This window comes from Shimwellia pseudoproteus, assembly GCF_016415625.1.
GTDB classification, from domain to species: domain Bacteria; phylum Pseudomonadota; class Gammaproteobacteria; order Enterobacterales; family Enterobacteriaceae; genus Shimwellia; species Shimwellia pseudoproteus.
In genome coordinates, this window is the sequence record NZ_WBXP01000009.1 from 57,672 (window position 1) to 109,545 (window position 51,874).

Sequence of the window (51,874 nt, forward strand, 5' to 3'; positions counted from 1 at the left end):
TGGGACGGCGTAATGACAATGCCGTCCGCCTGCGGGCCAGCTTTCTGGTTATGAACCAGAATCGCATTGGACACCGCCGGGGTCGGCGTAAAGCCGTTATCCTGCTGAACAATCACATCCACACCGTTAGCGGCCAGCACTTCCAGTACCGAAATAAACGCCGGTTCAGACAGTGCATGCGTATCCTTACCGACATAGCACGGCCCGGTAATCCCGTTGTTAGCGCGGTTTTCTGCAATCGCCTGGGCAATTGCCAGAATATGCGGCTCGTTAAAGCTGCGGCGCGCTGCGCTGCCGCGGTGCCCTGAGGTACCGAATTTAACGGCATGTTCTGGATTAGCGGTATCAGGTGCCAGTACATAATACTGGGAGGTCAGTTGAGCAACGTTAATCAAGTCGCTCTGCTGCGCCGGAAGACCGGCACGAGGATGGTTAGCCATTGTCTGTTCCTTTCCATAATTGACGCGAAAATCAGATAGTGCCGCACACTTTCTCGATCAGTTCCGCCGGGAACTGCATGGACTGCATGATGTGTTCAACCATCGCGCATTTGCGGCCAGTATTGGTGTTAGTAATCACCCAGTACGGGGTAGCCGGAACCTGTTTCGGTTTGGTCTGGTTACCACTTTTCAATAATGTTTGCGCGTCAGAAGCGAAATATACGCGGGTCCGACCGTGCAAGGATTCCGTTGCGGCGCCAAAGGCGCTTCCGTCCAGGGAATAAAGGGTCGTTAAAATTAATAAGAAACGATTAACAGCTTTCTTCTGTTCGGCATACTCATCGGAGAGCATCAGTTCACGCATGGCGCGGACGCGATCCCGGGATTTATTCACCGGTTTTTCTGCCGGTGCCGCCGCAGGGGCCGCTACCGTGGCTTTAACAGGCACCACGCTGCCAGAGGCAGACTGAGCAGCAGTGATTTTCAGCATACGCCGTAAAATGTCGGACGCGCTCTCACCAATATGCAGAGTGTGGCTGGCAATATAGCGATACAGCTCGTCATCAACTTCAATCGTTTTCATCTTTATCCGGTGCAATAATCTTTCTGAATACAAGTTGTCAGGCGCTTACTTGCCCTTTCAGGCGCGGCGTCCTGGCGTGTCACCTCACCCCAGTCACTGTTTTTTCAGAGTCTGGAATTTACGGCATTCGCCCAGTCCCGCAAGCCGAAAAATCTGAGAGTAAGCTTAACCCAACCTCCCGTAGCGCGAAACCCGGCCAGTAATAATGTTAATTAATCGTTACTTTGCCGCCGGGCAGTAGGTAGAATGCGGAACATGATACCCTAACCTGACCTCAGCCAAAAAAGAACTTTGCCATGAAATTACATGCCCGGGTGCAAACTGCACAACAGATCAACAATAACCTGCCCCTCGTTCTGATCCACGGCCTGTTCGGCAGCCTGGATAATTTAGGGGTGTTGGCCCGGGATCTCGTGCGCGATCACCCGGTGATGCAAGTTGATCTGCGCAATCACGGGTTATCCCCGCGCAGTAGCGATATGCAGTGGGCAGCGCTGGCGGCGGATATTCTCGACACCATGGATAGCGCCGGATTTGATAAGGCGACGCTGATCGGCCACTCCATGGGCGGTAAGACCGCGATGGCGGTTACTGCCCTGGCGCCGGATCGGATTGATAAACTGGTGGCCATTGATATCGCCCCGGTGAATTACCGGGTGCGCCGCCATGACGATATTTTTGCCGGGATTCAGGCTGTCACCGCCGCCGGGGTCACCAGCCGTCATGACGCCACGGCAATTATGCGTGACAGTATAAAGGAAGATGGGGTTATCCAGTTTCTGCTGAAGTCATTTGTCCAGGGCGAGTGGCGCTTTAATGTGCCGGTGCTGTGGGAGAATTATGCCGGTATTGTCGGCTGGGATGAAGTTCCCCCCTGGTCACACCCGGCGATGTTTATCTGCGGCGGCGACTCTCCTTATGTGAAGCCGGAATACCGGGAGGCGATTTTACGCCAGTTCCCCCAGGCCCAGGCCCGCGTGATAGCCGGGACCGGCCACTGGGTGCATGCTGAAAAACCCGACACCGTACTGCGGGTTATTCGCCAGTTCCTCTCTTCCGGGGAGGCTTCCGGCCGGGAATCTGCTTAAAAACCCATCGACTGATTTTCAGATTAGCCTTACGCGTTGGCGCGCCCTGTTCCCTGTTGTATTATGGCGCGCTAATTAATACGCCCGGACTTACTGTTCCGTCGCCTGTTTCCTCTGGCAATACTCTTTATCATGGCAAAAGAACAAACGGACCGTACGACACTCGATCTGTTCGCAGATGAACGTCGCCCGGGTCGACCGAAAACGAATCCGTTGTCACGTGACGAACAGTTACGCATCAATAAACGGAATCAGCTCAAACGCGATAAAGTCCGCAGGCTTAAGCGTGTGGAACTTAAACTGAATAGTGACGCCGTGGATGCGCTGAATCAACTGGCGGAAGCGCGTAATATCAGCCGCAGTGAACTTATCGAAATCATGTTGATGGACTTACTCAGCGACACCCTGGCAGGAAAGTCCCCCCGCTAACCGAGAATCTGCCGTTCCCCGTGGTGTATCAACACCAAAGGGGAGCCGCCACTTCCATGTCGCAGACTGTGCACTCGGTACTGATAGCAGTTTCCGCAGCGGGAGCTGTTCTGCTATCATTGTCCGAATCCATGGCATCAAGCAGCCACCCTATTTTAAGATTCAAGAGGTTATCTTACTCATGGCGATCGTAGGCATTTTTTTCGGCAGCGACACCGGCAATACCGAAAACATCGCAAAAATGATTCAAAAACAGCTCGGTAAAGATGTTGCTGAGGTGCACGACATTGCTAAAAGCAGCAAAGAAGATCTGGCCGCTTTTGATATTCTGCTGCTCGGTATTCCGACCTGGTACTACGGTGAAGCTCAGTGTGACTGGGATGACTTTTTCCCGACCCTGGAAGAAGTAGATTTCACCGGCAAGCTGGTGGCCCTGTTTGGCTGCGGCGATCAGGAAGATTACGCAGAGTATTTCTGTGATGCGCTGGGCACGATTCGCGACATCATCGAACCGCGCGGCGCTACCATTGTTGGCCACTGGTCTACCGAGGGTTACCACTTTGAAGCCTCTAAAGGCCTGGTGGATGACAACCACTTCGTGGGTCTGGCTATTGATGAAGACCGCCAGCCGGAGCTGACCCAGCAGCGTGTTGACGCCTGGGTTAAACAAATCTCCGCAGAAATGCAGCTCAGTGATATCATCAACGCCTGATGATAGCCCGGTGCAGGCTCAGGGCTGCGCCGGGTCATCGGTTTCACCTATAAAAAATATCGATAACAAGAATTGCTACAAGTTTTTAACTTTATATCAGAACGCGGTACACTAAAGGCCGCTTTAATGAATGTTTTTTCTTGTGATGCAGTGCTGACATTCGTTCACTAAAGGCTCTATTTGTGTGATGTTTCGTAGTTTTCATTTAGAATCAGCGGTTCTATAATGAGACGCATTCATCTTTTGTTGTACCCGTTTTTAACTCCCTCAGGGGGCTAAATCGCTAAGCAACAGGATAACTCCCGCATGACTGACAATAACAACGCGTTAAAGAAGGCTGGCCTTAAAGTCACACTTCCCCGGCTGAAAATCCTTGAAGTGTTACAGGTGCCGGCTAACCATCACGTCAGTGCGGAAGAGCTGTACAAACGACTGATCGATATGGGTGAAGAGATTGGGCTGGCCACCGTGTACCGTGTGCTGAACCAGTTTGATGATGCTGGTATCGTCACCCGGCATAATTTCGAAGGTGGCAAGTCGGTATTTGAACTGACCCAGCAACATCACCACGATCACCTGATTTGCCTGGACTGTGGCAAAGTGATCGAATTCAGTGATGACTCCATTGAAGTTCGCCAGCGTGAAATCGCGACCCGTCATGGTATTCGCCTGACCAACCACAGTCTGTATCTGTATGGCCACTGCGCTGAAGGGGATTGCCGTGAGAATGAACATGCTCACGACGACACTAAGTAACATCAGTCCCCACTGAAAATTAACCGGGTTATGCCCGGTTTTTTTATCGCTGTTCATCCGGAGGAAATGCAGCGCCGGAAATACGCTAACCATGTCGCCGCATAAAAAACGGTGGCCCCCGCCACCGTTTTTAAGCATCCCCTGCCGCGGCAGGTTATTTCGCCGTTGTCACCCGGCTGGTGCGCTGGCCATCAGGGCTCCGGGTGCGAACCTGTACATCCCCGCTCACCTGTGGGCGCGCGCTGTCCTGATAGCGCTGCCACTGTTTACCGTTATCCAGTGAGTATTCAATGGCGATACCCGGCAGGCTGACATTGGCTTCCAGTACACCATTGGCCACCCGGGCACCGGGCACCGGCAGGCGATAAGCGATGGCGGTTTTATCCACTTTCGCCAGTTCACGCTGACCCAGCAGGTTGGCAAACCGCTCCCAGTCTTTATGCAGCGCTTGCGCATCCACATGATGGGTAACCCCGCCCTGATACTCACGTCCGGCCTGGAACGGTTGCTCCCAGCCCGCTTTATGCCAGGCGCGTTCTGCCATCACGATAATCCGCGGGAACAACCGGTATTCCAGCTCATCGTCGGTGCGTACCACCTCACTCCACACCTGGGCAGACATCCCGTACGCCCCCGGCCAGGGTTTATCAGACTTGGCGGTAAAGGCCATCCCGTCACGATCCACGGAGGTTTCCGCATTCTGCGGCAGGTTGTTCGGGGCAAAACTGAACAGTTTACGTTCGTCGGTAAAACGGGTGCCCCAGTAGTACCCCGGCTCCATCGGATCGACTTCATAAGGGAAGTCGAGATAGACATAATCCGGGTTGGAGATGGTGACCTCATAGCCTTTATTGGCCCAGTCATTGGCGGAGTCCGCCCCACCCCAGTACAGGGTATCCCAGAAGTTGACCCCCACCCGTTTAGTGGCAAATGCCTGCGCGTCTTTGGCATCTTTCAGGCCATCCTGCCAGGCCTGCATTTTCTCAATACCGTGCTTGTCGACAATTTTACTCACTTCCACCGCGAACCAGCTCGGCAGATGATCCATATCCTCGACTTTGCCCGCTTTCAGCATTGCCTGGCAAACCTGAGACTTCGCCCAGGGTTTATCCTGCTTGCTAAGATCCAGCTGGCCTTTGCCCGCTTCCGGTTTGTTTTTATCGGTATAGCCAGGGCCGAGGTAGATATTCTTCGCTTCATCCCCCCCAAAGTGCCAGGTGCTCAACGGCAGCCCGGCCTCTTTGTGCATCTGCTGGATCTCACCGATCACTTTATCAATAAAGTTACGGGACGACTCCAGACACGGGTTGAGGTAGCCTGTGCGATCGTAGAACTGCACCCCGCGGGTATTGGAGGTATCTGTCGGATCCAGCAGGCGATACGCGCTGGCCTCCTGGGTTTTACCGGCTTTCATCAGCCGATCATAACGCGCTTCCATGGCGATCACCGCCGCCCGGGCGTGGGCCGGTACGTCTATCTCCGGGATAACCTCGATATGGCGGGCTTTGGCATATTTCAGGATCTCAATATAGTCTGCTTTGGTGAAGAACCCACTGCCGTTGGTGGAGGTATCCGGGCCGGACCCCAGCTGCGGCAGCAGACAGGTTTTTTCGCTCAGATCGTGGCAACGCTTACTGCCTATCTCGGTCAGCTCCGGCAGGCCGGGGATTTCGATACGCCAGCCTTCGTCGTCCGTTAAGTGGAAGTGGAATTTATTCAGCTTGTAGGCGGCCATTTGATCCAGCGCACGCAGGATCACCGCTTTACTGTGGAAGTTGCGCCCGACATCAATAAACATCCCGCGATACGGGAAGCGCGGGGCATCCTGAGCGTCCAGGGTGGCGATTTTCATCGCGCCCTGGGTGGGGATCAGCGACAAAATAGACTGCATCCCATAGAACACCCCGGCCTGATCATAGCCGGTCACCACGGCCTCTTTGGCACCGATATGCAGGCGATATGCCCCCGGAACCGCATCGTCACCGTTAAATTCACCGCTGGCAATCTGGGCGTTAACCGGGTAACTGCCGTCGGTTTTAACCCCCAGCAGCGCAAAGCGATCGGTTATCGCCTGGGCAGAAGGCGCCGACAGCGCTGACAGATCCAGTTTTACCCCTTTACTGAGATCAACATCCTGGCCGTGAACCGTAACCCGGGACGGACTGGGCAGGATCTGCCCGCGCAGCTGCTGGGCGTTAATCAGCTTCACATCGCTGTTCTTCTCAAAACGCGCTTCGGCCGTCATCAGGATATTTTTATCGTCCGGGGTCCGCTTCCACTGATCGCCGGTAATGGGTGATACAAACTGGGTGACATCTTCGGTATTGGTGCTGGCAATCACTTTCGGGGTCGCATCGCCGGAGGTCACATACCAGCGCGGGATGACATCCGTCATAAACAGCTGCCAGTATTCATTCACAATCGGGATGGTTACCGACTGCCCGGCGGGGAAGCCGGTAAATTTTTTGGTCGGCGACAATTTGTGAAGATCACCGACAATATGGGTGACCGTAAACTGATCGTTATCGATTTTCAGGATCTGGCGAATACTTGGGAAATAAATCGCCCAGTCGCTGTCGGTAATCGCCTCACCGTGATTGGTCAGGGTAATGGTCGCCTTATTACAGGAGGCCCAGTCAGCCCCCAGAGCGGCGCAGTCCACGCCATTCTGGGCCGCATGGTTGTCATTAATGGTGTAGTTAACCGCCAATTGGCTGATGCGATCCACGGTTTGCTGGCCGGCAAATGCCGCGCCGCTGGCGATCAATCCGGCAATGACCGTTGCCGGTATGCTTGCTTTAAACATGCTGATTCCCTCGTCCCTTATTGTGGTTGATTGCTGGCGTGGAGCTCCTGCCAAATGCGGGTACAGATAACGTTAGCCTCTTCATCATTCCCGGATTTACGGGCGTTAATGCAGTGCTGATAATCCAGCACTTTGACCTGCTGCTGTTCGGCAAAGGCCTGATGTTGCGTCTCGGTACGTAATACCTTCAGCACCTCCTGGCAGGCGGCAACCTTGTCAGGGTTGCCGTCGGCGCTGCGAATGCAGGCGCTGTAGGCCTCTTTCAACCGGCTATCCTGCTGTGGGGCGGGTGTGGTGGTACACCCGGCAATCGCCAGCCCAGCCAGCAATAAACAGATCTGCTTTTTCATTGATTCACTCCATTAATGGCGGGCAGCCCGGCTGCCCGGCTGGCTTCAGAACACGGTAAACGGGGCAATGACGATAAACTTCACGTCACGTTCATCCTGGAAAATATTGCCGTATCCGCCGCCATAGCTGGGGATATCCGAGTGGTTGTCATACTGGGTGAAGTGCAGTTTAAACAGCGTGCCTTTGGCCCGCCCTTCCTGCACGGTGTACATGGCATCGAGGCTGTAGGCGGACTCTTTCAGATGGCGATTGGCGTTGTAGAAGCCGTCGTCCGTTGGCCGGGAACTGGGCTTGGCGCCCCAGCCGTAGACATACGAGGCCCCTACCGCCCAGCCTGGAAGGTTCCAGTTGCTGAGGTCATACATGCTGCCGAAGAACACCGCTTTTTCGCCGTTGGCGTTAAAGTCGGAGCGGTTATCCCACCAGATATCCAGCCGCCCGTTAGACGACGCATAGGTGGGGGTCATACGCTGTAAGAAGTAGCCCTGGGGGCCATCGGATTTGACCCAGGTCCCTTCCAGGCGCAATTCAACCTGGCCAATGGTGTAACCGAAGGTCAGCGCCTGTAACCAGGCCGTGCCGTCGTAGGCATCGGTCGGACCGCTGCTGATTTTATCCCGGGCGCCGTAGAACTGATAGCTGGTGCTCAGGGGGCCGCCGGGGATATCAAATTTATAGCTCGCTTTGGCAAAATACTGATCGATATAGCCTTTCGACTGGCCAAATGCCGCTTCCAGTACTAAATCATTTTTAAAGTCGTACCGGGCGCCCAGCGAGTGCAGATAATCGACTTTGGTGTGGCCATCAATCTGATAAAAGCGATCCATTTCAATATGCCACGGCGCTTTATATTGGTTGGTCCACATATAGGAGAAACTCAGCAGGCCATTTTGCTCGAAGTCAAATTTCGCCCCGGCTTCCGCCCCCTGATAAGTCCCCGGCATAAAACTCCAGTGCGGCGCTAATAATGTCTGGCCGGTAGGCTGAATATAACCGGCCCGGGCCCAGACGGGGCCGTACTGGAATTTAGCCGCGGCTTTATACAGACTCACGCCGCTTTTATCGCCGCTCCAGTCCTCTTTATAGGCTTTATTACTGGAGGAGAACGCGATTTCATTAGGGTGGCCGCTGGCTGAGTTTTCGGCCATTTCCACCGCGGTAAACACCGCCACATCGAGGCCAAACATATCCGCCGCATAGCCAGACTGGAAATCAAGATTGGCGTTCCAGGTTGAGTGCGACAGGTTAGTTTTATATTTCCCGTTATCGGTGACATCTTTACGGTCACGTTCACGTTGCCAGTAATAAATGCCGCCCGTCATGGTTGAATCATCAATAAACCCGGCGGCCTGAGCCACGGGGGCGGCCCCCCAGCCGGATAGCGCCGTTACGCTGGCGATAGCTAAAGCTAACGCACTACGTTTACCCCTCAAGGTACGCATATGGAAATTCCTCTTTGACGAATAAAAGTGCCCGTGCAATACACAAGGCAAAAAAATAAATAATAAAAAATATCTGCAGTTCGGGACGCAAACCGCCTGACACCACAGGTGCTAGATTATTTTTCGCGACGCGAATTATCAATCAAGAATTGCCGGGGATTATCAGAATTATGACGAGGGACACACAATTGGTGATATTTTGTTACATGAAATTATTTTCGCGACAGGCGCTTGATTTACGCGCTATAAACGGTCGTCACAGCGGCACAATGCATACTAGTCCACCGTTTTCCGATGACATTATCACCAGAACACATAATAGAACCTTATTAGCGTCATTCACTTCATCAGGGTATTATTTCGCGACGCGAATGATTACATTCACTACTGGATAAGCACAGCGGGTTTCCGCCGCACCGGGCGGATAACTCAGTAAAAAATGCCAAAAAAACGCCGCATATATGCGGCGTTTTCTCAGCAAGCGCGGCGGCGATTACCCGGCCACTTTTGCCCAAGTGTCACGCAGGCCAACAGTACGGTTAAATACCGGTTTTTCCGCAGTGGAATGCACGCTGTCGAGGCAGAAATACCCTTCACGCTCAAACTGGAAGGCATTACCCTGCTCTGCATTGCTCAGGCCAGGCTCCGCATATCCCTGACGGATAACCAGGGATTCCGGGTTAATGGTGGCCAGGAAGTCGTCTGCGGCGCCCGGGTTCGGCACGCTAAACAGACGGTCATACAGGCGGATCTCTACCGGCAGCGCGTGTGCGGCGCTAACCCAGTGGATAACCCCTTTCACCTTGCGCCCGTCAGCCGGATCCTTGCTCAGGGTGTCCGCATCGTAGGAGCAGTAAATCGTGGTGATGTTACCGGCATCGTCCTTCTCAACGCGTTCTGCCTTGATGACATAAGCGTTACGCAGGCGCACTTCTTTGCCCAGCACCAGACGTTTGTACTGTTTGTTGGCTTCTTCGCGGAAGTCGGCGCGATCGATCCAGATTTCCCCGCTGAACGGCACATCGCGGCTGCCCATTTCCGGTTTATTCGGATGGTTCGGCATGGCGATAATTTCACTGCTGCCCTGCGGGTAGTTTTCAAGGACCACTTTAACCGGGTCGATAACTGCCATTGCGCGCGGGGCGTTTTCATTCAGGTCTTCGCGGATGCAGGCTTCCAGCGCGGCCATTTCCACGTTGTTGTCCTGTTTGGTAACCCCAATGCGTTTGCAGAACTCACGGACCGCAGCTGCGGTATAACCGCGACGGCGCAGGCCAGAAATGGTCGGCATACGCGGATCGTTCCAGCCTTCGACGATATGGTCGGTCACCAGCAGGTTCAGTTTACGCTTGGACATCACAGTGTATTCGAGATTCAGGCGGGAGAACTCATACTGGTGCGGGTGCGCATCAATGGTGATGTGCTCCAGAACCCAGTCATACAGACGACGGTTATCCTGAAACTCCAGCGTACATAGTGAGTGGGTTATCCCTTCCAGGGCATCGGAGATGCAGTGGGTGAAATCATACATCGGGTAGATGCACCACTTATTACCGGTCTGGTGGTGTTCGGCGAACTTGATTCGGTACAGCACCGGGTCACGCATCACGATAAACGGTGACGCCATATCAATTTTGGCACGCAGGCAGGCCGCCCCTTCCGCAAAGCCACCGGCGCGCATTTTTTCGAACAGCGCGAGGTTTTCTTCAATGGTGCGATCGCGGAACGGGCTATTTTTACCCGGCTGGGTCAGGGTGCCGCGGTATTCACGGATCTGCTCAGCAGAAAGCTCATCAACATAGGCCAGGCCTTTATTGATTAACTCAATGGCATAGTGATACAGCTGGTCGAAGTAGTTTGATGAGTAACGAATATCGCCACTCCAGTGGAAACCCAGCCACTGCACGTCATTTTTGATCGACTCAACGAATTCGATATCTTCTTTCGTCGGGTTGGTATCATCAAAACGCAGGTTGCACAGCCCCTGATAATCCCGGGCAATACCAAAGTTCAGGCAAATTGATTTGGCGTGGCCAATATGCAGGTAACCGTTGGGTTCCGGCGGGAAACGGGTGCAGATTGTTGTGTGCTTACCACTGGCCAGATCTTCATCAATGATCTGACGAATAAAATTAGTTGGGCGGGCTTCAGCCTCACTCATCGCAAAGTCCTCAAAGCGGAAACATCGGTTAACGGTACATGATCTTATAAGCTGCGGCGTGACACAACCTTTTCATTGCACAAAATCATATACCGCCAGTGTTATTGAGGGAATAGCGAAGAGCAGCCAGTGCGATCGGTTATGCCGGGGAACCATCATCCCCGGCAGGCCAGCGATTACGGCTGACGCTGGGCGAACTCCTGTTTCGCCTTTTGCAGCTGTTGCTGGAAGTTGGGGTTGTTATGCAAGGTGGCCACAATCGCGGAGCCCACAACCCGGGCAGCATCAACATCGCTCTGCCAGTGATAACCGCAAATGACCCGGCTCTGGCCCAGTTCATAGCCCCGTTTCAGAATAGCATTCTGGCGCTGGGGGTTAACTTCAGCCAGCACCAGTGCCGTGGCCCAGCCAATGGAGGTATGGCCAGAAGGATAGGAGCCATTTTTCGACAGTTTATCCTGTTCGGTGGTATTACAGGTCGGCACCCCGTAGAACGCAAATGGCCGGATGCGCATGTAATGATCTTTGGCGCTGCGGGTGGCCAGGTCCCCGGCATCTTCAATCATATTGGTCAGCAGCTTGTGGAGCGCCGGGGCGTCTTTGGCGGTAATCGGGCTGCCAAATGCCCCGGAGAACGCGTTTGCCACCCCGCCACTGCTCAGGTTAGCGTCTTCTGCCGCCAGTTTGCCCCGCGGCGTGTTGCGTAGCAGCCTTCCCTGCTCATACATCGCCTGATCGTTCAGGAACGCAATGCTGCCCACTTCTGGCGGCGGCGGTAACAGCGCCAGGCTGTCGATGGATTCGCTGTTTTTCAGGTAGTAGAGATCGGGTTTGGTGGTGGTGTCATTTCCGGGGGCCGCCAGGGCAAATGCCTGAGCAGAGAACAACGCGGTAAAACAAAGCGCGAGAACACGTTTTTTCATCTGTATACCTTTACTGTGCGTGTTGATCCTGTGAGCGATAAGTGTTGTCTGTTATCAACAGTTTGCCAGTATGTATGCCAGAGCCAGGTGAATAACCGGGGCTGTATCACAAATCTGCACGGTACACGATAAACCATAAAAAAAGCGGCCAGGGGAAACCCCGGCCGCTCAGGCATAACGACTACTCAGGAATTATCGTAAATTACTTGCCTTTAATCTCATACAGCGGCGTCTGGCCCGCAACCACGGTGCCTTTCGCCTGGAATACCAGACCGCTAAAGTCATCGATGTTGCTGCACACTACCGGGCTTATCATCGAACGGGCATTGGCATTCAGATAATCCAGATCCATCTCCAGAACCGGCTGACCTGCGGTTACCTCGGCACCTTCTTCCACCAGCCGGGTAAAGCCCTTGCCATCCAGTGCCACGGTATCGAGCCCCATGTGCACCACAATCTCTGCGCCTTTCTCAGTTTCCAGGCAGAACGCATGATTGGTATTGAAGATTTTCACAATGGTCCCGGCAGCCGGGGACACCACGGTTTTGTCAGTCGGCTTAATCGCTACACCATCGCCCACGGCTTTGCTGGCAAAGGCTTCGTCCGGTACGGTTTCCAGATCCACCACTTCACCACTTACCGGCGCCACCAGTGCGGCAATCACCGGTTTACCGCTGACAGGCACCGCCTGTGGTTTTGCCGCTGCCGCCGGGGCTGCCGGAGCCGCTGCCGCAGGCGCCGCATCCACATGACCGGTGGTTTTCATGGCGTTGGCAATTTTCTCGGCCACGAAGCCAACAATAATCTGCACACTGGTTTTGTTGAGGCGAATCACCCCGGACGCACCCAGACGTTTCGCCAGCGCGTCGTTAACCATCGCGCTGTCTTTTACGGTCAAGCGCAGACGGGTAATACAGGCGTCGATACCGGTCAGGTTATCGGAGCCACCAATCGCGGCAATATACTGTTTTGCCAGCGCAGCAGAGTCCTGCTCACCACCGGCAGCACCGCCGCCGACATTCTGATCCTGGCCATCGCTTTCGCTGCCGCTTACCGCCAGCTCACGACCCGGGGTCATCATGTTGAATTTGGTGATAGCAAAGCGGAACACCACGTAGTAGATAACAAAGAACACCAGACCCTGCGGGATCAGCATCCACCAGTGGGTGGCCAGCGGGTTGCGGGACTGCAGCGCCATATCCACCAGACCAGCACTGAAGCCGAAGCCGGAAATCCACTGCATGGCCGCAGCGATATAGACGGAGATACCGGTCAGCACCGCGTGAATGAAGTACAGTACTGGCGCCACGAACATAAAGGAGAATTCCAGCGGCTCAGTGATACCGGTGAAGAAGGCAGCAAAAGCACCCGCCATCATAATACCGGCCACTTTGGCTTTATTCTCCGGGCGGGCACACTGGTAAATCGCCAGCGCTGCACCCGGCAGGCCGAACATCATGATCGGGAAGAAGCCCGCCTGATAACGCCCGGTGATCCCCACGACCGCTTTGCCGGCTTCAATAGACTGCGCACCGCCGAGGAAGTTAGGAATATCGTTAATACCGGCAACGTCAAACCAGAACACCGAGTTCAGCGCATGGTGCAGACCAACCGGGATCAACAGACGGTTAAAGAAGGCATACAGACCGGCACCGGCAGAACCCAGTTTCTGGATATGTTCACCGAAGGTTACCAGGCCCGCAAACACAACCGGCCACAGGTACATCAGGATGAACGCCACCAGGATCATCACGAAAGAGGTGATAATCGGCACCAGACGGCGGCCGCTGAAGAAAGAGAGTGCTTTAGGCAGCTCTACCGCGCTGAACCGGTTATACAGTTCGGCGGAGATAATACCCACCATGATGCCCACGAACTGGTTCTGAATCTTCGCGAACGCCGCGGGAACCTGATCCAGTGGGATCTTTTGAATCATTGCCACTGATGCTGGCGCACAGAGTGTGGTCAGTACCAGGAAGCCGACGAAACCCGCCAGGGCGGCGGCACCGTCTTTATCTTTAGACATACCGTATGCGATACCCACCGCAAACAGCACACCCATATTATCAATGATGGCGGAACCAGATTTAATGAAGAAGGCCGCAAGGGCGTTATCTCCCCCCCAGCCAATCGGGTCAATCCAGTAACCAACCCCCATCAGTATTGCTGCTGCTGGCAGTGTGGCAACTGGCACCATAAGGGCCCGTCCCACGCGTTGTAAATAACCAAGAATACTCACTTTATTCCCCCTATGAGACCCTATTAGCGGCCTGCAGGCCATATTTTTTATAGTGTCACGCTATCGAATGTCAGTTAGCAAATCTACTCACAACCGAAGTGTGTGAAAAATTAATTCGTATCGCAAATTAAAAGCGCCCCTTTTGTGATTACAATCACCAAATATCCTCTCGCAACCCTCCAGTCACTGGCCAATACAGAAAACTTATTTTATCATTCAAAAAATCAAAACAGAGGAAGCTTTACCACTCTGTCCTGGAATCCATTTACACTTAGCCAGGCACTCCTCTGACACATATTTCAAACTTAACTATAGAGGTGAATGATGAGACTGATTCCCCTGGCGACGGCTGAGCAGGTAGGCACATGGTCCGCCCGGCATATCGTTAATCGCATTAATGCTTTCAAACCCACCGCGGATCGCCCATTCGTGCTGGGCCTGCCTACTGGCGGTACGCCGCTGGCCACCTATAAAGCACTGATCGAGATGTACAACGCCGGGGAGGTTAGCTTTAAAAACGTCGTCACCTTTAATATGGATGAGTACGTTGGGCTGCCGGAAGATCACCCGGAGAGCTACCATACGTTTATGCATCGAAATTTCTTTGATCATATTGATATTCCCGCTGAAAATATCAATCTGCTCGATGGAAATGTGGCCGATGTCGATGCAGAGTGTCGCCGCTATGAAGAGAAAATCCGCGCCTACGGTAAAATCCATCTGTTTATGGGCGGCGTCGGCAACGACGGTCATATCGCCTTTAACGAACCGGCGTCCTCCCTCTCCTCCCGCACCCGCATTAAAACCCTGACCCATGACACCCGGGTAGCAAACTCACGTTTCTTCGGTGGGGATGTCAATAAAGTGCCAAAATACGCGCTGACGGTGGGTGTGGGTACGCTGCTGGATGCCGAAGAAGTCATGATCCTGGTGCTGGGCCACGTCAAAGCCCAGGCGCTGCAAGCGGCTGTCGAAGGCAGCGTTAACCATATGTGGACCATCAGTTGCCTGCAGCTGCATCCTAAGACACTGATTGTGTGCGATGAGCCGTCCACCATGGAGTTGAAAGTGAAAACGCTGAAGTACTTCACTGAGCTGGAAGCGGAAAATATTAAAGGTTTTTAAGTCTGTTTGATACCGGGGGTATTTATGTATGCATTAACTCACGGCCGTATCTATAGCGGCCATGAAGTCCTGGACGACCATGCAGTTGTAATTGCGAATGGCCTGATTGAGCGCGTTTGTCCTGTTGCGGAACTACCGGCTGGCATTGAACAACGTGACATGGGGGGCGCCATCATTGCCCCCGGATTTATTGATGTACAACTGAACGGATGCGGTGGCGTACAGTTCAACGATACGGCGGAAGCCATCTCGGTTGAAACGCTGGAAATTATGCAAAAAGCCAATGAGAAATCGGGCTGCACCAGCTACCTGCCGACCCTGATCACCACCAGCGACGCCCTGATGCAACAAGGCGTGCGGGTAATGCGCGAATATAAAGCCAAACACCCGAACCAGGCCCTGGGCCTGCATCTGGAAGGGCCGTGGCTGAACATCATCAAAAAAGGCACCCACAACCCGGACTTCGTGCGCAAACCGGAACCCCAACTGGTGGATTTCCTGTGCCAGAATGCTGATGTGATAACCAAAATCACCCTGGCGCCAGAAATGGTGGAACCGGAAGTGATCGAAAAACTGACCGCCGCCGGGATAGTGATCTCCGCCGGGCACTCGAACGCCACCTGGAAAGAAGCAAAACGCGGCTTCCGTGCCGGTATCCGTTTCGCCACTCACCTGTTCAATGCCATGCCGTATATTACGGGCCGCGAGCCAGGCCTGGCGGGGGCGGTATTTGATGAGCCGGATCTGTACTGCGGGATTATCTGTGACGGTCTGCACGTGGATTATTCCAATATCCGCATGGCCAAACGCATTAAAGGCGACAAGCTGTGCCTGGTGACCGACGCCACTGCACCGGCCGGGGCGAACATTGACCAGTTCATTTTCGCCGGGAAAACAATATACTACCGTAATGGACTTTGCGTGGATGAAAACGGCACCCTGAGTGGCTCGTCGCTCACCATGATAGAAGGGGTTCGCAACCTGGTAGAACATGTCAACCTGGCGCTGGATGAAGTGCTGCGGATGGCAACCCTCTACCCGGCACGCGCCATGGGTGTGGATAATACCCTCGGCAGCATTGCTGCGGGTAAAGTTGCGAATATCACGGTATTCAACCGCGATTATCATATTATCAGGACCATCGTTAATGGTGACGAGGTCGTAACCGGATAAGTAATGCATGACCACTGGCGGACAAGCTCAAATAGGCAATGTTGATCTGGTAAAGCAATTAAACAGCGCGGCCGTTTACCGCCTGATTGATCTGCATGGGCCGATCTCGAGAATTCAAATCGCGGAACAAAGTCAGCTTGCCCCCGCCAGTGTGACCAAAATAACCCGCCAACTCATTGAGCGCGGGTTAATTAAAGAAGTGGATCAGCAGGCCTCTACCGGGGGCCGCCGCGCTATTTCGATTGTCACGGAAACCCGTGGCTTTCAGGCTATCGGCGTGCGCCTTGGGCGCTACGATGCCACCATCACCCTGTTTGACCTGAGCGCAAAACATCTCGCCGAGGAGCACTACCCGCTGCCACAGCGTACTCAGGAAACCCTCGAAACCGCGCTGATCAACGCCATCAGCCATTTTATTGAAAACTGCCAGCGCAAAATTCGCGAGCTGATTGCCATCTCGGTTATCCTCCCGGGCCTGGTTGACCCGGACAGCGGTATCGTGCGCTATATGCCCCATATCCAGGTCCATAACTGGGGGCTGGTCGGGTTACTGGAGCAGCGTTTTAATATCACCTGTTTTGTCGGCCACGATATTCGCAGCCTGGCCCTGGCCGAGCACTATTTCGGCGCCACCCAGGATTGTGAAGATTCGATTTTGGTGCGTGTCCACCGGGGGACCGGGGCGGGGATTTTATCCAACGGCCAGATATTTATTGGCCGTAATGGCAATGTCGGTGAAATTGGCCACATTCAGATTGACCCACTGGGGGAGCGCTGCCACTGTGGCAACTTCGGCTGTCTGGAAACCGTCGCCGCCAATGCGGCCATTGAACACCGGGTGCGCCAGTTAATGGAACAGGGCTATCCGACCCGGCTGACCCCGGACGAATGCAAGATAGAGCACATCTGCAAAGCCGCCAATAAAGGCGACGCGCTGGCCTGTGAAGTGCTGGAGTACGTTGGCCGCCAGTTGGGTAAGGCCATTGCCATTGCGATTAATTTATTTAACCCGCAAAAAGTGGTGATTGCCGGTGAGATAACCGAGTCTGCCAAAGTGATCCTGCCCGCCATTGAACGTTGCATTGCGGCACAGGCGCTGAAGGCGTTTCGCCACGATTTACCGGTGGTTTGCTCCCAACTGGATGACCGTTCCGCGGTGGGGGCATTTGCCCTGGTGAAGCGTTCGATGCTTAACGGCGCCCTGCTACAGCGTCTGCTGGAAAGTTAGCAAGCAATCCATTAATCCAGGCTATAGTAACCGCCTGCTTATATTTATGTCACCGAGTTGTCCATGACCCTTAAGAATGTAATTTGTGATATCGACGGCGTACTGATGCACGATAACGTGGCAATACCCGGTGCCGCCGCCTTCCTTAATGGCATCCTTGAAAAAGGACTGTCTTTGGTTCTGCTGACAAACTACCCGTCCCAAACCGGCCAGGATCTGGCGAACCGTTTTGCCTCCGCCGGTCTTGATCTGCCGGACAGCGTTTTTTACACCTCGGCGATGGCAACCGCCGACTTCTTACGCCGCCAGGAAGGTAAAAAAGCCTATGTGGTGGGTGAAGGGGCCTTGATCCACGAGCTGTATAAAGCCGGTTTTACCATCACGGATATTAACCCGGACTTTGTTATCGTCGGGGAGACCCGCTCCTATAACTGGGAAATGATGCACAAAGCCGCGTTCTTTGTCGCCAACGGCGCCCGGTTTATTGCCACCAACCCGGACACCCACGGCCACGGTTTTTCTCCTGCCTGCGGCGCGCTGTGTGCCGGTATTGAAAAAATCGCCGGGCGTAAACCGTTCTACGTGGGGAAACCGAGCCCGTGGATTATCCGCGCAGCGCTGAATAAAATGCAGGCGCACTCCGAAGAGACCGTGATCGTCGGGGACAATCTGCGTACCGATATTCTGGCGGGCTTTCAGGCCGGCCTGGAAACGATACTGGTGCTTTCCGGTGTCTCGACACTTGAAGACATTGACGATATGCCGTTCCGCCCTAGCTGGATCTACCCGTCAGTGGCCGAAATCGACGTTATTTAATCCCTCCTCGTACCGGTTAGCGGTACGAGAGATTCTCCCGCCTGCGGTTATCCCTCTCATCAAACAATCCCTGATAAAATTGCCGATCCGCTAATTTCTCCGCTTGTTAATTGGTCTTTTTTCAACAATCTGTAATCGGTGTTGTTTTTTTTGCGGTAACCGGGCAAAAGGCTTGCACAACCGGCAACAAATGGGGCATTTTCTTATCCATGACGTGCAGACAGAGGCAAAAAAACAGCAAAGCGCCCCTGCACAACAAACAACATCACGCTCAGTCTCATGGAGAAGTTTATGTGCTCAATTTTTGGTGTTCTGGATATTAAAACTGACGCAGGTGAGTTGCGTAAAAAAGCGCTGGAGCTTTCCCGCCTGATGCGCCACCGTGGCCCGGACTGGTCCGGTATTTACGCCAGCGATAACGCCATTCTGGCGCATGAGCGCCTGTCAATTGTTGACGTCAACGCCGGTGCCCAGCCGCTGTACAACGTCGCCAAAACCCATGTGCTGGCGGTCAACGGTGAAATCTACAACCACCAGGCGCTGCGCGCCGAATACGGTGACCGTTATCAGTTTCAGACCGGGTCCGACTGCGAAGTTATCCTCGCGCTGTACCAGGAAAAAGGCCCGAACTTCCTCGACGATTTACAGGGCATGTTTGCGTTTATTCTTTATGATGCCCAGCAAGACGCCTACCTGATTGGCCGCGACCATGTCGGTATTATCCCGCTGTATATGGGCTACGACGAGTTCGGCAACTTCTATGTGGCATCAGAAATGAAAGCCCTGACCCCGGTATGCCGCACCATCAAAGAGTTCCCCGCCGGCAGCTACCTGTGGAGTAAGGACGGTGAAATCCGCGAATACTACCAGCGTGACTGGTTCAGCTATGACGCGGTAAAAGATAACGTGACCGATCGCAACGTGCTGCGCCAGGCGCTGGAAGAGTCCGTCAAAAGTCACCTGATGTCCGACGTCCCCTACGGCGTGCTGCTGTCCGGTGGCCTGGATTCATCCATTATCTCTGCGGTAACCAAGAAATTTGCCGCCCGTCGGGTAGAAGATCAAGAGCGCAGTGAAGCCTGGTGGCCACAACTGCACTCCTTTGCGGTGGGCCTTGAGGGTTCCCCGGATCTGAAAGCCGCCCAGGAAGTGGCGAACCACCTCGGTACGGTACACCATGAAATTCACTTCACGGTCCAGGAAGGGCTGGACGCCATCCGTGACGTGATTTATCACATCGAAACCTACGATGTGACCACGATCCGCGCCTCAACCCCGATGTACCTGATGTCCCGCAAAATTAAAGCGATGGGGATCAAAATGGTGCTCTCCGGGGAAGGCTCCGACGAAGTATTTGGCGGCTATCTCTATTTTCATAAAGCCCCCAATGCCAAAGAGCTGCATGAAGAGACAGTGCGTAAATTACAGGCGCTGCATATGTATGACTGCGCCCGGGCCAACAAAGCCATGTCGGCCTGGGGTGTCGAAGCCCGGGTACCGTTCCTGGATAAAAAGTTCCTTGATGTGGCGATGCGCATCAACCCGGAAGACAAAATGTGCGGCAGCAACGGCAAGATGGAAAAACATATCCTGCGCGAATGTTTTGAATCTTACCTGCCGGCCAGCGTCGCCTGGCGCCAGAAAGAGCAGTTCTCTGACGGGGTGGGCTACAGCTGGATTGACTCGCTAAAAGAGGTCGCTAACCAGCAGATAACCGATCAGCAGCTGGAAACGGCGCACTTCCGCTTCCCGTATAACACCCCGGCATCGAAGGAAGCCTACCTGTATCGTGAGATCTTTGAAGCGCTGTTCCCGGTGCCGAGTGCAGCGGAATGTGTCCCTGGTGGCCCTTCAGTGGCCTGCTCGTCGGCGAAAGCCATCGAATGGGACGAAACCTTCAAAAAGATGGACGATCCCTCCGGCCGCGCAGTAGGCGTACATCAGTCCGCCTACCAGAAGTAAACTGCCGCTGAAAATAGCTTAACAAACGGGCCTGCGGGCCCGTTTTTTGATAGACTCTGTCGCCGTTGAGCCACCATATTCCGGTTAATTAACCAGAAGTTGTCGATAAAATCAGCAAGCTGTTCGTAAGTCAGACAAACACGCCATTCACACCGACTTTTGGCAAAAAACTTGTTGACGCTGCAAGGCCCAATACGCATAATGCGCCCCGCACCGCCGATAAGGTAACGCGAAAAAAAGATGGCTACATAGCTCAGCTGGTTAGAGCACATCACTCATAATGATGGGGTCACAGGTTCGAATCCCGTTGTAGCCACCATCTTTTTTGCGGGAGTGGCGAAATTGGTAGACGCACCAGATTTAGGTTCTGGCGCCGCAAGGTGTACGAGTTCAAGTCTCGTCTCCCGCACCATTTCACTTTAGCGCGTGCACGGATGGGGTATCGCCAAGCGGTAAGGCACCGGTTTTTGATACCGGCATTCCCTGGTTCGAATCCAGGTACCCCAGCCACTTATTTTGCGACATGAGTCGTCGTTTTGACTCAGGTCTTGGGGTATCGCCAAGCGGTAAGGCACCGGTTTTTGATACCGGCATTCCCTGGTTCGAATCCAGGTACCCCAGCCAGTCGTCGCGGGCTGGTGAAAATAAAATTTGGCTACATAGCTCAGCTGGTTAGAGCACATCACTCATAATGATGGGGTCACAGGTTCGAATCCCGTTGTAGCCACCATATTTCGGTTAATTGCCAACGCGCAATTCACCACACAAGTTGATTGGGGTATCGCCAAGCGGTAAGGCACTGGATTCTGATTCCAGCATTCCGAGGTTCGAATCCTCGTACCCCAGCCACTTAAAATTAAAGCATGTTACTCACGCCGGTGATGTTGGTTAGTTTCCTGTCTTAGCCACGCAATAACGACCTGAGAAGTAAAAAACCTGCTTTGATAAACAGGAACGGCTTATAGCCTGTTGGGGTATCGCCAAGCGGTAAGGCACTGGATTCTGATTCCAGCATTCCGAGGTTCGAATCCTCGTACCCCAGCCAACTTACTACATTGACGATCGCGGTCGGCAATGACAATTGGGGTATCGCCAAGCGGTAAGGCACTGGATTCTGATTCCAGCATTCCGAGGTTCGAATCCTCGTACCCCAGCCAATAAGAAAGGCTCGCTTCGGCGAGCCTTTTGCTTTTCTGTAATTATCCATCGTAACGATAACAGGCCAGATACCGGGTTGCCCCGGCATCCGTCATCCTGTTTTCCGTGGCGCTATAATCCCAGAGCGTAGCGTAACGCCTGGCGTTTCAGCACCCCGGCGCGCTGGGCCGCCATTAATCCCAGGTTCCGCAGCACCTTAACCGGTGTCAGGCTATTACTGAACCCGGCATAAAATAGGTCCATCCCGCTTTGCATCAGGAAATTATCCGGCTGGCGCCGGTGCTGATAGCGCTTCAGTACCGGCGCGCTGTACCAGCGCTCCCCATACCCCCGGGCAGTGGCCAGCACATCGATCAGCGCTTCCGCATCCCGGTAACCGAGGTTAACCCCCTGCCCCGCCAGGGGATGAATGGTATGGGCCGCATCCCCCACCAGGGCAATTCCGTCCTGCACGTAGCGCAACGCATGGCGCCGCACCAGCGGAAACCCGCCGCAAGCAACCGGTGTCACCTTACCGAGCCGGGCCGGAAAGGTCTGGGCAATCTCACGCTGCAACTGCGCCATCGGCATACTCTGCAACTGGCGGATCCGCGCCGGCGCATCATACCAGGCCAGGGAAGCCCAGTTATCAAATAACGGTAAGAACGCCCGGGGCCCACGGGGGCTAAATTCTTGCCAGGTGGCCTCCCCGGGAGAGCTGTCACACTGCACGCTGATCAGCATACAAGACTGGTTATAGTCCCAGGCGTGGATACCGATCCCCGCCCACTGGCGGATCCGGGAATGGGCGCCGTCTGCACCAATAACCAGCTGAGCGTCAAGGGTCTGGCCATCGGCAAACTGTAGCTGATGGCGGTGATCCGGCCCGCGGGTCATCGCGCGCAGGGTCGCCGGGCACAGGCAACGCACCCGGGGGTGTGCCTCCAGGGCCTGCCACAGCGCCAGCTGCAGGACGTTGTTTTCCACCATATAGCCCAGCTCCGGGAGCTGTAATTCACTGGCATCAAACACAACGTGCGCCTGTTGCCACTCCCAGGTTTCCAGCCGGGTATAGGGGTGGCTACGCATCGCCTGTACCCGGCGCCAGATATCAAGAGAACGTAAAAACCCCACCGAGGCGCTACTGATGGCCGAAATCCGCACATCCGGGGGCTGGCTGGCGTCAAAGGCGCCGGGGGGCTGCTGCTCAACCAGTGTCACCTGAAAGCCTTCCCGGGCCAGTCCTAACGCCACGGCGGCGCCCACCATTCCGCCGCCGACAACGGCCACATCCGTCTGATGATTATCCATGGTTATTCCCCGTTTGTTTTCATCGGGTAAGTTTACCGGATTTTTGATTTAATTGATGGTATGCGCTGTCTACTGGTCACGAACCCGGCAAAGCATTACAATACGCGCCCTGCATTCCTGGCGTTAACTGAGAAATGGCAAGTCAATGACAAAAAAACTCCATATCAAAACCTGGGGCTGTCAGATGAACGAGTACGATTCATCAAAGATGGCCGATCTGCTGGAAACCACGCATGGTTTTACCCTGACTGACGTGGCTGAAGAGGCGGATGTTCTGCTGCTGAATACCTGTTCTATTCGCGAAAAAGCGCAGGAGAAGGTTTTCCATCAGTTAGGCCGCTGGAAAACACTGAAGGATAAGAACCCTGAGCTGATTATTGGGGTCGGCGGTTGTGTCGCCTCTCAGGAAGGGGACCATATTCGCCAGCGCGCCCACTACGTGGACATTATTTTTGGGCCACAAACCCTGCACCGCCTGCCGGAGATGATTAACCACGTGAGCGGCAATCGCAGCCCGGTGGTGGATATCAGCTTCCCGGAAATCGAAAAATTCGACCGTCTGCCGGAGCCCCGCGCCGAAGGCCCTACCGCCTTTGTGTCTATCATGGAAGGCTGTAATAAATACTGCACTTACTGCGTGGTGCCTTATACCCGCGGTGAAGAAGTCAGCCGCCCGAGCGATGATATCATTCTGGAAGTGGCGCAACTGGCCGCCCAGGGCGTACGTGAAGTTAACCTGCTGGGCCAGAACGTTAACGCCTGGCGTGGCGAAAACTACGACGGTACCCAGGGCTCCTTTGCTGACTTGCTGCGCCTGGTGGCCGCCATTGACGGTATTGACCGCATTCGTTTTACCACCAGCCACCCCATTGAGTTCACCGATGATATCGTGGACGTCTATCGGGATACCCCGGAGCTGGTGAGCTTCCTGCACCTGCCGGTACAGAGTGGCGCCGATCGGGTCCTGAATCTGATGGGCCGTACCCACACTGCCCTGGAATACAAAGCGATTATCCGCAAGCTGCGCGCCGCGCGCCCGGATATCCAGATAAGTTCTGACTTTATCGTCGGCTTCCCGGGGGAATCCCAGCAGGACTTCGAACAGACCATGAAGCTTATCGCCGACGTTAACTTTGACATGAGCTACAGCTTTATCTTCTCTGCCCGTCCGGGTACCCCGGCCGCCGACATGGTTGATGATGTGCCAGAAGAAGAGAAAAAACAGCGGCTGTATATTCTGCAGGATCGCATTAACCAGCAGGCCATGGCCTGGAGCCGCCGTATGATGGGCACTGTCCAGCGTATCCTGGTGGAAGGCACCTCCCGCAAGAGCATTATGGAGCTGTCTGGCCGCACCGAAAATAACCGGGTGGTCAACTTCGAAGGTAACCCGGAGATGATAGGCAAGTTCGTGGATGTCGAAATTACCGACGTATTCCCCAACTCGCTGCGCGGTAAAGTCGTGCGTACCGAAGATGAAATGGGCCTGCGGGTGGCTGAAAGCCCCGCCGCAATCATCGCCCGCACCCGTAAAGAAGATGAACTGGGTGTTGGTGTCTGGCAGCCCTGATAGCGCATAAATCAAGGCGGCGGGCAGGCATCCCCTGTCCGCCGCTTTTTTATTACCGCCCTTGCATTCTGAAGACAGCACCCAAATATCAACACCAGGCCTTGCGCCTTCTCTGCGCGCCATGAATAATTTTCTCAACGGCCGGGACCATCCCCGTGATGTTAACCACGCTTATCCACGTAAGAGGTCCCTGTAAGAGGTCACTGTAAGAGGTAAGAGGAATAGTTTGAATATCGAAACCCGTGAATTAACCCTGGAACCCGCCGATAACGCCCGTTTACTCAGCCTGTGCGGCCCGTTTGATGACAACATTAAGCAGCTGGAGCGTCGGCTGGGTATCGAAATCAACCGCCGCGACAATCATTTTACCCTGACAGGCCGTGAGCTGACGGTCAATGCTGCCGCGGATATCCTGCGCCACCTGTATGTCGACACCGCCCCGGTGCGCGGCCAGCTCAACGATATTGAGCCAGAACAGATCCACCTCGCCATCAAAGAGTTCCGCGTGCTGGAGCAAATCGCCGACAGCGTGCCGGAGTACGGGAAAGCGGTCAATATCAAGACCAAACGCGGGGTTATCAAACCACGGACTCCTAACCAGGCCCAGTATATTGCCAATATCCTCGACAACGACATCACCTTTGGTGTCGGCCCTGCGGGGACCGGTAAAACCTATCTGGCGGTGGCTGCCGCCGTGGATGCCCTGGAGCGCCAGGAGATCCGCCGTATTCTGCTCACCCGTCCCGCCGTGGAAGCCGGGGAAAAACTGGGCTTTTTGCCCGGGGATCTGAGCCAGAAAGTGGACCCGTACCTGCGGCCACTGTACGATGCGCTGTTCGAAATGCTCGGCTTTGAAAAAGTCGAAAAACTGATCGAGCGTAACGTGATTGAAGTGGCTCCGCTGGCCTATATGCGCGGCCGCACCCTGAACGACGCGTTTATCATTCTTGATGAAAGTCAGAACACCACCATCGAGCAGATGAAAATGTTCCTGACCCGCATCGGGTTTAATTCCAAAGCGGTGATCACCGGGGACGTTACCCAGATTGACTTACCGCGGAATACCAAGTCCGGCCTGCGCCATGCTATTGAAGTGCTGGCGGATGTCGAAGAAATCAGCTTTAACTTTTTCCATAGCGAAGACGTGGTGCGCCATCCGGTGGTGGCCCGCATTGTAAACGCGTACGAAGCATGGGAAACCGCAGAGCAAAAACGTAAAGAGCAACTGGCGGCCGAGCGCAAACGCGACGCGCAGGCGTCAGAAGCGAGCCAGGAGAGTAAATGAGTCAGGTCATCCTCGATCTGCAACTGGCCTGTGAAGACAACACAGGCCTGCCAGATGCAGCCCAGTTCCAGACATGGCTGAATGCCGTGATCCCGCCGTTTCAGGAAGAGTCCGAAGTGACCGTGCGCCTGGTGGATGAAGCCGAAAGCCACGAGCTGAATTTAACCTATCGCGGGAAAGATAAATCCACCAACGTACTCTCCTTCCCTTTCGAAGCCCCTCCGGGCATTGAGATGCCGCTGCTGGGCGATCTGGTGATTTGCCGCCAGGTGGTTGAACGGGAAGCCGCCGAGCAAGACGTCTCTCTGGATGCCCACTGGGCGCACATGGTGGTACACGGTAGCCTGCACTTATTAGGCTATGATCATATCGTTGATGACGAAGCCGAAGAGATGGAGTCTCTGGAAACAGAGATAATGCTTGCCCTTGGCTACGACGATCCGTACATTGCCGAGAAAGAGTAGACTGTGCGGCCACTTACTGGCCCCGGAATATTTTGTAGCGCCAGGGGAGCCACTCGCTCCCCGTGGCAGATAATTGACTAACATGAGAACCCAATCAAAACGCCATGAGCGACGACAATTCACACAGTAGCGACACTCCCCACAGTAAAAAGGGTTTTTTCTCCCTGATCCTGAACCAGCTGTTTCACGGCGAACCGAAAAACCGTGATGAGCTGCTGACGCTAATTCGTGATTCAGAACAAAACGAGCTTATCGATCAGGACACCCGCGATATGCTTGAAGGGGTAATGGATATTGCCGACCAGCGCGTCCGCGACATCATGATCCCCCGCTCCCAAATGATCACCCTGAAACGTAACCAGCCCCTTGATGAGTGCCTTGATGTGATTATCGAGTCTGCCCATTCACGTTTCCCGGTGATCAGCGAGGACAAAGATCACATCGAAGGGATACTGATGGCCAAGGATCTGCTGCCGTTTATGCGCAGTGACGCCGAGCCATTTAGCATGGAGAAAGTGCTGCGTACCGCCGTGGTTGTGCCGGAAAGTAAACGTGTTGACCGGATGCTCAAAGAGTTCCGCTCGCAGCGTTACCATATGGCCATCGTGATTGATGAGTTTGGTGGGGTCTCTGGCCTGGTGACCATTGAAGACATTCTCGAACTGATTGTTGGCGAAATCGAAGATGAGTACGACGAAGAAGAAGATACCAACTTCCGTCAGCTCAGCCGCCATACCTGGACTGTGCGTGCCCTGGCCTCGATTGAGGATTTTAACGAGGCATTCAGTACCCATTACAGCGATGACGAAGTCGACACCATCGGCGGCCTGGTGATGCAGGCATTTGGCCATTTGCCGACCCGCGGGGAAACCATCGACATCGACGGTTACCAGTTTAAAGTGGCAATGTCAGACAGTCGCCGTATTATTCAGGTTCATGTCAGAATACCGGACGATTCTCCACAGCCCCATCTGGAAGATTAATTAATCATGGATTTACGCGCTCTGCTTCAGCGCCAGCGAGTACGATTACCGCTGGCGTTACTGTTCGGTGCCTGTGGCACCCTGGCATTCTCACCCTACGATATCTGGCCCGCAGCCCTGCTCTCGCTAATGGGTCTGCTGGGGTTAACCCTGAACCGTAAGCCGCTGCAGAGCGCCGGGATTGGCTTCGCCTGGGGGATGGGCCTGTTTGGTAGCGGGATCAACTGGGTCTACGTCAGTATCGCCACCTTTGGCGGTATGCCCGGCCCGATAAATATTTTCCTCGTGGTTCTGCTGGCGGCGTACCTCTCGCTGTATACCGGCCTGTTTGGCGGCCTGCTGGGGCGTCTGGCCCCGCAGGCGCGCTGGTGGCGTTTTGTGTTAATAGCCCCGGCGCTCTGGCAGATCACCGAATTCCTGCGCGGCTGGGTGCTCACCGGCTTCCCGTGGCTGCAGTTTGGCTATAGCCAGATTGACGGTCCCCTGAAGGGCCTGGCGCCCGTCACCGGAGTGGAAGGGATTAACTTTCTGCTGATTATCATTGCCGGGTTGCTGGTGATGGCCATCCGCCAGCGCCGCTGGCAGCCGCTGGCCATCAGTGCCGCCTTACTGCTGCTGCCCTGGCCACTGCGTTATATCGCCTGGTCCCAGCCACTAAACGATCGCACCACCCAGGTGTCACTGGTACAGGGGGATATTCCCCAGTCCATGAAGTGGGACGATAAAGAGCTGCTTAATACGCTGCATACCTATCTGGATCTCACCCAGCCGGAAATGGGCAAATCCGGGCTGATTATCTGGCCAGAGTCTGCTATCCCGGATCTGGAGATGAACCAGCAACCGTTCCTCACCATGATGGACGATCTGCTGCGCGCCAACCACAGCACCCTGATCACCGGGATTGTTGACGCCCGGCTGAATAAGCTGAATCGCTACGATACCTACAACGCGATTATCGTCCTCGGGGAAAACAGCCCTTACAGCTACCAGTCTACCGACCGCTACAACAAAAACCATCTGGTGCCGTTTGGCGAATTTGTGCCGCTGGAATCGATTCTGCGCCCGCTGGCGCCGTTCTTTGATCTGCCGATGTCGTCATTCAGCCGCGGTAATTATCGCCAGGCGCCACTACAGGCGCACGGTTACCGTCTGACGGCGGCCATCTGCTATGAGATAATCCTTGGTCAGCAGGTGCGGGATAACTTCCGCCCGGACAGCGATTTTCTGCTGACCATTTCTAACGATGCCTGGTTTGGTAAATCTATCGGCCCGTGGCAGCACTTCCAGATGGCGCGTATGCGGGCCCTGGAACTGTCCCGTCCGCTGTTACGCAGCACCAACAACGGTATTACTGCCGTGGTTGCACCGGACGGTAGCATCAGCGCGCAAATCCCGCAGTTTACCCGCCAGGTGCTGACCACCAGCGTCACGCCGACCCGGGGGCTAACGCCTTACGCCCGGATGGGTAACTGGCCAGTCTGGATTATCACCCTGCTCACCGGCTGTGCCGGTCTCCTGCTGGCGGTAAAACGCCGCAAATCCGCCTGATCCACGGCGCACCGGGCAACCGGTGCGCCCCTGCCGTTATTATCACCTTTCGTCACTCTGGCACAGCAATTGCTTGATCACAGGCAGATTGTTGGTTGCCAGCGATATCGCGTACTGCCGTAAACGGGCTGCGCACCATCAGGTCGCAGCCGCTGCGCTGAAATAGTGCAATCTCATTTTTTTGCCTTATTTTGGTGCGGGTGACTTCGTAAAAAACAACAAAATAAAACCAAAGCATTTACAAAATGCCAAATAGAATGCTAACAAATAAGCAATAATCGGGCGCCATTCAGCGCACGATATAAACACACGACAAACCATAAACACACAATAAGTAAAGCCACACCACATTCACAACATGGGTATCGGCACCTCCGGTGCCAGGAGAAAGGAGTTGGATATGCATTTACGTAAGCTGGCTGCGGCGGGGCTACTTGCCGGACTGGGAGCCACCAGCGTGGCGCAGGCGGAAGACGCCAAGCCTGTTATGACCCTGGATAAAATCAACAACAACGGCGTTATCGTGGTGGGCCACCGGGAGTCATCGGTACCGTTCTCATACTACGACAACCAACAGAAAGTGGTGGGCTATTCACAGGATTACTCCAACGCCATTGTTGACGCCATCAAGAAAAAGCTCAATAAGCCTGATTTGCAGGTCAAGCTGATCCCGGTCACCTCCCAGAACCGTATCCCGCTGCTGCAAAACGGCACCTTCGATTTTGAATGCGGCTCCACCACCAACAACCTTGAACGCCAGAAACAGGCGGCCTTCTCCGACACCATTTTTGTGGTGGGCACCCGTCTGCTGGTGAAAAAAGGCGGCCCGATCCACGGTTTTGAGGATCTGAAAGACAAAGCCGTGGTGGTGACGTCCGGCACCACGTCCGAAATCCTGCTCCACAAGCTGAATGACGAGCAGAAAATGAACATGCGCATTATCAGCGCCAAAGATCACGGTGACTCCTTCCGTACCCTGGAAAGCGGGCGCGCCGTGGCCTTTATGATGGATGATGCCCTGCTGGCCGGTGAACGCGCCAAAGCGAAGAAACCGGATCAGTGGGAAATCGTCGGCAAGCCGCAGTCGGAAGAAGCTTACGGCTGTATGCTGCGTAAAGACGACCCGGCATTTAAAAAGCTGATGGACGACACCATCGCCCAGGTCCAGACCTCTGGCGAAGCGGAAAAATGGTTCGAAAAATGGTTTAAAAACCCGATTCCGCCGAAAAATCTCAACATGAATTTTGAACTGTCTGACGAAATGAAAGCGCTGTTCAAATCACCGAATGATAAGGCACTTAACTAACCACAGCCGCGATACGCTATTTACACAATGAATAAGGGGCGGGTTACCCTGCCCTCCCGATTGATCAGTACCCGCCCGGACAGACAGTACACCGGCCGGTCGTTCCCCGGCAGGTGTAACACCAGAACGCGATTGATCAATCTTCGAGGGTAGCACTGCTACCCTCTTTTTTTTCGGAGTACGTTATGTCTATAGACTGGAACTGGGGTATTTTTCTACAGCCCGCCCCATTCGGTAATACCACCTATCTGGGCTGGTTATGGAGTGGCTTCCAGGTCACCGTGGCCCTCTCCATTGCGGCCTGGATTATCGCCTTTTTTGTCGGTTCGTTTTTCGGCATCCTGCGCACCGTCCCTAACCGTTTTCTTTCCGCCATCGGCACCGGCTACGTGGAGTTGTTCCGTAATGTGCCGCTGATCGTACAATTCTTTACCTGGTATCTGGTTATCCCGGAACTGCTGCCGGAAAATATCGGCATGTGGTTTAAGTCTGAACTGGACCCCAACATCCAGTTTTTCCTGTCATCCATGCTGTGCCTGGGGCTGTTTACCGCCGCCCGGGTCTGCGAGCAGGTGCGTGCGGCGATCCAGTCACTGCCCCGGGGGCAGAAAAATGCCGGTCTGGCAATGGGCTTAACCCTGCCCCAGACTTACCGCTACGTGCTGCTGCCCAACGCCTACCGCGTTGTGGTCCCGCCGATGACCTCAGAAATGATGAACCTGGTCAAGAACTCGGCCATTGCCTCAACGATTGGCCTGGTCGATATGGCGGCCCAGGCCGGGAAACTGCTCGATTACTCTGCTCACGCCTGGGAATCCTTTACCGCCATCACCCTGGCCTATGTGCTGATTAACGCCGTCATTATGCTGGTGATGAACCTGGTAGAACGCAAAATACGCCTGCCCGGCAACCTGGGGGGCAAATAAATGTACGATTTTGACTGGAGTTCAATTATCCCCTCCCTGCCGTTCCTGCTTGAAGGGCTGGCAGTCACCTTCAAAATAACCGTTATCGCCATTCTGGTGGGGATCATCTGGGGGACTATTCTGGCGATGCTGCGCCTGTCGCCGGTGAAAGCCCTGAGCTGGTTTGCCACCCTGTACGTGAACGTCTTCCGCTCGGTACCGCTGGTAATGGTGCTGCTGTGGTTTTACCTGATTGTTCCCGGCCTGTTACAGCAGGTACTGGGGTTATCCCCGAAAACCGACATCCGGCTGATTTCTGCCATTGTGGCCTTTTCATTGTTTGAGGCGGCCTACTACTCCGAAATTATCCGTGCCGGTATTCAGAGTATTTCTCGCGGCCAGTCCAGTGCCGCCCTGGCGCTGGGGATGACCCACTGGCAGTCCATGAAGTTGATAATTCTGCCCCAGGCCTTCCGGGCCATGATCCCGCTGCTGCTGACCCAGGGGATTGTTCTGTTCCAGGATACCTCACTGGTGTATGTCCTGAGCCTGGCGGACTTCTTCCGCACCGCGTCCACTATCGGTGAGCGCGACGGCACCCAGGTCGAAATGATCCTGTTTGCCGGTGGTGTCTACTTTATTATTAGCCTCAGCGCCTCCCTGCTGGTCAGTTGGTTGAAGAAAAGGACCGTATAATGATTTCCCTTAAGAATGTCTCAAAATGGTATGGCCAGTTCCAGGTACTGACTGACTGCTCCACCGAAGTGAAAAAAGGCGAGGTTGTGGTCGTTTGCGGCCCGTCGGGGTCCGGTAAATCCACCCTGATCAAAACCGTCAACGGGCTGGAGCCGATTCAGCAAGGTGAGATAGTGGTTGACGGCACCAAAGTCAATGACAAGAAAACCAACCTCGCCCAGTTGCGCTCCCACGTGGGTATGGTGTTCCAGCACTTTGAACTGTTCCCGCACCTGTCTATCATTGACAACCTGACCCTGGCGCAGGTGAAAGTGCTCAAGCGCAATAAAGCTGCCTCCCGGGACAAAGGGCTGAAACTGCTGGAGCGCGTGGGCCTTTCCGCCCACGCCAATAAATTCCCCGCCCAGTTATCCGGCGGCCAGCAGCAGCGTGTGGCCATTGCCCGTGCCCTGTGTATGGACCCAATTGCCATGCTGTTTGACGAGCCGACTTCTGCGCTTGACCCGGAAATGATCAACGAAGTGCTGGATGTCATGGTCGAGCTGGCGAATGAAGGCATGACCATGATGGTGGTCACCCACGAAATGGGCTTCGCCCGTAAAGTGGCCAACCGGGTGATTTTTATGGATGAAGGAAAAATTATCGAAGATGCCGATAAAGAAGCCTTTTTTGCCAATCCGCAGTCGGAACGCGCCAAAGACTTCCTCGCCAAAATCCTGCATTAATTAACCGTTACGGTGAATCCACTGACAGTGCGCCGCCCGCGGCGCACTGTTTATTATTAAGGTTCAAAAGGACGACGCTGGAACTGGGTATGGCCGCATTTTGGGCAGTGCGGTAACAGCTCCGGGGTGTAGAACGCCAGATGGTGGTTGCAGTTTTCGCACACCAGATTTCCCAGCCCCACCACTTCACCGCTGTGATAGACCCCGTGGTGGTTAAGATCCTGGAAGACCTCACGCCACTCCAGTTGGGTTTTGTCGGTAATATCCGCCAGCTCCTGCCAGAGGCTCTCCTTGATAACCCGCATAAACACGCTATCGTTAAGCTCTTCCTGGCTCTCGCTGTAGCTCAGGGCAAACTCTTCTAAATCGCGACGCACCGCGCGGCTGACCTCGTCAATCTCCCGACGGGTCAAATCGCTGGTTTGTTCCATTTTCGCCCGGGCGCTGTCTACCAGGCTATCAATATCCCTTTCGCCATTACGTAACCGTTCACTCAGTGAAGCGACTAGCTCACGATAAAACTGCGCCACCTTGTTCATGCTCTTTCCTCCTGAATCTGGCTAAGCTCTTCTTATAGTAGCCGTTAATTTGTGATTACAGTGTTACCCTCACCACAGCACCGGTAAATAAGCGCAAAGTGTGAAAGCACGGTTTTGTCCCTCAGAGACAGGGAAAGACTGTTGTGCTGCTGGTTAATCGGCTATGCTATGCCGATCGAAAAATCTATACCGTAATACAGCTACATCGTTGTAGCTGTTTTCATCAACAGGACTACTGGCTGCCATGCAAGAGCAATATCGCCCGGAAGAGATAGAATCCCATGTTCAACAACAATGGGAAGAAAAGCGCACTTTTGAAGTAAAAGAAGACGAGAGCAAAGAGAAGTATTACTGCCTGTCAATGCTTCCCTATCCTTCTGGCCGACTACATATGGGCCACGTCCGCAACTACACCATCGGTGATGTGGTTGCCCGCTATCAGCGGATGCTGGGTAAAAACGTACTGCAGCCCATCGGCTGGGATGCGTTCGGCCTGCCGGCGGAAGGCGCCGCGGTAAAAAACAACACCGCGCCGGCCCCCTGGACTTACGACAATATCGAATACATGAAAAACCAGCTGAAAATGCTGGGCTTCGGTTATGACTGGAGCCGCGAAATCGCGACCTGCAAACCGGAATACTATCGCTGGGAACAGAAATTCTTTACCGAGCTGTATAAAAAAGGGCTGGTATACAAGAAAACCTCGGCGGTGAACTGGTGCCCGCACGACAAAACCGTACTGGCCAACGAACAAGTTATCGACGGCTGCTGCTGGCGCTGTGATACCAAAGTAGAACGTAAAGAGATCCCGCAGTGGTTTATTAAAATTACCGACTACGCGGAAGAGCTGCTCAATGATCTGGATAAACTGGACCACTGGCCGGATCAGGTTAAGACCATGCAGCGTAACTGGATTGGCCGTTCTGAAGGGGTGGAAATCACCTTTGATGTTAAAGACAGCGACCAGAAACTGACCGTCTACACCACCCGCCCGGACACCTTTATGGGTGCCACATATCTGGCAGTGGCCGCTGGCCACCCGCTGGCAAAACAGGCGGCGGAGACTAACCCGGAACTGGCGGCATTTGTTGACGAATGCCGCAACACCAAAATGGCCGAAGCCGATATGGCGACCATGGAGAAAAAAGGTGTTGCCACCGGTTTCTATGCTATTCACCCGCTGACCGGGGACACTATCCCGGTCTGGGCGGCTAACTTCGTACTGATGGAGTACGGCACCGGGGCGGTTATGGCTGTGCCCGGTCACGACCAGCGCGATTACGAATTTGCCACGAAATACCATCTGCCGATCAAAGCCGTAATTCTGGCGGCGGACGGCACTGTGCCGGACCTCTCCAGCCAGGCCATGACCGAGAAAGGCGTGCTGGTTAACTCCGGTGAGTTTGACGGTCTGGACTTTACCGCCGGCTTTAACGCCATTGCCGACAAACTGGCGGCCATGGGCGTGGGCGAGCGTAAAGTAAACTACCGCCTGCGCGACTGGGGGGTTTCCCGCCAGCGTTACTGGGGCGCACCGATCCCGATGGTGACCCTGGAAGACGGTACCGTGATCCCGACCCCGGACGATCAACTGCCGGTTATCCTGCCGGAAGATGTGGTTATGGACGGTATCACCAGCCCAATCAAAGCCGACCCGGAATGGGCGAAGACCACGGTTAACGGCCAGCCTGCGCTGCGCGAAACCGACACCTTCGATACCTTTATGGAGTCCTCCTGGTACTACGCGCGCTATACCTGCCCGCAGTATGACAAGGGGATGCTGGACGCTGACGCGGCCAACTACTGGCTGCCGGTCGATATCTACATTGGCGGAATTGAACACGCCATTATGCACCTGCTCTACTTCCGCTTCTTCCACAAACTGATGCGCGATGCGGGCATGGTGAACTCTGACGAGCCAGCCAAACAGCTGCTCTGCCAGGGGATGGTACTGGCCGATGCGTTCTACTACACCGGGGTTAACGGCGAACGCAACTGGGTTTCTCCGGTTGAGGCCATCACCGAGCGTGATGACAAAGGCCGTATTACCGCTGCCCGTGATGCAGCCGGCCACGAGCTGGTCTATGCTGGCATGAGCAAGATGTCAAAATCGAAAAATAACGGTATTGACCCGCAGGTGATGGTTGAACGTTACGGTGCCGATACCGTGCGTCTGTTTATGATGTTTGCTTCCCCGGCGGATATGACCCTGGAGTGGCAGGAATCGGGTGTTGAAGGGGCGAACCGCTTCCTGAAACGCGTCTGGAAACTGGTGTATGAGCACACCGCAAAAGGTGCCGCTGCGGCGCTGGATGTTGCGGCCCTGAACGAAGACCAGAAAGCACTGCGTCGCGATGTCCACAAAACTATCGCCAAAGTGACCGATGATATTGGCCGCCGTCAGACCTTTAACACCGCGATTGCGGCAATTATGGAACTGATGAACAAGCTGGCCAAAGCACCGCAGGAAAGCGAACAGGATCGCGCGCTGATGCACGACGCGCTGCTGACCGTGGTCCGCATGCTGTATCCGTTCACTCCGCACGTCTGCTTCACTATGTGGCAGTCACTGGCGGGTGCCGGCGACATCGATAACGCGCCGTGGCCGCAGGCTGACGAATCCGCCATGGTGGAAGACTCTGTTTTGGTGGTCGTTCAGGTAAATGGTAAAGTACGCGGCAAAATTACCGTTGCAGCAGACGCCACCGAAGAACAGGTTCGTGAACTGGCAGGCCAGGAACATTTGGTTGCCAAACACCTGGAAGGTAAAACCATCCGTAAAGTGATTTACGTTGCGGGCAAACTGCTGAACCTGGTTGTGGGCTAAGCACAGGAGGAAGTGTGCGCTATTTGTTCACCTTGTTTGTAAGCATGGCGGTGCTGGTCACCGCCGGATGTGGTTTCCATTTACGTGGCTCCTCAACGGTGCCGCCGCAAATGCAAACCCTGATTCTGGATTCCGGTGACCCTAACGGGCCGCTAACCCGTGCCGTACGCAACCAGTTGCGTCAGGATGGGGTGACTATTGTGGAAAACAGCACCGTACGTAAAGACATTCCGTCATTACGCATGGGGGCCATGAGTATCGGCCAGGATACCGCGTCTATCTTCCAGGACGGGTATACGGCGGAATATCAGATGGTGATGGTGGTCAACGCGCAAGTGCTGATCCCGGGCCACGATATCTACCCGATCCAGGCCAAGGTTTACCGCTCCTACTTTGACAACCCGCAGCGTGCGCTGGCGAAAAATGCCGAGCAGGACATGATTGTCAATGAAATGTACACCCAGGCTGCCCAGCAGCTGGTGCGTAAACTGGCAGCGGTCCATGTTGCGGACGTAAAAGAAACCGAAGATAGGGAAAGCAATACCAGTAATCCGGCCTCGGTTTCACAGCCGCAGGGACGGCTTTCCACCACACTTCCCGCAGACTCCAGCAGCCGATGATAAAGCTGTACCCGGAGCAATTACGCGCGCAGCTCAGTGATGGGCTGCGCGCCGTTTATCTGTTGTTGGGTAATGACCCGTTGCTGTTACAGGAAAGCCAGGATGCTATTCGGCATACTGCGGTTTCCCACGGGTTTACCGAGCACCACACCGTGACGCTTGATCTCAGCACTGACTGGAACGCGCTGTTCGCCCTGTGCCAGGAATTAACCCTGTTCGCCAGCCGCCAGACGCTTCTGCTCCAGTTGCCGGATAACGGCCCCAATGCCACCATTGCCGGCCAGCTGGAGACCCTGGTCAGCCTGCTGCACGACGATCTGCTGGTTCTCTTTCGCGGTAACAAGCTGAGCAAGGCCCAGGAAAACCAGGCCTGGTACAAAGCCATTAACGACCGGGCGGTCCAGATCCCCTGTATCACCCCTGAGCAGGCCCAACTGCCCCGCTGGGTTCAAAACCGCGCCAGCCAGATGTCGCTCTCCATTGATGACCCGGCGGTGCAATTACTCTGCTACTGCTATGAAGGCAATCTGTTGGCCCTTGCCCAGGCCCTGGAGCGCCTGGCGCTACTCTGGCCGGACGGCAAACTTACCCTGCCCCGGGTAGAACAGGCCGCCAACAGCGCCGCGCACTTCTCCAGCTGGCACTGGGTTGATGCGGTACTGGCCGGGAAAACCAACCGCGCCCTGCATATCCTGCGCCAGCTCAGGCTGGAAGCCAGTGAGCCGGTGCTGCTGCTGCGCGCCCTACAGCGTGAGCTATTACAGCTGGTCAATCTCAAGCGCCAGTCCACCCGGATGCCGCTCAAGGCATTGTTTGACCAGCAGCGGGTGTGGCAAAACCGGCGAGTGCTGTTAACCGAAGCCCTTAACCGGCTCAGCAGTGAACAGCTGACCCAGGCAGTCCAGCTCCTCAGCCATGCTGAGCTGACCCTCAAACAGGATTACGGCCAGAGCGTACAGGATGAACTGGAGAGCCTGACACTGCTGCTGTGCAATGCCGGACTACCGGAAATATTTATCCATGGGTGAGGGTCAGGCGTCATTACTGGCGCTGTTCGGCGGCACCTTTGATCCCATCCACTACGGGCATCTGAAACCGGTGGCGGCCCTGGCGCAGCAAATCGCCCTGCGCCATGTGATTATCATGCCTAACAATGTGCCCCCTCACCGCCCTCAGCCCCAGGCCAGCAGTGAGCAGCGCAAAATGATGGTCAGCCTCGCCATTGCCCGTAACCCGCTCTTTCAACTGGACTGCCGGGAGCTACAGCGCAGTGCGCCTTCTTTTACGGCAGATACCCTGGAAGAGATCCGCCAGGAAATAGGCTACCGCCGCCCGCTGGCGTTTATTATCGGCCAGGATTCACTGCTGACGCTGCCGACCTGGAACCACTATTCACGCATTAATGCGCTGTGCCATTTGCTGGTCTGCCGTCGCCCGGGGTACCCGGTACAAATGAAAACCCCCGCCGATCAGGCGTGGCTGGATGCGCGCCTCACCCGCAACATTGACGATCTGCACCGCTTACCCGGCGGCAAAATTTTCCTTGCCGACACCCCGCTGTATGATATTTCTGCCACCACCATCCGCGAGCGCCTTGAGCATGGGCAATCCTGTGCCGACCTGCTGCCCCCGGCGGTGATGCACTATATTATTGCCCAGGGCCTGTACCGCTAAGTACCTGCTGTAACGCCGCGATCAACCGCTGGTTCGCCACCGGGGACTTCACCGCCACCCGGTAGTAGCGATAATCCAGCCCGGGATAATTCCCGCAGTGGCGGATCAAAATCCCCTGGGTTAACAGCGCCTCCTGCAGGGCCAGCCCCGCCACATCACAGCGCATAAATAAATAGTTGGCCACCCCTGGCCATACCGTCAGCCCCGGTAACCCGGATAATGCCTGATACAGCGCCGGGCGGGCGCTATTCAGCCAGTCAAATGTCGCCTGCTGGTAAGCGCCATCGCTGAGAATCACCTCCCCGGCCAGGGCGGCAAACGCATTGATGCTCCAGGGCTGCTGGCGCTGGCGCATCGCCGCCACCCCGGCAATATCGCCCGCCACCAGATAACCAAGACGTAACCCGGGGATGGCAAAAAATTTCGTCAGTGAGCGCAGCACCCAGACATGGGGCATCTGCGCCAGATGGGGGATCATCCCCGGGCACTGGGGCAGGAAATCGAGGAAGGCTTCATCCATCACCAGAGCAATATCCAGCGCAGCGCAGCGCCGGGCAATGGCCAGCAGCAGATCCGCCTGCGGCAGCAGGCCGGTGGGGTTATTCGGGGTACAAAGGAACAGGCAATCCAGCCCGGGGTGCAGCGCATCGAGAATGCGCCCGGTCAGTTGCCAGCCGTCGGCTTCCCGCAGCAGATATTCGCTGATCCGACAGCCAGTATGCGCCAGGGCGCGCCGGTACTCGGCAAACCCTGGGATAACCACCATCGCGTGGCGCGGTGCCAGATGAGCCGCCAGGGCGAAAATCAGCGCCGTCTCCCCATTACCGGCCATCACCTGGCGCACATCCACCCGGTGATGGGCCGCCAGGGCCCGGTGCAATGCCTGGTATTCCACATCCGGGTAGCGCTCTCCCAGGGCGAGATTTTCGGTAATTGCCTGGCGCAGCGAATCCGGCATTCCCAGGGGGTTTATATTGGCGCTGAAGTCAAGAATCGCCTCTGGCGCCAGGCCATAGACGTCGGCCGCCTCGCGCAGATTACCGCCATGCAGGCTGGTTAGCCTTGCCATATCAGACCTCACAGAAACAACAGATAAAATGATAAACTGCCCGCGCAACGTTAGCGAATCACACCACCGAATAACTCCACGGGACAATCCATGAACCTCTGGCTAATACGCCACGGTGAAACCGAGGCCAATGTCGCCGGGCTGTATAGCGGCATCAGCGAAACCCCGCTCACCCCCCGGGGTGAGCAACAGGCCAGCGCGTTACGCGCGCTGCTGGCGCCAATTCCCTTTGACCGGGTGATCACCAGTGAGCTCTCCCGGGCCGGGGCAACCGCCCGTCTGGCGCTGGCCGGCCGGGATCTTACCATGCAGCGCAATGGCCAACTGAATGAAATGAATTTCGGCCACTGGGAAATGCGCCATCACCGGGATCTGATCGCTGAAGGCAGTACTGAATACCAGGCGTGGTGCGATGACTGGCAGCATGTTATTCCCCCCGGGGGCGAAGGCTTTCAGGCATTCAGCCAGCGGATCCAGCAGTGTGTGGAGGCTCTGAAAGCCGAAAGCCAGCAGCATACCGCCCGCCATATTTTGCTGGTGAGCCATAAAGGCGTATTCGGGCTATTGCTGGCCCATCTGCTGGGGTTGCCCCCGGCGGCGATGTGGCGCTTCGCGATTGAGCAGGGCTGCTGGTCCCGGGTGGAATTGCACGGGGATTACGCGGTTTTGCGCACATTAAACAGCCAGTGCCCCGCCAGCGCGTAAGGCTAAGCACAAGCCGGGGCACAGGTCATTCACACTTAGCCACCTTAACCCATTGACACCACTTCTCAGGCTGTTATTCTCCGCTGCCATAATGTGGTCCTTGTGCGCGTTTGAAACTGTTTTACAAAAATGGCGATGCAAACCAACGCCCGGGGTGGGATGATACCCCACCTCAGCAGCAGCCAGCATCTGGCTGTAGCGAACCGCTGTTCGTTGATCCGCTGAACCACACCACGCCAACTATTTATACCTGAAGGGGGAACACTTGCAGGGTAAAACACTCCAGGATTTTGTAATCGACAAAATTGATGATCTTAAAGGCCAGGACATTATTGCTATTGATGTTCAGGGGAAATCCAGTATCACCGACCGTCTGGTTATCTGTACTGGCACATCAAGCCGCCACGTTATGTCTATTGCTGATCATGTGGTACAGGAGTGCCGGGCAGCCGGGTTATTACCGCTGGGTGTTGAAGGCGAGAGCGAAGGCGACTGGGTTGTCGTTGACCTGGGCGATGTCATGGTCCATGTCATGCAAGAAGATAGCCGCCAGTTGTACGAGCTGGAAAAACTCTGGAGTTAAGCGGTGAAACTGCAACTGGTCGCCACCGGCACGAAAATGCCGGACTGGGTGCAAACGGGGTTTTCTGATTATGTCCGCCGTTTCCCTAAAGATATGCCGCTGGAGCTGGTAGAAGTCCCGGCGGGGAAACGGGGTAAGAACGCCGATATCAAGCGCATTCTGGATAAAGAAGGGGAACTGATGCTGGAGGCTGTCGGCAAAGGTAACCTGATAGTCACCCTGGATATTCCCGGGAAACCCTGGGATACCCCGCAGCTCGCCGGGCAACTGGAGCGCTGGAAGCTGGACGGCCGGGATGTCAGCCTGCTGATTGGCGGCCCGGAGGGGCTTTCCCCGGCCTGTAAAGCGGCGGCGGAGCAAAGCTGGTCCCTCTCGCCGTTGACCCTGCCCCACCCGCTAGTGCGGGTGCTGGTGGCCGAGAGTTTATACCGGGCATGGAGTATTACAGCTAACCACCCCTATCACCGTGAGTAACGCATCAGGTAATTAAGCAGCGGATGAAATTACAGAATTCTTTTCGCGACTATTCAGCTGAGTCGGCACTGTTTGTCCGCCGCGCTCTGGTTGCTTTTGTGGGCATCTTGCTGCTTACCGGGGTGCTTATCGCCAATTTGTACGCGCTGCAAATTATTCGCCACGACGACTACCAAACCCGTTCCAACGAAAACCGCATTAAACTGGTGCCTATCCCGCCCAGCCGCGGCATTATCTATGATCGCAACGGCACGCCGCTGGCCCTGAACCGTACTATCTATCAGATAGAAATGATGCCGGAGAAGGTCGACAACGTGCAGGCCACCCTTGACGCCCTGCGCCAGGTGGTGGACATCACTGACGATGATCTGGCTAATTTTAAAAAGGAGCGCGCCCGCTCCCACCGATTTACCTCAATACCGATAAAAACCAACCTCAATGAAGTGCAGGTGGCCCGCTTCGCGGTGAACCAGTACCGTTTCCCGGGGGTGGAGGTTAAAGGGTATAAACAGCGCTATTACCCGTATGGCTCGGCGCTGACCCACGTTATTGGCTACGTCTCGAAAATTAACGATCGCGATGTGGACCGCCTCGACAAGGCTGGAAAGCTGGCTAACTACGCCTCAACCCACGATATCGGTAAGCTGGGCATTGAACGTTATTACGAAGATGTGCTCCACGGCCAGACCGGTTATGAAGAGGTTGAGGTCAATAACCGCGGCCGGGTGATTCGCCAGTTAAAAGAGGTGCCCCCCCAGGCAGGCCACGATATTTATTTATCGCTCGATCTGAATCTTCAGGCGTATGTTGAGACCCTGCTCCAGGGCAGCCGCGCCGCCGTGGTGGTGTCAGACCCACGCACCGGGGCAATCCTCGCACTGGTGTCCACCCCGAGTTACGATCCGAACCTGTTCGTCAACGGTATCTCCAGCAAGCAGTACTCGGCGCTGCTCAAAGATCCGAATACCCCGCTGGTAAACCGTACCACCCAGGGGGTCTACCCGCCGGCATCCACCGTGAAACCTTATGTATCGGTATCGGCCCTCAGTGCCGGGGTTATCACCCGCAATACCTCGCTGTTTGACCCGGGCTGGTGGCAATTGCCTGGCTCTGATAAGCGCTATCGCGACTGGAAAAAATGGGGCCACGGCCGCCTTAACGTTACCAAAGCCCTGGAAGAATCGGCGGATACCTTTTTCTATCAGGTGGCCTATGACATGGGGATTGACCGGTTATCCACCTGGCTGAGCAAGTTCGGCTACGGCAAGCTGACCGGGGTGGATTTGTCGGAAGAGTACCCCGGCAACATGCCCACCCGGGAATGGAAACTGAAACGCTTTAAGAAACCCTGGTATCAGGGGGACACTATTCCGGTGGGTATCGGCCAGGGTTACTGGACCGCCACGCCGATCCAGATGAATAAAGCACTGATGATCCTGATTAATGACGGGGTGATCAAGGTGCCGCACTTGCTGCAAAGTACTGTGATTGACGGCAAAAAAGTGCCCTGGATCCAAAAAGATGAGCCGCCGGTGGGTGATATTCACTCCGGTTACTGGGAAATTGCTAAAGACGGGATGTTCGGGGTAGCCAATCGCGGCAACGGTACGGCGCATAAGTATTTTGCCAGTGCCCCCTATAAGATTGCCGCGAAATCCGGTACTGCTCAGGTCTTTGGCCTGAAAGCCAACGAAACCTATAATGCGCACCGCATCTCAGAGCGCCTGCGCGACCATAAACTGATGACCGCCTTCGCCCCGTATGATAGTCCACGGGTTGCGGTCGCCATTATTCTGGAAAACGGCGGCGCTGGCGCTGCCGTAGGGACCATCATGAGACAAATCCTCGATCATATTATGCTGGGTGATAACAACACCGTGCTGCCGGTAGAAAACCCGGCGCAAACCGCCGGAGAGGATCAGTAATCGTGACCGATAATCCAAACAAACGCTCATTCTGGGAAAAGATCCACATTGACCCGCTCTTTATGCTGACCATCCTGCTGCTGCTGCTGTACAGCGCCCTGGTGGTCTGGAGCGCCAGTGGCCAGGACCCGGGCATGATGGAACGTAAAATTGGCCAGATCATGGGTGGCCTGGTGGTGATGATAGCCCTCGCCCAGGTGCCGCCGCGGATTTACGAAGGCTGGGCCCCCTGGCTGTATATTATCTGTGTGATACTGCTGGTGGCGGTTGATGCCTTCGGGGCAATATCGAAAGGCGCTCAGCGCTGGCTCGACCTCGGGGTGGTGCGCTTTCAGCCATCAGAAATTGCGAAAATTGCCGTGCCGCTGATGGTGGCGCGCTTTATCAACCGCGATGTCTGCCCCCCAACCCTGAAAAACACCGCCATTGCGCTGGTGCTGATTTTCGTCCCTACCCTGCTGGTGGCCGCACAGCCTGACCTCGGTACCGCTATCCTTATCGCCGCATCCGGGCTGTTTGTGCTGTTCCTGTCCGGCATGAGCTGGAAGCTTATCGCCGTGGCGGTGTTGCTGGTGGCGGCGTTTATTCCGGTGCTGTGGTTCTTCCTGATGCACGACTACCAGCGCGCCCGGGTAATGATGCTGCTGGATCCAGAATCAGACCCGCTGGGAGCCGGTTATCATATTATTCAGTCAAAAATTGCCATTGGGTCTGGTGGCCTGCGCGGCAAAGGCTGGCTACACGGTACCCAGTCACAGCTGGAGTTCCTGCCGGAACGCCATACTGACTTTATCTTTGCGGTACTGGCGGAAGAGCTGGGGCTGGTTGGGGTTCTGGTGCTGCTGGCGCTCTATTTGCTGCTGATTATGCGCGGCCTGTGGATCGCCGCCCGGGCGCAAACCACCTTCGGCCGGGTGATGGCTGGTGGCCTTATGTTGATACTCTTTGTCTATGTATTTGTTAATATTGGTATGGTTAGTGGTATCTTGCCTGTCGTGGGTGTACCTTTGCCCCTGGTCAGTTATGGCGGATCGGCACTGATAGTGTTGATGGCCGGGTTTGGTATCGTGATGTCGATCCATACCCATCGAAAAATGTTATCCAAAAGCGTATAAGAGGTGCGCAATGCGTAAACAGTGGCTTGGAGTTTGCGTGGCGGCAGGGTTACTGGCGGCATGTAGTTCAAATGATGACGGGCAGCAACAGGTTAGCCAACAGCCTCAGCCAGTGGTGTGTAACGGTCCGGCTGTGGAAATCAGCGGTGCCGATCCGCACTACGAGCCTCTTAATCCTTCGGCAAATCAGGATTATCAGCGCGACGGCAAAAACTATAAAGTGGTCCAGGATCCCAGCCAGTTTACCCAGAGTGGCCTGGCCGCTATCTATGATGCGGAGCCGGACAGCAATTTGACCGCGTCCGGAGAGGCGTTTGACCCCACCCAGCTGACGGCGGCCCATCCGACCCTGCCGATCCCCAGTTATGCCCGTATTACCAATCTGGCCAATGGCCGGATGATTATCGTGCGTATTAATGACCGCGGCCCCTATGGCAACGATCGGGTCATTTCATTGTCCCGGGCAGCGGCGGACCGGTTAAATACCTCCAACAACACCAAAGTGAAGATTGACCCGATTATCGTCGGCCAGGACGGTTCGCTGTCCGGCCCCGGTATGGCCTGTGTTGCCGTGGCCAAACAGACTTACGCACTCCCGGCGCGGCCCGATCTGAGCGGCGGCCTGGGTAGTGCCTCTTCCGCCCCCCAGTCTCCGGCACCCCAGGGGGATGTGCGGGCGATCAGTAACGATACCCTGACAGCCGATAATGCCCAGGGCGCGCCGGTAAATAGCGGCGGTTTCCTCGGCGCACCGTCGGCCCTGCGTGATGGTGTTATCGAAAATAACGCCGCTGCCGCCGCAGGTAACACCAGTGCGGCTGTGGCCACAACGGCGGCCGCTACCGCGGCTACCGCTGCGGCGGTTACCCAACCGGCCAACAGCGGCGCAGTAAACTCACCGGTTACCGCACCGGGCTCGGTGCAGGGCAGCGTAGCCGCCCCGGCGCCAGCAGCAGCGGGCACCTCCGGCCAGTATGTGGTTCAGGTTGGCGCAGTCAGTGATGCAGGACGGGCAGCAATGTGGCAACAAAAGCTGTCTCAGCAGTTTGGTGTTCCTGGGCGCGTTTCCCATAATGGGGCAGTGTATCGCGTACAGATGGGGCCATTTACCGGTAAAACCGAAGCTATGGCCCTGCAGCAACGTCTTTTGAGTGAGGCGCAACAACAGTCCTTTGTGACCGCCGCTGCGCCGCAATAATCCGGGCTTTGTGGCACCCGGCTTATGTATGTTTATGTAAATCACATTAACAATATCATGAGCAAAGTCGGGTGCCAGTAAAAATAGCATTTGCTATAGTAAAGCTCTTTTTTTAACCCCATCACGGATGTCGTCGTTCGACCATGAAAAAAGTTCTTCCCGTTCGTATCGCCAGGGGCGCTACACTCTCACTGGCCATCGGCCTTGTCGCCATGTCTGCCGCACGAGCTGACGATCTGAATATAAAAACCATGATTCCGGGTGTGCCGCAGATCGACGCTGAAGCGTATATCCTTATCGATTACAACTCCGGTAAGGTGCTGGCCGAACAGAATGCCGATGCCCGCCGCGACCCGGCGAGCCTGACCAAAATGATGACCAGTTATGTTATCGGCCAGGCCATGAAAGCAGGCAAATTTAAAGAATCAGACGTGGTTACCATTGGCCGGGATGCCTGGGCTACCGGCAACCCGGTATTCAAAGGCTCATCGCTGATGTTCCTGAAACCGGGGATGGAAGTGCCGGTATCGCAGCTGATCCGCGGGATTAACCTGCAGTCCGGTAACGACGCCTGTGTGGCCATGGCCGATTATGTCGCCGGGAGCCAGGACGCCTTTGTGGGCCTGATGAACAGCTACGTGAATGCCCTGGGGCTGAAAAACTCCCACTTCCAGACAGTTCACGGCCTGGATGCGGAAGGCCAGTACAGCTCGGCCCGCGATATGGCGCTGATTGGCCAGGCGCTTATCCGTGATGTGCCTGCCGAATACGCTATCTACAAAGAAAAAGAATTTACCTTTAACGGCATCCGCCAGCCGAACCGTAACGGTCTGCTGTGGGATAACAGCCTGAAAGTTGACGGCATCAAAACCGGCCATACCGACAGCGCCGGTTTCAACCTGGTCGCCTCCGCCACTGAAGGTCCGATGCGTCTGATCTCTGCGGTAATGGGCGGCCACACCTCTAAAGGCCGTGAAGCCGAAACCAAAAAACTGCTCACCTGGGGCTTCCGCTTCTTTGAAAGCGTGAACCCGCTGAAAGCCGGGAAAGAATTTGCCTCCGAACCGGCCTGGTTTGGTGACAGCGACCGCGCCTCCTTAGGGGTAGATAAAGACGTCTGGCTGACCATTCCCCGTGGCCGGATGAAAGATCTCAAAGCCAGCTATGTGCTGAATAACACCGAGTTACATGCCCCGCTGCAGAAAAATCAGGTGGTGGGTACCATTAACTTCCAGCTGGATGGCAAAATTATCGATCAGCGCCCGCTGGTGGTCTTACAGCCGATTGAAGAAGGTAACTTCTTTGGCCGTATCATTGATTACATCAAACTGATGTTCCACCACTGGTTCGGCTAATCACCGGGCACTTGAAAGTGCCGGGAAAGGCCCCATATACTTGGTATCAAAGCAAGCTCCCGCCCCTGGCGGGAGTTATTATTTATGTCCTGCTGGAGCACCCATGAAAACCAATCTGAAAGCGTTACTTGAATTCCCCTGCCCCTTTACTTACAAAGTAATGGGCCTGGCGAAGCCAGAGCTGGTCGATATGGTGGTTGAGGTGGTGCAACGCCATGCCCCTGGCGATTACATCCCTGAGGTGAAACCGAGCAGCAAAGGCACCTACCATTCTGTCTCTATCACCATCAATGCCACGCATATTGAGCAGGTGGAAACCCTCTATGAGGAACTGGGCAATATTGAAATTGTCCGCATGGTACTGTAATGACTAACCCGGCTGCCGCCGGGTTTTCTTTATCCGCTGATGATAGCCGCCCCAGGCCGGTTTTATCGGACGTTAATTTTTTGTACGCCATGTTATAATAGCGTCACCTTTTCTACAGGAGACGCGGTCTTGTCTCAAGATACCATTCTGATCCGCCAACTTGGCCAGCAACCCTACGGCCCGGTTTCCCAGGCAATGCATGATTTTACCGATAACCGTGACGACACCACCCCGGATGAAATCTGGCTGGTTGAGCATGATCCGGTCTTCACCCAGGGCCAGGCCGGTAAAGCCGAACACCTTTTGGCTACCGGAGACATTCCGGTAATCCAGAGCGATCGCGGTGGTCAGGTCACCTATCATGGTCCAGGCCAGCAAGTGATGTACGTGTTGCTCAATTTAAAGCGCCGTAAGCTTGGGGTGCGCGAACTGGTTACCGTACTGGAACAAACCGTGGTCAATACCCTGGCCACCCGGGGGATCACCGCCCACGCCAGAGCCGATGCGCCGGGGGTTTATGTCGGTGAGCAAAAAATATGCTCCCTGGGATTACGTATCCGCCGCGGCTGCTCCTTCCACGGCCTGGCGCTGAATATTGCCATGGACCTGGGGCCGTTCAGGCGCATCAACCCGTGCGGCTACCCCGGAATGGAGATGACCCAGGTCAGCGCACTTTCCCCTGGCGCCACCCCCGGGCAGCTGCAGCCGGTGTTAATCAGCCAGTTTTTAGCGCTATTGGGTAACCCGCCCAGCGACATGGTCGCCCAGTAACATTCTGTGCGATCCACCCGGCCAGATGATACCGGGCGGTAACATTTCAGTTAACATGAAAGCGGTGCGCGCGGGCGCTGGCCGGTAAAACGCCCTGCCGCGCCGCACCTGGGGTATCATCTCGCCACAGAGTATAATAACGGTCATTGTTACCAGCCGATCCCGGCAAAGGGCACATAACAACAACTGTTTTACAAAAAATTCCCTTTTTCCTGCCCCGTCTGGCTGATTTAACAGGCGGATAAATGGTATACTGCGGGTCAGCAAATTCAAAAAAAGTTGATAAATACAACATTTACTTGAATTAAAAGCTCTCCCTTCATTATCAGCAACTGGAATACGCACGCTATGAGTAAACCCATTCTGATGGAACGCGGTGTTAAATACCGCGATGCCGATAAAATGGCCCTTATCCCGGTGAAAACCGTTGTTACGGAGCGCCAGGAGCTGTTAAGGAAGCCGGAGTGGATGAAAATCAAACTCCCGGCAGACTCCTCCAGAATTCAGGGCATCAAGGCCGCCATGCGCAAAAACGGCCTGCACTCCGTCTGTGAGGAAGCCTCCTGCCCTAACCTGGCAGAGTGCTTTAACCACGGTACCGCCACCTTTATGATCCTCGGCGCTATCTGTACCCGCCGCTGCCCGTTCTGTGACGTTGCCCACGGCCGCCCGGTGACGCCGGATGCCGGAGAGCCACAAAAACTGGCCCAGACCATCGCCGATATGGCGCTGCGCTATGTAGTTATCACCTCTGTTGACCGTGATGACTTACGCGATGGCGGCGCACAGCACTTTGCGGATTGCATCAGCGCCATCCGTGAGAAAAGCCCGTCGATTCGTATTGAAACCCTGGTGCCAGATTTCCGGGGCCGTATGGATCGCGCACTGGACATTTTAACGACGACCCCGCCAGACGTTTTTAACCACAACCTGGAAAACGTTCCGCGTCTCTATCGTCAGGTGCGGCCAGGGGCTGATTATGCCTGGTCCCTGAAACTGCTGGAGCGGTTTAAAGAAGCCCATCCAGAGATCCCCACCAAATCCGGCCTGATGGTTGGCCTGGGGGAAACCAATGCCGAGATCGTTGAAGTCATGCGCGATCTGCGCCGCCACGGTGTCACCATGCTGACCCTGGGGCAATACCTGCAGCCCAGCCGTCACCACCTGCCGGTGCAGCGCTATGTCAGCCCGGAAGAGTTTGATGAAATGAAAGCGGAAGCGATGGCAATGGGCTTTACCCACGCCGCATGCGGGCCGTTCGTGCGCTCATCTTACCATGCAGATTTGCAGGCGAAGGGTATTGAGGTTAAATAACCAGCAACATTTGGTTACACTATCGCCGCCGCCATCACGACGGATCGGTGGTTCAGAAGATAAAAAACCGGCTGAAGGCCGGTTTTTCTGTCTTTGCAGCCGAATCAGTCTTTGTGAGACAGACGATCGGTGGATGTGTCATCCGCAGTGGTAGATTTGGCACTGGCTTCATCATCATTCATGGCTTTTTTGAAGCCTTTGATTGCCGCGCCGAGATCGCCACCTAAGGTGCGCAACTTTTTGGTACCAAACAACAATACAATCAGTGCGCCGATGACTAAAAGTTTGGTAATGCTGATCTCGCCCATACGTAACCTTCTTAATCTGAATTGCCGGGGACCGGCATAAAAGCCTGGTGCTATTAACGGTCATTTTCCGCGGCGACACAATAGCAATCTGTAACAAGGTGAATCAAGTTTTCTGAGCGGTTGTTTGCAGAATCGGTGACATAAACCGCCGATTAGCCAGCACCGGTAGCTGTCGGCGCACCTCTGCCACCCGGCTGGCGTCAATATCCCCGACAATCAGCGCCGGTTGCTCTGCGGCGGCGGCCAGTACCACCCCCATAGGATCAACGATTCGGCTCTGGCCGATATTGCGGTTGCCGCACTCCCCGGCGCCAATAACATAACAGGTAGTATCCAGCGCCCGGGCGGCCAGCAACGTTGCCCAGTGCTGCTCCTTAAGGGGCCCCTTCAGCCAGGCAGCGGGGACCACAAGCGCCTGGGCGCCCTGTAACGCAAGGTGCAGCGACAATTCCGGGAAGCGCAGATCGTAACAGGTCATTACGCCAATCGTTATCCCGGCCACTTCAATCAGTGCCGGTAAGCTCTCCCCGGCATCCACCAGGGCGGACTCCTGAACAGTAAACGCGTCATAAAGATGGAGTTTGCGATAGCTGAGCAGGATCTCACCGGCGCGGATAGCAAACAGGGTATTTGCCGCCCGCTGCGGCACAGTGCGCATATGCAGCGTCAGAACCGTCGTCAGGCTATTTCCTTTACTGTGGGCCAGCAGCCCCTGCATAAAGCCACCATCGGGCGTCTGAGCCGCGTTAACCGATAACTGTGGATCATCATCTGACCGGGCCAGTAACGCCTCGGGAAGCACCAGTAAATCCGCCCCGGCGCTAATGGCCTGGTCCATATAATGAAGACAGGTGGCCAGATTCTGTTGCCAGTCCGGCCCGACAGCAAATTGCCCAACAGCGATGCGCATTATTCCCCCTTACCGATGGATTATCAGAGGCTATTATTCCTGTAAACTGCGGTTCAGCGTTACACTTAACCGGATAACAAGCAACTGATAAAGGAGTGGCAGTGTGGGTCAATTGATGCTGGCAGTATTTTTAGGTGGCGGAGTGGGAAGCGTCAGCCGCTGGCTTATTAGTCTGCGTCTCAACCCCGTTCATGCGTCTGTCCCGCTCGGAACCCTGGCGGCTAACCTGTTGGGGGCATTTATTATCGGTATCGGCCTGGCGTGGTTCAATCGCATGCCGTCTATCGATCCGATGTGGAAGCTCGTCATCACCACCGGGTTTTGCGGGGGACTGACAACGTTCTCGACGTTTTCGGCGGAGGTGGTTTATCTGTTTATGGAGGGCAAAATAGGCTGGGCAATCATCAATATTACGCTCAACCTGGTCGGTTCGCTGCTGATGACGGCATTCGCGTTCTGGCTGATCCAGCATACGGTAGGCCGTTAAGCAAACCGATCACAAATAGAGAAAACCGTTAAGGTTAATTTAATTTTTTCCTGTCATGCTCTGCGTTATTCCCTTGTTACCACGTTCCAGAGCAGCAGATGACGAAAGCGCGATTAACCGAATCAGGCACCCTGTTACTTTGTATGCTGATTGTTGCCAGTTTCCTGAAGAGCTACCTGTTTAACTAGCCCGGCCGCACGGCGCACCAGACCCTAACCAACCGCTGTACAAAACGGCGGTTTTTTTTATCTCTTTTTTATTGTCGTACTTATTTACCGGACGCAAAACGAAAAAAACCCGCAACTAAGCGGGTTTTTGAATTCTGGCTGTAACTTAGATAGCAATTACGTTAGCAGCAGAAGGGCCTTTGGCACCGTTAGTGATTTCGAACTCTACACGCTGACCTTCAGCCAGAGTTTTGAAACCATTGCTCTGGATTGCAGAGAAGTGTACGAACACGTCTTTGCTGCCATCTTCCGGAGTAATGAAACCGAATCCTTTGGATTCATTAAACCACTTAACGTTACCTTTAATCTTAGACATCAAAATTACCTTTACATGAAAAATCGACACTAATGTTGTGTCGGGGACCAGTACAACAATTGTCGCTGCTTTTGTCCAGTCTAACTTTGCTAAAAAGTGATAAAAGTCCCTAAGTTTTTCAGTTCTGTGACCTTACTCATTGTTTTAACAGCCAAAGATTAACTGCTGCTAAAACCGCCATTCTGGTCAAAACTGAAAGCGGAACCAGGCGAAGTAAACGTTACCGTTGTTATAGGTTCCCGGGATCCAGGTCATCTGAAAAGTGGCCGGCCCGTACCCGATTGACGCCAGCGGCAGTACAATCGGGATGGGAATATAGCGGTAATTATCCCGTGCGGTTACCGCCGCGGTATAACCAAGGCCAACATGGAAATTATCATCCCGCAGCGGGCGCCAGGTTGCCTCCCAGCCGTAACCGCCAATCGGCTCCCACTTATTGAAGGAGTCTTTAAACGCCATCAGATAAATGCCGTGCCAGTTGCCTTTCTCATCCCAGCGGGATATCCCGCCCCCTGCCCCCCAGGGCCGCTCGTTATAGCGATCGGTTTTCTCTTTGTCATAGGCAAAGCGCGCGTGCCAGGTGATCGCCGGCACATAAATATCCCCATGTTGAGGTTCACGCCAGGTGGTGGCTACCTGATCGGTAAATGTATTGAACCAGCCCTTGCCGTCAGCGTCGGCCATTGCGGGCGTTAATACTGAAAATGAAAGAATAAAAACGAAAAATTTCGCTAACTGTTTAATCTTACACATATTAAATTAAATATCTTATTTCAACGTCGCCATCTTAATATGGTCAGTTTCAATTAACCCTAAACACGCTAGTGTTAGGGAAGGTGCGAACAAGTTCCTGATATGAGATCATCATATTCATCCGGAGCGCATCCCAGAGGGACATCATGAGCCATCAACTCACCTTCGCCGAT

49 protein-coding genes and 8 tRNA genes (1 of these 57 running past the window's edge) are annotated in these 51,874 nt (G+C 54.9%); 41 read left to right on the forward strand and 16 right to left on the reverse strand.

The features are described from left to right. On the reverse strand, positions 1 to 440 hold the 5' end (the start) of the coding sequence (gene pgm / locus F9C28_RS06065) for a phosphoglucomutase (alpha-D-glucose-1,6-bisphosphate-dependent) (RefSeq protein WP_199014341.1). 1,204 nt of this gene lie to the left of the window's left edge; only the first 440 of its 1,644 coding nucleotides appear in the window; the start codon lies at positions 438 to 440; its stop codon lies off the left edge, out of view. A 31-nt stretch (positions 441 to 471) separates the two neighbouring features. Beyond that, positions 472 to 1,023: a replication initiation negative regulator SeqA gene (gene seqA / locus F9C28_RS06070; RefSeq protein ID WP_199014342.1), complete on the reverse strand. Its 552-nt coding sequence runs from the start codon at positions 1,021 to 1,023 to the stop codon at positions 472 to 474. A 296-nt stretch (positions 1,024 to 1,319) separates the two neighbouring features. Here seqA and ybfF point away from each other — a divergent pair, with 296 nt between their 5' ends. From ybfF to fur, 4 genes are all read left to right on the forward strand, one after another. Further along, positions 1,320 to 2,111: an esterase gene (gene ybfF / locus F9C28_RS06075; RefSeq protein ID WP_199014343.1), complete on the forward strand. Its 792-nt coding sequence runs from the start codon at positions 1,320 to 1,322 to the stop codon at positions 2,109 to 2,111. Positions 2,112 to 2,243: 132 nt separating this feature from the next. Then, a complete protein-coding gene (ybfE, locus tag F9C28_RS06080) occupies positions 2,244 to 2,540 on the forward strand; it encodes a LexA regulated protein (RefSeq protein WP_199014344.1) in 297 nt (98 codons plus the stop codon). 181 nt (positions 2,541 to 2,721) lie between these two features. After that, positions 2,722 to 3,252 carry a flavodoxin FldA gene (gene fldA / locus F9C28_RS06085; RefSeq protein ID WP_199014345.1) on the forward strand — a complete coding sequence of 177 codons (531 nt, stop codon included), beginning with the start codon at positions 2,722 to 2,724 and terminating at the stop codon, positions 3,250 to 3,252. 306 nt (positions 3,253 to 3,558) lie between these two features. Beyond that, positions 3,559 to 4,008: a ferric iron uptake transcriptional regulator gene (fur, locus tag F9C28_RS06090; protein WP_199014346.1), complete on the forward strand. Its 450-nt coding sequence runs from the start codon at positions 3,559 to 3,561 to the stop codon at positions 4,006 to 4,008. A 154-nt stretch (positions 4,009 to 4,162) separates the two neighbouring features. Here fur and F9C28_RS06095 read toward each other — a convergent pair whose 3' ends face one another. The 6 genes from F9C28_RS06095 to nagE all read right to left on the reverse strand — a co-directional run bounded on the left by F9C28_RS06095 (position 4,163) and on the right by nagE (position 13,930). Next, positions 4,163 to 6,814, reverse strand: a complete 2,652-nt coding sequence (locus F9C28_RS06095) for a beta-N-acetylhexosaminidase (RefSeq protein WP_199014347.1) — start codon at positions 6,812 to 6,814, stop codon at positions 4,163 to 4,165. A 17-nt stretch (positions 6,815 to 6,831) separates the two neighbouring features. Beyond that, positions 6,832 to 7,164, reverse strand: coding sequence for a ChiQ/YbfN family lipoprotein (gene chiQ, locus F9C28_RS06100; RefSeq protein WP_199014348.1), 333 nt, complete (start codon positions 7,162 to 7,164; stop codon positions 6,832 to 6,834). A gap of 45 nt (positions 7,165 to 7,209) precedes the next feature. Further along, positions 7,210 to 8,607 carry a chitoporin ChiP gene (gene chiP, locus F9C28_RS06105; protein WP_199014349.1) on the reverse strand — a complete coding sequence of 466 codons (1,398 nt, stop codon included), beginning with the start codon at positions 8,605 to 8,607 and terminating at the stop codon, positions 7,210 to 7,212. A 493-nt stretch (positions 8,608 to 9,100) separates the two neighbouring features. After that, positions 9,101 to 10,768, reverse strand: coding sequence for a glutamine--tRNA ligase (gene glnS / locus F9C28_RS06110; RefSeq protein WP_199014350.1), 1,668 nt, complete (start codon positions 10,766 to 10,768; stop codon positions 9,101 to 9,103). Positions 10,769 to 10,944: 176 nt separating this feature from the next. Beyond that, complete coding sequence (gene phoC, locus F9C28_RS06115; protein ID WP_199014351.1) at positions 10,945 to 11,691, reverse strand: acid phosphatase PhoC; 747 nt, start codon at positions 11,689 to 11,691, stop codon at positions 10,945 to 10,947. A gap of 202 nt (positions 11,692 to 11,893) precedes the next feature. Beyond that, positions 11,894 to 13,930 (reverse strand): N-acetylglucosamine-specific PTS transporter subunit IIBC, encoded by a 2,037-nt coding sequence (nagE, locus tag F9C28_RS06120; RefSeq protein ID WP_199014352.1) that lies wholly within the window; start codon positions 13,928 to 13,930, stop codon positions 11,894 to 11,896. A gap of 324 nt (positions 13,931 to 14,254) precedes the next feature. On the opposite strand from nagE, the gene nagB reads away from it, so the two are divergent. The 13 genes from nagB to F9C28_RS06185 all read left to right on the forward strand — a co-directional run bounded on the left by nagB (position 14,255) and on the right by F9C28_RS06185 (position 21,391). Next, positions 14,255 to 15,055: a glucosamine-6-phosphate deaminase gene (gene nagB, locus F9C28_RS06125; protein WP_199014400.1), complete on the forward strand. Its 801-nt coding sequence runs from the start codon at positions 14,255 to 14,257 to the stop codon at positions 15,053 to 15,055. A 24-nt stretch (positions 15,056 to 15,079) separates the two neighbouring features. Further along, positions 15,080 to 16,228, forward strand: coding sequence for an N-acetylglucosamine-6-phosphate deacetylase (gene nagA, locus F9C28_RS06130; RefSeq protein WP_199014353.1), 1,149 nt, complete (start codon positions 15,080 to 15,082; stop codon positions 16,226 to 16,228). Between the two features lie 7 nt (positions 16,229 to 16,235). Then, positions 16,236 to 17,456 carry a DNA-binding transcriptional regulator NagC gene (gene nagC, locus F9C28_RS06135; protein ID WP_199014354.1) on the forward strand — a complete coding sequence of 407 codons (1,221 nt, stop codon included), beginning with the start codon at positions 16,236 to 16,238 and terminating at the stop codon, positions 17,454 to 17,456. Positions 17,457 to 17,519: 63 nt separating this feature from the next. After that, positions 17,520 to 18,272 carry an HAD-IIA family hydrolase gene (locus F9C28_RS06140; protein WP_199014355.1) on the forward strand — a complete coding sequence of 251 codons (753 nt, stop codon included), beginning with the start codon at positions 17,520 to 17,522 and terminating at the stop codon, positions 18,270 to 18,272. A gap of 291 nt (positions 18,273 to 18,563) precedes the next feature. Next, positions 18,564 to 20,234 carry an asparagine synthase B gene (asnB, locus tag F9C28_RS06145; RefSeq protein ID WP_199014356.1) on the forward strand — a complete coding sequence of 557 codons (1,671 nt, stop codon included), beginning with the start codon at positions 18,564 to 18,566 and terminating at the stop codon, positions 20,232 to 20,234. A gap of 242 nt (positions 20,235 to 20,476) precedes the next feature. Continuing rightward, positions 20,477 to 20,553, forward strand: a tRNA-Met gene (locus F9C28_RS06150). 8 nt (positions 20,554 to 20,561) lie between these two features. Next, a tRNA-Leu gene (locus F9C28_RS06155) sits at positions 20,562 to 20,646 on the forward strand. Between the two features lie 23 nt (positions 20,647 to 20,669). Then, positions 20,670 to 20,744: transfer RNA gene (locus F9C28_RS06160), tRNA-Gln, on the forward strand. Positions 20,745 to 20,783: 39 nt separating this feature from the next. Further along, a tRNA-Gln gene (locus tag F9C28_RS06165) sits at positions 20,784 to 20,858 on the forward strand. 29 nt (positions 20,859 to 20,887) lie between these two features. After that, positions 20,888 to 20,964, forward strand: a tRNA-Met gene (locus F9C28_RS06170). A gap of 44 nt (positions 20,965 to 21,008) precedes the next feature. After that, positions 21,009 to 21,083 (forward strand) — tRNA-Gln (locus F9C28_RS06175). A gap of 121 nt (positions 21,084 to 21,204) precedes the next feature. Next, positions 21,205 to 21,279, forward strand: a tRNA-Gln gene (locus tag F9C28_RS06180). A gap of 37 nt (positions 21,280 to 21,316) precedes the next feature. Further along, positions 21,317 to 21,391 (forward strand) — tRNA-Gln (locus tag F9C28_RS06185). 112 nt (positions 21,392 to 21,503) lie between these two features. Here the strand turns inward: F9C28_RS06185 and ubiF are convergent. Then, positions 21,504 to 22,682 (reverse strand): 3-demethoxyubiquinol 3-hydroxylase, encoded by a 1,179-nt coding sequence (gene ubiF / locus F9C28_RS06190; RefSeq protein WP_199014357.1) that lies wholly within the window; start codon positions 22,680 to 22,682, stop codon positions 21,504 to 21,506. Between the two features lie 145 nt (positions 22,683 to 22,827). Between ubiF and miaB the strand changes: the two genes are divergently transcribed. The 5 genes from miaB (at position 22,828) to lnt (ending at position 28,532) form a co-directional block, all read left to right on the forward strand. After that, positions 22,828 to 24,252 carry a tRNA (N6-isopentenyl adenosine(37)-C2)-methylthiotransferase MiaB gene (miaB, locus tag F9C28_RS06195; protein WP_199014359.1) on the forward strand — a complete coding sequence of 475 codons (1,425 nt, stop codon included), beginning with the start codon at positions 22,828 to 22,830 and terminating at the stop codon, positions 24,250 to 24,252. Between the two features lie 226 nt (positions 24,253 to 24,478). After that, on the forward strand, positions 24,479 to 25,537 hold the full coding sequence (locus F9C28_RS06200) for a PhoH family protein (RefSeq protein WP_199014361.1): 1,059 nt from the start codon (positions 24,479 to 24,481) through the stop codon (positions 25,535 to 25,537). Beyond that, complete coding sequence (gene ybeY / locus F9C28_RS06205; RefSeq protein ID WP_199014366.1) at positions 25,534 to 26,001, forward strand: rRNA maturation RNase YbeY; 468 nt, start codon at positions 25,534 to 25,536, stop codon at positions 25,999 to 26,001. The genes F9C28_RS06200 and ybeY overlap by 4 nt, the downstream gene beginning before the upstream one ends. 104 nt (positions 26,002 to 26,105) lie before the next feature. Next, the gene (gene corC, locus F9C28_RS06210) at positions 26,106 to 26,984 is read left to right on the forward strand and encodes a CNNM family magnesium/cobalt transport protein CorC (RefSeq protein WP_199014367.1); all 879 of its coding nucleotides are present in this window, start codon (positions 26,106 to 26,108) and stop codon (positions 26,982 to 26,984) included. 6 nt (positions 26,985 to 26,990) lie between these two features. Continuing rightward, entirely contained in the window at positions 26,991 to 28,532 is a 1,542-nt protein-coding gene (gene lnt, locus F9C28_RS06215) for an apolipoprotein N-acyltransferase (protein ID WP_199014369.1), read from the forward strand. A gap of 52 nt (positions 28,533 to 28,584) precedes the next feature. Here lnt and F9C28_RS06220 read toward each other — a convergent pair whose 3' ends face one another. Then, positions 28,585 to 28,770, reverse strand: a complete 186-nt coding sequence (locus tag F9C28_RS06220; protein WP_199014371.1) for a hypothetical protein — start codon at positions 28,768 to 28,770, stop codon at positions 28,585 to 28,587. 162 nt (positions 28,771 to 28,932) lie between these two features. Here F9C28_RS06220 and F9C28_RS06225 point away from each other — a divergent pair, with 162 nt between their 5' ends. The 4 genes from F9C28_RS06225 (at position 28,933) to F9C28_RS06240 (ending at position 32,164) form a co-directional block, all read left to right on the forward strand. Beyond that, positions 28,933 to 29,838, forward strand: a complete 906-nt coding sequence (locus F9C28_RS06225; RefSeq protein ID WP_199014372.1) for an amino acid ABC transporter substrate-binding protein — start codon at positions 28,933 to 28,935, stop codon at positions 29,836 to 29,838. A gap of 185 nt (positions 29,839 to 30,023) precedes the next feature. Beyond that, on the forward strand, positions 30,024 to 30,764 hold the full coding sequence (locus F9C28_RS06230) for an amino acid ABC transporter permease (protein WP_199014374.1): 741 nt from the start codon (positions 30,024 to 30,026) through the stop codon (positions 30,762 to 30,764). Further along, entirely contained in the window at positions 30,765 to 31,439 is a 675-nt protein-coding gene (gene gltK, locus F9C28_RS06235) for a glutamate/aspartate ABC transporter permease GltK (RefSeq protein ID WP_199014375.1), read from the forward strand. Continuing rightward, a complete protein-coding gene (locus F9C28_RS06240) occupies positions 31,439 to 32,164 on the forward strand; it encodes an amino acid ABC transporter ATP-binding protein (protein ID WP_199014376.1) in 726 nt (241 codons plus the stop codon). The genes gltK and F9C28_RS06240 overlap by 1 nt, the downstream gene beginning before the upstream one ends. A 56-nt stretch (positions 32,165 to 32,220) precedes the next feature. Here the strand turns inward: F9C28_RS06240 and F9C28_RS06245 are convergent, their stop codons facing one another. Next, positions 32,221 to 32,703: a zinc ribbon-containing protein gene (locus F9C28_RS06245; RefSeq protein WP_199014377.1), complete on the reverse strand. Its 483-nt coding sequence runs from the start codon at positions 32,701 to 32,703 to the stop codon at positions 32,221 to 32,223. A 244-nt stretch (positions 32,704 to 32,947) separates the two neighbouring features. Here F9C28_RS06245 and leuS point away from each other — a divergent pair, with 244 nt between their 5' ends. From leuS to nadD, 4 genes are read left to right on the forward strand one after another with little or no spacing between them, the layout of a single operon-like run. Further along, positions 32,948 to 35,530 (forward strand): leucine--tRNA ligase, encoded by a 2,583-nt coding sequence (leuS, locus tag F9C28_RS06250; protein ID WP_199014378.1) that lies wholly within the window; start codon positions 32,948 to 32,950, stop codon positions 35,528 to 35,530. A 14-nt stretch (positions 35,531 to 35,544) separates the two neighbouring features. Further along, the gene (gene lptE / locus F9C28_RS06255) at positions 35,545 to 36,150 is read left to right on the forward strand and encodes an LPS assembly lipoprotein LptE (protein ID WP_199014379.1); all 606 of its coding nucleotides are present in this window, start codon (positions 35,545 to 35,547) and stop codon (positions 36,148 to 36,150) included. Further along, the gene (gene holA, locus F9C28_RS06260) at positions 36,147 to 37,178 is read left to right on the forward strand and encodes a DNA polymerase III subunit delta (protein WP_199014380.1); all 1,032 of its coding nucleotides are present in this window, start codon (positions 36,147 to 36,149) and stop codon (positions 37,176 to 37,178) included. The genes lptE and holA overlap by 4 nt, the downstream gene beginning before the upstream one ends. Beyond that, positions 37,171 to 37,824: a nicotinate-nucleotide adenylyltransferase gene (gene nadD, locus F9C28_RS06265; protein ID WP_199014381.1), complete on the forward strand. Its 654-nt coding sequence runs from the start codon at positions 37,171 to 37,173 to the stop codon at positions 37,822 to 37,824. The genes holA and nadD overlap by 8 nt, the downstream gene beginning before the upstream one ends. Here nadD and cobD read toward each other — a convergent pair. After that, positions 37,799 to 38,893: a threonine-phosphate decarboxylase CobD gene (cobD, locus tag F9C28_RS06270; protein ID WP_199014382.1), complete on the reverse strand. Its 1,095-nt coding sequence runs from the start codon at positions 38,891 to 38,893 to the stop codon at positions 37,799 to 37,801. The two genes, nadD and cobD, sit on opposite strands and share 26 nt — an antisense overlap. 90 nt (positions 38,894 to 38,983) lie before the next feature. Between cobD and F9C28_RS06275 the strand changes: the two genes are divergently transcribed. From F9C28_RS06275 to lipA, 10 genes are all read left to right on the forward strand, one after another. Then, complete coding sequence (locus tag F9C28_RS06275; RefSeq protein WP_199014383.1) at positions 38,984 to 39,598, forward strand: adenosylcobalamin/alpha-ribazole phosphatase; 615 nt, start codon at positions 38,984 to 38,986, stop codon at positions 39,596 to 39,598. A gap of 265 nt (positions 39,599 to 39,863) precedes the next feature. Next, positions 39,864 to 40,181: a ribosome silencing factor gene (gene rsfS / locus F9C28_RS06280; protein WP_199014384.1), complete on the forward strand. Its 318-nt coding sequence runs from the start codon at positions 39,864 to 39,866 to the stop codon at positions 40,179 to 40,181. Positions 40,182 to 40,184: 3 nt separating this feature from the next. Continuing rightward, positions 40,185 to 40,655, forward strand: a complete 471-nt coding sequence (gene rlmH / locus F9C28_RS06285; protein ID WP_199014385.1) for a 23S rRNA (pseudouridine(1915)-N(3))-methyltransferase RlmH — start codon at positions 40,185 to 40,187, stop codon at positions 40,653 to 40,655. A gap of 23 nt (positions 40,656 to 40,678) precedes the next feature. After that, on the forward strand, positions 40,679 to 42,580 hold the full coding sequence (mrdA, locus tag F9C28_RS06290; RefSeq protein WP_199014386.1) for a peptidoglycan DD-transpeptidase MrdA: 1,902 nt from the start codon (positions 40,679 to 40,681) through the stop codon (positions 42,578 to 42,580). A 2-nt stretch (positions 42,581 to 42,582) separates the two neighbouring features. Then, complete coding sequence (gene mrdB / locus F9C28_RS06295; protein WP_199014387.1) at positions 42,583 to 43,695, forward strand: peptidoglycan glycosyltransferase MrdB; 1,113 nt, start codon at positions 42,583 to 42,585, stop codon at positions 43,693 to 43,695. Positions 43,696 to 43,705: 10 nt separating this feature from the next. Next, a complete protein-coding gene (rlpA, locus tag F9C28_RS06300; protein ID WP_199014388.1) occupies positions 43,706 to 44,893 on the forward strand; it encodes an endolytic peptidoglycan transglycosylase RlpA in 1,188 nt (395 codons plus the stop codon). A gap of 143 nt (positions 44,894 to 45,036) precedes the next feature. After that, positions 45,037 to 46,248, forward strand: a complete 1,212-nt coding sequence (gene dacA, locus F9C28_RS06305) for a D-alanyl-D-alanine carboxypeptidase DacA (protein ID WP_199014389.1) — start codon at positions 45,037 to 45,039, stop codon at positions 46,246 to 46,248. A gap of 103 nt (positions 46,249 to 46,351) precedes the next feature. Beyond that, a complete protein-coding gene (ybeD, locus tag F9C28_RS06310; protein ID WP_199014390.1) occupies positions 46,352 to 46,615 on the forward strand; it encodes a DUF493 family protein YbeD in 264 nt (87 codons plus the stop codon). A gap of 129 nt (positions 46,616 to 46,744) precedes the next feature. After that, on the forward strand, positions 46,745 to 47,386 hold the full coding sequence (gene lipB, locus F9C28_RS06315) for a lipoyl(octanoyl) transferase LipB (RefSeq protein WP_199014391.1): 642 nt from the start codon (positions 46,745 to 46,747) through the stop codon (positions 47,384 to 47,386). Positions 47,387 to 47,734: 348 nt separating this feature from the next. Beyond that, positions 47,735 to 48,700 (forward strand): lipoyl synthase, encoded by a 966-nt coding sequence (gene lipA / locus F9C28_RS06320; RefSeq protein WP_199014392.1) that lies wholly within the window; start codon positions 47,735 to 47,737, stop codon positions 48,698 to 48,700. Between the two features lie 104 nt (positions 48,701 to 48,804). Here lipA and tatE read toward each other — a convergent pair whose 3' ends face one another. Together tatE and F9C28_RS06330 are read right to left on the reverse strand one after the other, a co-directional pair. Beyond that, on the reverse strand, positions 48,805 to 49,008 hold the full coding sequence (gene tatE / locus F9C28_RS06325; protein WP_199014393.1) for a twin-arginine translocase subunit TatE: 204 nt from the start codon (positions 49,006 to 49,008) through the stop codon (positions 48,805 to 48,807). Positions 49,009 to 49,111: 103 nt separating this feature from the next. Continuing rightward, positions 49,112 to 49,918 carry a deaminated glutathione amidase gene (locus tag F9C28_RS06330; protein ID WP_199014394.1) on the reverse strand — a complete coding sequence of 269 codons (807 nt, stop codon included), beginning with the start codon at positions 49,916 to 49,918 and terminating at the stop codon, positions 49,112 to 49,114. A gap of 115 nt (positions 49,919 to 50,033) precedes the next feature. Here F9C28_RS06330 and crcB point away from each other — a divergent pair, with 115 nt between their 5' ends. Continuing rightward, positions 50,034 to 50,405 carry a fluoride efflux transporter CrcB gene (crcB, locus tag F9C28_RS06335; protein WP_233148950.1) on the forward strand — a complete coding sequence of 124 codons (372 nt, stop codon included), beginning with the start codon at positions 50,034 to 50,036 and terminating at the stop codon, positions 50,403 to 50,405. Between the two features lie 333 nt (positions 50,406 to 50,738). Here the strand turns inward: crcB and cspE are convergent, their stop codons facing one another. Next, positions 50,739 to 50,948, reverse strand: coding sequence for a transcription antiterminator/RNA stability regulator CspE (gene cspE / locus F9C28_RS06340; protein ID WP_002436076.1), 210 nt, complete (start codon positions 50,946 to 50,948; stop codon positions 50,739 to 50,741). A gap of 186 nt (positions 50,949 to 51,134) precedes the next feature. After that, on the reverse strand, positions 51,135 to 51,701 hold the full coding sequence (gene pagP, locus F9C28_RS06345; protein ID WP_199014396.1) for a lipid IV(A) palmitoyltransferase PagP: 567 nt from the start codon (positions 51,699 to 51,701) through the stop codon (positions 51,135 to 51,137). Between the last annotated feature and the right edge of the window lie 173 nt (positions 51,702 to 51,874).

Bases quoted from the DNA above. Each gene is read 5' to 3' on its own strand.
- seqA (WP_199014342.1), bottom strand. From the start codon at position 1,023: ATGAAAACGATTGAAGTTGATGACGAGCTGTATCGCTATATTGCCAGC.
- ybfF (WP_199014343.1), top strand. From the start codon at position 1,320: ATGAAATTACATGCCCGGGTGCAAACTGCACAACAGATCAACAATAAC.
- ybfE (WP_199014344.1), top strand. From the start codon at position 2,244: ATGGCAAAAGAACAAACGGACCGTACGACACTCGATCTGTTCGCAGAT.
- fldA (WP_199014345.1), top strand. From the start codon at position 2,722: ATGGCGATCGTAGGCATTTTTTTCGGCAGCGACACCGGCAATACCGAA.
- fur (WP_199014346.1), top strand. From the start codon at position 3,559: ATGACTGACAATAACAACGCGTTAAAGAAGGCTGGCCTTAAAGTCACA.
- F9C28_RS06095 (WP_199014347.1), bottom strand. From the start codon at position 6,814: ATGTTTAAAGCAAGCATACCGGCAACGGTCATTGCCGGATTGATCGCC.
- chiQ (WP_199014348.1), bottom strand. From the start codon at position 7,164: ATGAAAAAGCAGATCTGTTTATTGCTGGCTGGGCTGGCGATTGCCGGG.
- chiP (WP_199014349.1), bottom strand. From the start codon at position 8,607: ATGCGTACCTTGAGGGGTAAACGTAGTGCGTTAGCTTTAGCTATCGCC.
- glnS (WP_199014350.1), bottom strand. From the start codon at position 10,768: ATGAGTGAGGCTGAAGCCCGCCCAACTAATTTTATTCGTCAGATCATT.
- phoC (WP_199014351.1), bottom strand. From the start codon at position 11,691: ATGAAAAAACGTGTTCTCGCGCTTTGTTTTACCGCGTTGTTCTCTGCT.
- nagB (WP_199014400.1), top strand. From the start codon at position 14,255: ATGAGACTGATTCCCCTGGCGACGGCTGAGCAGGTAGGCACATGGTCC.
- nagA (WP_199014353.1), top strand. From the start codon at position 15,080: ATGTATGCATTAACTCACGGCCGTATCTATAGCGGCCATGAAGTCCTG.
- nagC (WP_199014354.1), top strand. From the start codon at position 16,236: ATGACCACTGGCGGACAAGCTCAAATAGGCAATGTTGATCTGGTAAAG.
- F9C28_RS06140 (WP_199014355.1), top strand. From the start codon at position 17,520: ATGACCCTTAAGAATGTAATTTGTGATATCGACGGCGTACTGATGCAC.
- asnB (WP_199014356.1), top strand. From the start codon at position 18,564: ATGTGCTCAATTTTTGGTGTTCTGGATATTAAAACTGACGCAGGTGAG.
- ubiF (WP_199014357.1), bottom strand. From the start codon at position 22,682: ATGGATAATCATCAGACGGATGTGGCCGTTGTCGGCGGCGGAATGGTG.
- miaB (WP_199014359.1), top strand. From the start codon at position 22,828: ATGACAAAAAAACTCCATATCAAAACCTGGGGCTGTCAGATGAACGAG.
- ybeY (WP_199014366.1), top strand. From the start codon at position 25,534: ATGAGTCAGGTCATCCTCGATCTGCAACTGGCCTGTGAAGACAACACA.
- corC (WP_199014367.1), top strand. From the start codon at position 26,106: ATGAGCGACGACAATTCACACAGTAGCGACACTCCCCACAGTAAAAAG.
- lnt (WP_199014369.1), top strand. From the start codon at position 26,991: ATGGATTTACGCGCTCTGCTTCAGCGCCAGCGAGTACGATTACCGCTG.
- F9C28_RS06220 (WP_199014371.1), bottom strand. From the start codon at position 28,770: ATGCTTTGGTTTTATTTTGTTGTTTTTTACGAAGTCACCCGCACCAAA.
- F9C28_RS06225 (WP_199014372.1), top strand. From the start codon at position 28,933: ATGCATTTACGTAAGCTGGCTGCGGCGGGGCTACTTGCCGGACTGGGA.
- F9C28_RS06230 (WP_199014374.1), top strand. From the start codon at position 30,024: ATGTCTATAGACTGGAACTGGGGTATTTTTCTACAGCCCGCCCCATTC.
- gltK (WP_199014375.1), top strand. From the start codon at position 30,765: ATGTACGATTTTGACTGGAGTTCAATTATCCCCTCCCTGCCGTTCCTG.
- F9C28_RS06240 (WP_199014376.1), top strand. From the start codon at position 31,439: ATGATTTCCCTTAAGAATGTCTCAAAATGGTATGGCCAGTTCCAGGTA.
- F9C28_RS06245 (WP_199014377.1), bottom strand. From the start codon at position 32,703: ATGAACAAGGTGGCGCAGTTTTATCGTGAGCTAGTCGCTTCACTGAGT.
- leuS (WP_199014378.1), top strand. From the start codon at position 32,948: ATGCAAGAGCAATATCGCCCGGAAGAGATAGAATCCCATGTTCAACAA.
- holA (WP_199014380.1), top strand. From the start codon at position 36,147: ATGATAAAGCTGTACCCGGAGCAATTACGCGCGCAGCTCAGTGATGGG.
- nadD (WP_199014381.1), top strand. From the start codon at position 37,171: ATGGGTGAGGGTCAGGCGTCATTACTGGCGCTGTTCGGCGGCACCTTT.
- cobD (WP_199014382.1), bottom strand. From the start codon at position 38,893: ATGGCAAGGCTAACCAGCCTGCATGGCGGTAATCTGCGCGAGGCGGCC.
- F9C28_RS06275 (WP_199014383.1), top strand. From the start codon at position 38,984: ATGAACCTCTGGCTAATACGCCACGGTGAAACCGAGGCCAATGTCGCC.
- mrdA (WP_199014386.1), top strand. From the start codon at position 40,679: ATGAAATTACAGAATTCTTTTCGCGACTATTCAGCTGAGTCGGCACTG.
- rlpA (WP_199014388.1), top strand. From the start codon at position 43,706: ATGCGTAAACAGTGGCTTGGAGTTTGCGTGGCGGCAGGGTTACTGGCG.
- dacA (WP_199014389.1), top strand. From the start codon at position 45,037: ATGAAAAAAGTTCTTCCCGTTCGTATCGCCAGGGGCGCTACACTCTCA.
- ybeD (WP_199014390.1), top strand. From the start codon at position 46,352: ATGAAAACCAATCTGAAAGCGTTACTTGAATTCCCCTGCCCCTTTACT.
- lipA (WP_199014392.1), top strand. From the start codon at position 47,735: ATGAGTAAACCCATTCTGATGGAACGCGGTGTTAAATACCGCGATGCC.
- tatE (WP_199014393.1), bottom strand. From the start codon at position 49,008: ATGGGCGAGATCAGCATTACCAAACTTTTAGTCATCGGCGCACTGATT.
- F9C28_RS06330 (WP_199014394.1), bottom strand. From the start codon at position 49,918: ATGCGCATCGCTGTTGGGCAATTTGCTGTCGGGCCGGACTGGCAACAG.
- crcB (WP_233148950.1), top strand. From the start codon at position 50,034: ATGCTGGCAGTATTTTTAGGTGGCGGAGTGGGAAGCGTCAGCCGCTGG.
- cspE (WP_002436076.1), bottom strand. From the start codon at position 50,948: ATGTCTAAGATTAAAGGTAACGTTAAGTGGTTTAATGAATCCAAAGGA.
- pagP (WP_199014396.1), bottom strand. From the start codon at position 51,701: ATGTGTAAGATTAAACAGTTAGCGAAATTTTTCGTTTTTATTCTTTCA.